Origin of the sequence: Anabaena sp. CCY 9402-a, assembly GCF_963920945.1 — a bacterium.
Lineage (GTDB): Bacteria > Cyanobacteriota > Cyanobacteriia > Cyanobacteriales > Nostocaceae > Trichormus > Trichormus minutissimus.
Genome location: NZ_CAWUDL010000032.1, coordinates 1 through 57,671 on the forward strand (window position 1 = coordinate 1; position 57,671 = coordinate 57,671).

At 39.5% G+C, this 57,671-nt stretch carries 49 protein-coding genes and 1 pseudogene; 16 read left to right on the plus strand and 34 right to left on the minus strand.

Features of this window, described 5'->3' with window-relative positions; translation table 11 throughout:
- Positions 1-120: 120 nt before the first annotated feature.
- Complete coding sequence (locus ACM0OR_RS13555) at positions 121-594, minus strand: GNAT family N-acetyltransferase (RefSeq protein WP_414576715.1); 474 nt, start codon at positions 592-594, stop codon at positions 121-123.
- Positions 595-762: 168 nt separating this feature from the next.
- Positions 763-1,401, minus strand: a complete 639-nt coding sequence (locus tag ACM0OR_RS13560) for a Uma2 family endonuclease (protein WP_414576717.1) — start codon at positions 1,399-1,401, stop codon at positions 763-765.
- 138 nt (positions 1,402-1,539) lie between these two features.
- On the opposite strand from ACM0OR_RS13560, the pseudogene ACM0OR_RS13565 reads away from it, so the two are divergent.
- Positions 1,540-1,644: pseudogene (locus tag ACM0OR_RS13565) on the plus strand (Uma2 family endonuclease); the annotation flags it as partial.
- An 80-nt stretch (positions 1,645-1,724) separates the two neighbouring features.
- Here the strand turns inward: ACM0OR_RS13565 and ACM0OR_RS13570 are convergent.
- The gene (locus tag ACM0OR_RS13570) at positions 1,725-4,727 is read right to left on the minus strand and encodes a PAS domain S-box protein (protein ID WP_414576785.1); all 3,003 of its coding nucleotides are present in this window, start codon (positions 4,725-4,727) and stop codon (positions 1,725-1,727) included.
- Positions 4,728-5,004: 277 nt separating this feature from the next.
- On the opposite strand from ACM0OR_RS13570, the gene ACM0OR_RS13575 reads away from it, so the two are divergent.
- The gene (locus tag ACM0OR_RS13575; RefSeq protein WP_414576719.1) at positions 5,005-5,430 is read left to right on the plus strand and encodes a hypothetical protein; all 426 of its coding nucleotides are present in this window, start codon (positions 5,005-5,007) and stop codon (positions 5,428-5,430) included.
- 95 nt (positions 5,431-5,525) lie between these two features.
- Here the strand turns inward: ACM0OR_RS13575 and ACM0OR_RS13580 are convergent, their stop codons facing one another.
- Positions 5,526-6,986 (minus strand): integrase, encoded by a 1,461-nt coding sequence (locus tag ACM0OR_RS13580; RefSeq protein WP_414576721.1) that lies wholly within the window; start codon positions 6,984-6,986, stop codon positions 5,526-5,528.
- Between the two features lie 253 nt (positions 6,987-7,239).
- Here ACM0OR_RS13580 and ACM0OR_RS13585 point away from each other — a divergent pair, with 253 nt between their 5' ends.
- On the plus strand, positions 7,240-7,767 hold the full coding sequence (locus ACM0OR_RS13585) for a hypothetical protein (RefSeq protein WP_414576723.1): 528 nt from the start codon (positions 7,240-7,242) through the stop codon (positions 7,765-7,767).
- Between the two features lie 41 nt (positions 7,768-7,808).
- Here the strand turns inward: ACM0OR_RS13585 and ACM0OR_RS13590 are convergent, their stop codons facing one another.
- From ACM0OR_RS13590 to ACM0OR_RS13605, 4 genes are all read right to left on the minus strand, one after another.
- A complete protein-coding gene (locus tag ACM0OR_RS13590) occupies positions 7,809-8,186 on the minus strand; it encodes a XisI protein (RefSeq protein WP_414576725.1) in 378 nt (125 codons plus the stop codon).
- Positions 8,187-8,303: 117 nt separating this feature from the next.
- Positions 8,304-8,582, minus strand: a complete 279-nt coding sequence (locus ACM0OR_RS13595) for a CopG family transcriptional regulator (protein ID WP_414576727.1) — start codon at positions 8,580-8,582, stop codon at positions 8,304-8,306.
- Positions 8,579-9,169 (minus strand): AAA family ATPase, encoded by a 591-nt coding sequence (locus ACM0OR_RS13600; protein WP_414576787.1) that lies wholly within the window; start codon positions 9,167-9,169, stop codon positions 8,579-8,581. Before ACM0OR_RS13600 ends, ACM0OR_RS13595 begins: the two co-directional genes overlap by 4 nt.
- Positions 9,170-9,506: 337 nt before the next feature.
- Positions 9,507-9,674, minus strand: a complete 168-nt coding sequence (locus tag ACM0OR_RS13605; protein WP_414576790.1) for a hypothetical protein — start codon at positions 9,672-9,674, stop codon at positions 9,507-9,509.
- Positions 9,675-9,959: 285 nt separating this feature from the next.
- Here ACM0OR_RS13605 and ACM0OR_RS13610 point away from each other — a divergent pair, with 285 nt between their 5' ends.
- Entirely contained in the window at positions 9,960-11,606 is a 1,647-nt protein-coding gene (locus ACM0OR_RS13610) for an MBL fold metallo-hydrolase (RefSeq protein WP_414576729.1), read from the plus strand.
- A 168-nt stretch (positions 11,607-11,774) separates the two neighbouring features.
- Here the strand turns inward: ACM0OR_RS13610 and ACM0OR_RS13615 are convergent, their stop codons facing one another.
- From ACM0OR_RS13615 to ACM0OR_RS13645, 7 genes are all read right to left on the minus strand, one after another.
- Positions 11,775-12,086 (minus strand): DUF6679 family protein, encoded by a 312-nt coding sequence (locus ACM0OR_RS13615; protein WP_190699577.1) that lies wholly within the window; start codon positions 12,084-12,086, stop codon positions 11,775-11,777.
- Positions 12,087-12,303: 217 nt separating this feature from the next.
- Positions 12,304-12,465 (minus strand): hypothetical protein, encoded by a 162-nt coding sequence (locus ACM0OR_RS13620; RefSeq protein ID WP_190699574.1) that lies wholly within the window; start codon positions 12,463-12,465, stop codon positions 12,304-12,306.
- Positions 12,466-12,682: 217 nt separating this feature from the next.
- Positions 12,683-12,901, minus strand: a complete 219-nt coding sequence (locus tag ACM0OR_RS13625; RefSeq protein ID WP_190699571.1) for a hypothetical protein — start codon at positions 12,899-12,901, stop codon at positions 12,683-12,685.
- Positions 12,902-13,090: 189 nt separating this feature from the next.
- The gene (locus ACM0OR_RS13630) at positions 13,091-13,882 is read right to left on the minus strand and encodes a Nif3-like dinuclear metal center hexameric protein (protein WP_414576732.1); all 792 of its coding nucleotides are present in this window, start codon (positions 13,880-13,882) and stop codon (positions 13,091-13,093) included.
- Positions 13,882-14,631, minus strand: coding sequence for a hypothetical protein (locus tag ACM0OR_RS13635; protein WP_414576733.1), 750 nt, complete (start codon positions 14,629-14,631; stop codon positions 13,882-13,884). The genes ACM0OR_RS13630 and ACM0OR_RS13635 overlap by 1 nt, the downstream gene beginning before the upstream one ends.
- 139 nt (positions 14,632-14,770) lie before the next feature.
- Positions 14,771-16,465 carry a putative bifunctional diguanylate cyclase/phosphodiesterase gene (locus tag ACM0OR_RS13640; protein ID WP_414576788.1) on the minus strand — a complete coding sequence of 565 codons (1,695 nt, stop codon included), beginning with the start codon at positions 16,463-16,465 and terminating at the stop codon, positions 14,771-14,773.
- Positions 16,466-16,821: 356 nt separating this feature from the next.
- Positions 16,822-17,625: a TIGR01548 family HAD-type hydrolase gene (locus ACM0OR_RS13645; protein WP_414576735.1), complete on the minus strand. Its 804-nt coding sequence runs from the start codon at positions 17,623-17,625 to the stop codon at positions 16,822-16,824.
- A 168-nt stretch (positions 17,626-17,793) separates the two neighbouring features.
- Between ACM0OR_RS13645 and ACM0OR_RS13650 the strand changes: the two genes are divergently transcribed.
- Positions 17,794-18,093 (plus strand): 30S ribosomal protein PSRP-3, encoded by a 300-nt coding sequence (locus tag ACM0OR_RS13650; RefSeq protein ID WP_190699551.1) that lies wholly within the window; start codon positions 17,794-17,796, stop codon positions 18,091-18,093.
- Between the two features lie 100 nt (positions 18,094-18,193).
- On the opposite strand, the gene ACM0OR_RS13655 is transcribed toward ACM0OR_RS13650, so the two are convergent.
- The 5 genes from ACM0OR_RS13655 to ACM0OR_RS13675 form a co-directional block, all read right to left on the minus strand.
- Positions 18,194-19,933, minus strand: coding sequence for a protein kinase domain-containing protein (locus ACM0OR_RS13655; RefSeq protein WP_414576736.1), 1,740 nt, complete (start codon positions 19,931-19,933; stop codon positions 18,194-18,196).
- A 160-nt stretch (positions 19,934-20,093) separates the two neighbouring features.
- Positions 20,094-22,268 carry a DEAD/DEAH box helicase gene (locus ACM0OR_RS13660; RefSeq protein WP_414576737.1) on the minus strand — a complete coding sequence of 725 codons (2,175 nt, stop codon included), beginning with the start codon at positions 22,266-22,268 and terminating at the stop codon, positions 20,094-20,096.
- Between the two features lie 105 nt (positions 22,269-22,373).
- Positions 22,374-23,702: an ATP-binding protein gene (locus ACM0OR_RS13665; protein ID WP_414576739.1), complete on the minus strand. Its 1,329-nt coding sequence runs from the start codon at positions 23,700-23,702 to the stop codon at positions 22,374-22,376.
- Positions 23,703-23,784: 82 nt separating this feature from the next.
- Positions 23,785-25,047, minus strand: a complete 1,263-nt coding sequence (locus ACM0OR_RS13670) for a tellurite resistance TerB C-terminal domain-containing protein (RefSeq protein ID WP_414576741.1) — start codon at positions 25,045-25,047, stop codon at positions 23,785-23,787.
- Positions 25,048-25,306: 259 nt separating this feature from the next.
- Complete coding sequence (locus tag ACM0OR_RS13675) at positions 25,307-26,647, minus strand: ATP-binding protein (protein WP_323267041.1); 1,341 nt, start codon at positions 26,645-26,647, stop codon at positions 25,307-25,309.
- A 96-nt stretch (positions 26,648-26,743) separates the two neighbouring features.
- On the opposite strand from ACM0OR_RS13675, the gene ACM0OR_RS13680 reads away from it, so the two are divergent.
- The 4 genes from ACM0OR_RS13680 (at position 26,744) to ACM0OR_RS13695 (ending at position 31,064) form a co-directional block, all read left to right on the plus strand.
- Complete coding sequence (locus tag ACM0OR_RS13680) at positions 26,744-27,064, plus strand: TMEM14 family protein (protein WP_190699536.1); 321 nt, start codon at positions 26,744-26,746, stop codon at positions 27,062-27,064.
- A 1,036-nt stretch (positions 27,065-28,100) separates the two neighbouring features.
- Entirely contained in the window at positions 28,101-29,339 is a 1,239-nt protein-coding gene (locus ACM0OR_RS13685; protein ID WP_414576743.1) for an aminoglycoside phosphotransferase family protein, read from the plus strand.
- 102 nt (positions 29,340-29,441) lie between these two features.
- Positions 29,442-30,530 (plus strand): T3SS effector HopA1 family protein, encoded by a 1,089-nt coding sequence (locus ACM0OR_RS13690; protein WP_414576745.1) that lies wholly within the window; start codon positions 29,442-29,444, stop codon positions 30,528-30,530.
- Between the two features lie 84 nt (positions 30,531-30,614).
- On the plus strand, positions 30,615-31,064 hold the full coding sequence (locus tag ACM0OR_RS13695) for an acyl-CoA thioesterase (RefSeq protein WP_414576747.1): 450 nt from the start codon (positions 30,615-30,617) through the stop codon (positions 31,062-31,064).
- Between the two features lie 205 nt (positions 31,065-31,269).
- Here the strand turns inward: ACM0OR_RS13695 and ACM0OR_RS13700 are convergent, their stop codons facing one another.
- On the minus strand, positions 31,270-31,623 hold the full coding sequence (locus tag ACM0OR_RS13700) for a phospholipid-binding protein (RefSeq protein ID WP_190699528.1): 354 nt from the start codon (positions 31,621-31,623) through the stop codon (positions 31,270-31,272).
- Positions 31,624-31,907: 284 nt separating this feature from the next.
- Here ACM0OR_RS13700 and ilvN point away from each other — a divergent pair, with 284 nt between their 5' ends.
- A complete protein-coding gene (gene ilvN / locus ACM0OR_RS13705) occupies positions 31,908-32,429 on the plus strand; it encodes an acetolactate synthase small subunit (RefSeq protein WP_190699525.1) in 522 nt (173 codons plus the stop codon).
- A 100-nt stretch (positions 32,430-32,529) separates the two neighbouring features.
- On the opposite strand, the gene ACM0OR_RS13710 is transcribed toward ilvN, so the two are convergent.
- From ACM0OR_RS13710 to hpnA, 3 genes are all read right to left on the minus strand, one after another.
- Complete coding sequence (locus ACM0OR_RS13710; RefSeq protein ID WP_414576748.1) at positions 32,530-32,985, minus strand: hypothetical protein; 456 nt, start codon at positions 32,983-32,985, stop codon at positions 32,530-32,532.
- A gap of 287 nt (positions 32,986-33,272) precedes the next feature.
- A complete protein-coding gene (hpnH, locus tag ACM0OR_RS13715) occupies positions 33,273-34,289 on the minus strand; it encodes an adenosyl-hopene transferase HpnH (protein ID WP_414576750.1) in 1,017 nt (338 codons plus the stop codon).
- Positions 34,290-34,386: 97 nt separating this feature from the next.
- Positions 34,387-35,370 carry a hopanoid-associated sugar epimerase gene (gene hpnA / locus ACM0OR_RS13720; RefSeq protein WP_414576752.1) on the minus strand — a complete coding sequence of 328 codons (984 nt, stop codon included), beginning with the start codon at positions 35,368-35,370 and terminating at the stop codon, positions 34,387-34,389.
- A 155-nt stretch (positions 35,371-35,525) separates the two neighbouring features.
- Here hpnA and ACM0OR_RS13725 point away from each other — a divergent pair, with 155 nt between their 5' ends.
- Both ACM0OR_RS13725 and ACM0OR_RS13730 read left to right on the plus strand, forming a co-directional pair.
- Entirely contained in the window at positions 35,526-36,635 is a 1,110-nt protein-coding gene (locus tag ACM0OR_RS13725; protein ID WP_414576753.1) for a DUF262 domain-containing protein, read from the plus strand.
- Positions 36,632-37,279 carry an MAE_28990/MAE_18760 family HEPN-like nuclease gene (locus ACM0OR_RS13730; protein ID WP_414576755.1) on the plus strand — a complete coding sequence of 216 codons (648 nt, stop codon included), beginning with the start codon at positions 36,632-36,634 and terminating at the stop codon, positions 37,277-37,279. Before ACM0OR_RS13725 ends, ACM0OR_RS13730 begins: the two co-directional genes overlap by 4 nt.
- A 92-nt stretch (positions 37,280-37,371) precedes the next feature.
- Here the strand turns inward: ACM0OR_RS13730 and ACM0OR_RS13735 are convergent, their stop codons facing one another.
- Positions 37,372-40,065: an efflux RND transporter permease subunit gene (locus tag ACM0OR_RS13735; RefSeq protein WP_414576757.1), complete on the minus strand. Its 2,694-nt coding sequence runs from the start codon at positions 40,063-40,065 to the stop codon at positions 37,372-37,374.
- 98 nt (positions 40,066-40,163) lie between these two features.
- On the opposite strand from ACM0OR_RS13735, the gene ACM0OR_RS13740 reads away from it, so the two are divergent.
- On the plus strand, positions 40,164-40,829 hold the full coding sequence (locus ACM0OR_RS13740) for a phosphorylase (RefSeq protein ID WP_414576759.1): 666 nt from the start codon (positions 40,164-40,166) through the stop codon (positions 40,827-40,829).
- A 35-nt stretch (positions 40,830-40,864) separates the two neighbouring features.
- On the opposite strand, the gene ACM0OR_RS13745 is transcribed toward ACM0OR_RS13740, so the two are convergent.
- Complete coding sequence (locus tag ACM0OR_RS13745) at positions 40,865-44,524, minus strand: choice-of-anchor I family protein (protein ID WP_414576761.1); 3,660 nt, start codon at positions 44,522-44,524, stop codon at positions 40,865-40,867.
- Between the two features lie 487 nt (positions 44,525-45,011).
- Here ACM0OR_RS13745 and ACM0OR_RS13750 point away from each other — a divergent pair, with 487 nt between their 5' ends.
- The 3 genes from ACM0OR_RS13750 (at position 45,012) to ACM0OR_RS13760 (ending at position 49,494) form a co-directional block, all read left to right on the plus strand.
- The gene (locus ACM0OR_RS13750; protein ID WP_190707573.1) at positions 45,012-45,185 is read left to right on the plus strand and encodes a hypothetical protein; all 174 of its coding nucleotides are present in this window, start codon (positions 45,012-45,014) and stop codon (positions 45,183-45,185) included.
- Positions 45,186-45,284: 99 nt separating this feature from the next.
- Positions 45,285-46,268, plus strand: coding sequence for a ribonuclease Z (locus ACM0OR_RS13755; RefSeq protein ID WP_414576762.1), 984 nt, complete (start codon positions 45,285-45,287; stop codon positions 46,266-46,268).
- Between the two features lie 1,054 nt (positions 46,269-47,322).
- Positions 47,323-49,494, plus strand: a complete 2,172-nt coding sequence (locus ACM0OR_RS13760; protein ID WP_414576764.1) for a GumC family protein — start codon at positions 47,323-47,325, stop codon at positions 49,492-49,494.
- 67 nt (positions 49,495-49,561) lie between these two features.
- Here the strand turns inward: ACM0OR_RS13760 and ACM0OR_RS13765 are convergent, their stop codons facing one another.
- The 8 genes from ACM0OR_RS13765 to nuoH form a co-directional block, all read right to left on the minus strand.
- The gene (locus tag ACM0OR_RS13765) at positions 49,562-50,587 is read right to left on the minus strand and encodes a 2-hydroxyacid dehydrogenase (protein WP_414576766.1); all 1,026 of its coding nucleotides are present in this window, start codon (positions 50,585-50,587) and stop codon (positions 49,562-49,564) included.
- Between the two features lie 144 nt (positions 50,588-50,731).
- Positions 50,732-52,282 carry a hypothetical protein gene (locus ACM0OR_RS13770; protein ID WP_414576768.1) on the minus strand — a complete coding sequence of 517 codons (1,551 nt, stop codon included), beginning with the start codon at positions 52,280-52,282 and terminating at the stop codon, positions 50,732-50,734.
- Positions 52,283-52,347: 65 nt separating this feature from the next.
- Positions 52,348-53,130 carry a GNAT family N-acetyltransferase gene (locus tag ACM0OR_RS13775; protein ID WP_414576770.1) on the minus strand — a complete coding sequence of 261 codons (783 nt, stop codon included), beginning with the start codon at positions 53,128-53,130 and terminating at the stop codon, positions 52,348-52,350.
- A gap of 438 nt (positions 53,131-53,568) precedes the next feature.
- On the minus strand, positions 53,569-54,489 hold the full coding sequence (locus tag ACM0OR_RS13780; protein ID WP_190707556.1) for an NAD(+) kinase: 921 nt from the start codon (positions 54,487-54,489) through the stop codon (positions 53,569-53,571).
- Positions 54,490-54,495: 6 nt separating this feature from the next.
- Complete coding sequence (gene nuoK / locus ACM0OR_RS13785; protein ID WP_006199065.1) at positions 54,496-54,801, minus strand: NADH-quinone oxidoreductase subunit NuoK; 306 nt, start codon at positions 54,799-54,801, stop codon at positions 54,496-54,498.
- A gap of 37 nt (positions 54,802-54,838) precedes the next feature.
- Positions 54,839-55,444, minus strand: coding sequence for an NADH-quinone oxidoreductase subunit J (locus tag ACM0OR_RS13790; protein WP_414576772.1), 606 nt, complete (start codon positions 55,442-55,444; stop codon positions 54,839-54,841).
- An 88-nt stretch (positions 55,445-55,532) separates the two neighbouring features.
- Positions 55,533-56,117: an NAD(P)H-quinone oxidoreductase subunit I gene (ndhI, locus tag ACM0OR_RS13795; RefSeq protein ID WP_190707550.1), complete on the minus strand. Its 585-nt coding sequence runs from the start codon at positions 56,115-56,117 to the stop codon at positions 55,533-55,535.
- A 64-nt stretch (positions 56,118-56,181) separates the two neighbouring features.
- Positions 56,182-57,300 carry an NADH-quinone oxidoreductase subunit NuoH gene (nuoH, locus tag ACM0OR_RS13800; protein ID WP_190707547.1) on the minus strand — a complete coding sequence of 373 codons (1,119 nt, stop codon included), beginning with the start codon at positions 57,298-57,300 and terminating at the stop codon, positions 56,182-56,184.
- Between the last annotated feature and the right edge of the window lie 371 nt (positions 57,301-57,671).

Here is a 57,671-nt window from a genome sequence, read left to right on the forward strand (position 1 = left end):
CCACTCACTTTTTTTATTCTTAATACTGCTTAATCCTTAACCGAGAAGTATTGGGTTGGGTTGAGCTTGGAGAAACCCAACAAATATTTTAGTTATCATGTAGATGCGATAAATCGCATCTTATAAGTCATAAGATAATATTTTTTCCATGACAAAATTGATAAACTTTTGTCCCCTGCGTTCCACCTCTTGCTTTTTCATCACAATAAAATCCCGCCTTGCAAAAAAAGGTTTAGCTGTAATACTAGCTTCCACAAATAACTTTTGAATCCTTAAATTTCTCGCTTTAAATTCAATTTCTGCTAAAATTTTACTCCCAACACCTCGACCTTGAAAATCTTTATGACAATAAAAGCGGTCAATATGTCCATTCGCCTCTAATTCCCCAAAACCAATAACTTTACCATCCTCTTCCGCCACATAAGTCAACTTACTTTTTAAACTACTCATCCAAACTTCAACATCCATATTTACCGAAGCCCAAGCATCTACTTGTGCTTTGGTGTAATCACGAATATTCACCTCATGAACAGTGTCATAAAATAACTGCATAATTGCTTCAGTATCAGCTATTTCATATCTTCGTAATTTCATGATTATAACGTGAGTTCGACGAATTTTAAAAACCCCTCTCCAAACCTCTCCCCTGCAAGGAGAGAGGCTTAAAACCTGAATTTTTACTTGAGCTTTCAAGATATTTTCAGCCCCTCTCCGCGTCGGAGAGGGGTTGGGGAGAGGTCATCTAATCACGTTAATTATAGGTTAAATTTGCCCTCTCACCCAAGCCCGGAAAGCCTTCATAGTTGCATTTCTACCGTCGATTTTACTCCGCATTAAATATTCAGGAATAACTTGAGCAATAGGTAAATTAGGAAAAATTGCACTATTAAGAGATTTTACATATTTACCATCAACTAAAACATTAATTTCCAATTTAGTTCCATACCAACGCCACAATTCCGGGACTCCCAATAATTCACAATTATTAAAACGAGTGCGAGAAGTAATATCAATTTCAATAGCTAAATCTGGGGGAGGATCAATAGTTAAATCAATTCTATCCTTACCACGCACAGCAGCTTCATTTTGGATATAAAAACAATCGTCAGGTTCTACCCCAGCATCCATGATTTCTTGATCAAAAGTAGTAGAGCCCAAACTCCAAAATTCCATATCAAGTTCTTCTAGGAGGATTTCTACTAAATTCCCAATGATTTTTTTGCTTACCTCATGCTCTGGTAATGGAGACATTATTTCCAGCACCCCTTGACTATAAGACACCTTAAAACTACGATTTTCACCCAATTCCGCCAAAATATTTTTATATTCCGGCCAAGATATATTTTTAATTAATAATTGATGGCCGACAGGTACAATTAATTGTTTGAGTGCAAGTAACATCACTTCCCTCGCTTTTAAAATTTACCTAACCAGTACCAACTCCAGCATAATTCATTTATTGTTAACAACTAAATTTTGTTTATTTAAAGTAACTTAAAATCATACATATAAGTGAAAGCCGTCTGCAATTTCATCACCATGACAGCTATTACATTCAACCTCAACCCAATTGTTAAACTCACTAACGACCAATTTTACCAACTGTGTCGAGAAAATCCTGATGTCAAATTGGAGCGTAATGCTACCTACAGAACTATCAGGAGAGGATATATTACCAGGGTTTGTTTTAGATTTAACAATAGTTGGGAATTAACCTGATTTTCTTAGCTATTTTCATGTTGATTAACAGGAATTTCAATCACAAATTCTGCACCTTGTCCTGGTTCTGAATGACAAGATAATTTACCTCTATGTCTATCTACCACAATTTGATAGCTAATAGATAACCCTAAACCTGTACCCTTACCCACATTTTTAGTAGTGAAGAAAGGGTCAAATAATTTAGAAACAATTTCAGCATCAATCCCCATACCATTATCGGAAATGCTGATATTTATCCACTTGTTATTGATGACTTCAGTACGAATATAAATTTGCCCTTGTTCACCCACAAATGAACCTTCCAAAGCATCAATAGCATTACTGATAATATTCATAAATACCTGATTAAGCTGCCCAGGATAGCATTCTACTAAGGGTAATTTACCATATTCTTTAATCACTAAAATTTCTGGATGCTCTGGTTTAACCTTCAAACGATTATGTAAAATCATTAAGGTACTATCAATACCTTCATGAATATCAACTTGCTTAAATTCCGCTTCATCAAGGCGGGAGAAATTGCGTAGTGATAAGACTATTTCCCGAATACGCTGAGTACCTACACGCATAGATGTGAGCAGCTTTACTATGTCTTCCTTGAGAAAATCAAAGTCAATATCTATCAGGTATTCTTGAATTTCTTCTGGAGGGTAGAGAAAGTGAATTTGATAGAGTTGCACTAGCTGCAATAAATCGTGAGCATATTCACTAGCCGGAATTAAATTACCGTGAATAAAGTTAACTGGATTGTTAATTTCATGGGCAACACCTGCAACCATATTACCAAGTGAAGACATTTTCTCACTGTGGATAAGTTGGGTTTGGGTAAGTTGTAATTCCCGCAGAGTATTTTCTAAATTTTTGGCTTGTTGTTGTAACTTAATTTCAGCTTGTTTGCGTTCTGTAATATTCAGAGTTGTCCCCACAAGTCGATAAATTCTACCTTCGCTGTTTTTGAGGGGATTGATTTTAGTCAGCCACCAAGTTTCTTGATTGCGTAAAGTCAGACACTCTTCATAGCTGCTACTGATACCAGTTTCCACACAGTTTTTATATCGTTGACGAATGGCTGCACCTTCAGCAATACCATGCACATCTTCAGGTACTTTACCTATAACGTTGGCTAGACTAATACCTGTGGCTTTTTCGGCGGTAGAATTCCAGGCAGCATAACGAAATTCGCAGTTTTCTAGAACATCAATAACAAATATGATTTGATCAACACCTTCATAAATACTACGTAAAAACTGCTCTTGTTCCTGTAACAAAGCTTCTACATTCTTGCGATCGCGAATATCACGAGTAATGGTTGCAATACACAACAGTTCGCCAGTCTCTGGGTTCTTGACAGAAAATACATTATAGTCAACAGGTATCACCTCTCCAGTTCGGAAGTGTCGGAAACGATATTCATCTTGCCATAAACCATCTTTGATCACTGTAGGCATCATCTGTTGCTGTACATATTCTCTATCTTCTGGAAAAAAGAAGTCAGCCACTGTTAAGTCTTCAGTAGATGCCAAATCGTCTAAACCAACCAGCTTGCGTCCAGCTTCGTTGACAAATAGGGGTTTTGCTTCTAGATTTGCTAAACCAATGAAATCACTGCTATTTTCAATCAGCGAGACGAACATTTGGCGTTCTTTTTCCGCTTGTTTGCGTTCTGTGATGTCTGTGACTGTAACTACAAGTTGAGAAATGCAGAAATGACTATCCCAAAGAGGTGTGACATTCATTAGCCACCAACTTTCTTCCTCATCGGCTAAAAATTTTTCCTCAAAAAATATGCTTTTTTGAGATTTGATACATTCTCTGTAACGCTGGCGATAGTGGTTTGCTATGTCTTGAGGTAGTGCTTCTGCCATTGTTCTCCCAAAGAAAGGTTCTAGAGACATGGGGCTAATTCTCAGCATGGCAGGATTAAACTTAACGTAACGAAACTCTTCGCCATCAGCCAACACTTCTAAGACAAAAATACCGTAGTCTACACCTTCCCAGATACTTTGTAAAAATTGTGCCTGTTGTTGCAGTTGTTGCTCTGTTTTTTTGCGATCGCGCAGTGCGGCTTGTTGTTCGGTAATATCGAGTAGGCAACCATACCAGACAATTTTCCCTCCTACTCGACGTTCTGGTTTAGAAACAGCTTTAATCCACTTCTGCTGACCAGAGGGGGTGATAATTCGCCACTCATATTCAAAGTTTTGCAGAGTTTGGGCAGAGTGAGCGATCGCAGCCTCAACATTAGATATATCTTCAGGGTGAATATCTGCAAAGGTGGCAGAGGCATCATTTAGCAACTCTTTTGCTTCTCTCCCCGTAATTTCTCGACACCCAGAAGAAACATAAGGGAAAAACATTGTGCCATCAGCATGAAGATGAAACTCATACAGCATACCTGGTACATTGTCTGCTAGTCGTTGCAACCGCGATTCGCTTTGTTGCAAAGCTTTTGTACGTTCTTCAATCCTACTCTCTAACTCTTCGTTCAACCGCTTCAGTTCGGCTTCAGCTTGTTTGCGGGTGGTAATTACCTCGGTAAACATGACCATACCACCCACTGTGCCAGAATTTTCATACCAAGGACATATTTCCCATTTCACCCAATCGGTTGTCCCGTCGGCACGGCTAAAGGCATCTTCGGCACATTTTTCAATTTTTCCATGCAAACAGCGTTGATGAATTTCCCCCCAAAACACAGCCATCTCCGGGCAAATTTCGGAATGAGAGCGACCAATGATATCTTCATTACCTAAGCCGTAATCTTCTCGCCAACGACGACTAGCTTGCAAGTAGCGCATTTCCCGATCAAAAACAGCGATCGCCGCCGGTGTATATTCAATAAATAAGCCCATCTGTTCTTGGCTAGATTTCTTATCCCTATTTGCCACTAGTTGGCGTAGTTCTTGTAACTCTTGTTGTAGGGATTCATAAGTATTTTTATCTATAGTCATCAGATGATCGGCCATAGTTGCGCCACTTCCTAGGTCAGAGTTTGCAGGTAACATCATTTCTATGTTTCCCAATCTCCAGCCGACAGCATCAAGATTTGGGGCAATCTACAAAAGCCCGAAAGATGGGAGAGTGAGGGTTCATATCTTGCACCATTCTTAATAACCCTAGAATGGGCAATGCCAACGACATAAAAATCGGGGTTTCATCCCACTAAAAGCATTGCCCACAATACAAAAATTGCGGACTGCTATAATAATGTCGTTCTTTTGAGTTATCATCAGTTTCAAATATGTTGAATTAAATAAATTCACCAGGAGTACAAAAGAATAAATGAATAAGATAGGATTATTAATCGCAGGGTTCATTACCATTTCACCTTTGACTTTAGGTGTAGCAAAAAACGTACAGGCTGTAACCGAGCCAGTAAAAAAAGCTCAAAGTAGTCATGTTGAGCAACAAGTGCAAAGAACTTTTACAAACCTCATAAATGCTATTGAACAAAACAATTACACTCAGTTTATATCTCAAGGAAATGCTGCCTTTAAAGAAGGTATTACAAAACAAATATTTGCACAAGTTCACGGACAGTTAGCTCCTCGTATTAAAAAAGGGTATTCGGCAGTTTTTTTAGGGAAACTAAATCAGCAGGGTTATCAAGTCTACCTATGGAAACTTATATTTAAAGATGGCAATGATGATGTCTTAGCTAGATTGAGCATTAAAGATGGAAAAGTAGGTGGATTTTGGCTAAATTAATATTTCAAGTAAATACAGTAGCGAGATTAGCGACAACTTACACTCACAAACATGATCTTTAGTATTCTAATGGATAATTAGAATTTTTGTATTTCCTAACTCAACAATTCCCCTAATTGATGTTGAATTAATAATTGTTTCAAAGTCGCATTTTCTGCCTTCAAAGCCAAAGTTTCAGCTTCTAATTCATTAATTCTCTCTTTCATTGCTTCCTTAGAAGTCCCCTGTCTGTGAATCACTACCTCCTTATAAATTTCTAAATTAGTATCTTCGTTCATCCATCTTTGATAAGTTTTTGTATGTTCTTGGACTGTATGTCCTAGATAATCAGCCATAGTTTTTATAGGTACACGCAACCGATGACCCCGTATAGCATAAGCATGACGCAAATCATAAGGTCTAAAGCCTAAATCATTATTTCTAAATCTAATATAAAGTTTTGCTGTTTTATTACTCAGCTTTCCTTCGTTATAAGGCAATCGAATATTTTTTAACTTAAATAACTCCACCCAATGGGGATGTAACGGCGGAATGCCACAACTGCGTTCACCCGTTTTTGTACCCCCCGTCAAACTAGGATTCAAATTGACTAAATGAAAAGTATTTCTAAGGTCTATAAACGCCTCCAAATCTACAGCAAATAACTCATGAGGCCTTAAGCCATACGTTGCTAACATTCCATATGCCCATTGCCATTGTTCAGGCAGAGTAATATTATCTTTACTTGTGTATGCTGATAATGGCATACCGATTGTAAAATAACCTTGGACAATTTCCTCATCTGAAGGGATTTTGCGGATAGTTGGGAGAGGATTAGGAGTAGCATAAGCGTAAATAGTTTTGAGGTCATCAATCCCACAAAAATCACAGAATTTCTTTAATTGCCACACCAAAAAGAACCTAGATGATGTATTAGGTTTAGTTTTTTCTAAAGCCTCCTCTAATGCCTGTGCAGACATAGTTACATCTTGAGGTAATTTTTTCAAATGCCTCATATAATGGCTTTCCCAAGTCTTAATACCTCGTCTATCCTGCTCGTGAGTCTTCCAAAATTCTCGCTCATAGTCTTGAATCAACTCACTAATCAGTTTGGTATATTTATAATTATCTACCTGATCTATTTTTTGCGCTTGTTTACCTAGTAATTCAGGAGTCCACTGGAATTGTTTTGTAATTAATGATAAATCTAATTCCCGTGCCTTTAATACCGCCATTTTTACCCCAGCATCATTAGCGGTAAAACCACAAGAAATGGTATATTGTTTATTAGGACTACCATGTTTACCAACATCACCAGGTCTACAAGGAAAAGTACCCTGTAAACCTATAGTTTTTGGGCTAGTAAGTTTTAATTTAACTTTGACTCTATCTAAATTCAGGGCTGTATTAGCCTGTTGAACTGCATATTTAATTCTGAGATATTCCCGTTCTAACTTAGCTTGTTCATCAGATGCTGGGTATTTAGGTTTCCATTGCTTCCATTTAGAGGCTTCCCACTTATCAATGGGTATACCTTCCCATTCAGAATTACGAGGGTCAAAAGTAGTTGCAGGCATAATAGAGGCTGGAGACTAGTCTTAAGTAGGGTGTATTATAAAGTTAGCCTAACGCACCGTGTTATGTGGTAGCGTGTTGGCACATAGAACACTTTTTTTCGTGGCATACAATATCGAAAAAATGCGCCTCACACACTCTACAATAAATTTATTTTTACGTAAAATTCAACTAAAAACTCGTTGCAATTTTATACGGAATTGCTCTGAATAATACTGAAGTTAAGAGAAAGATACACAAGCAAAGTTCTGCACTATGATTTCCAGGTGTCTTTTACCATTTACGATGATAGCGATCGCAGCTAGCATCAGTAGCTGTGCTAACAACCTACCAGAAACCAGCACAACACCAACCCCAAGCCAAAGTATGGCTCAACTCAGAGCCAAACACAACAGTATCAAGTCCCCCTCTGATACCTCTAAAGCTGCCTCTGGCAACACAGTAAATGTGACTTTATATACAAGCGATATTCAATGCCAGGAACTTGTCCCGCAAAAAGTAACCGTACCAGCAGCAGAGTCTGTAACTAATGCAGTCGGCAAAATCATAGAAGAACAAGACACAGCCGACTTTAATTTGTCTGGTTATCGTGTCAGAGTCAACAATGGCATTGCTACAGTCGACTTGCGACTCTCACCCCAATCAAAACGTAAATTCGTCTCTCTTTCTGGCTGTGAACAGTTTGCCCTATTTGGCAGTCTCCGCAAAACCCTAACCAGTAATTCCCAGTGGAAAATTAAAGAAGTACGCTTTACTGAGAAAGGTGAAGCAATTGTGATTTAGTCAATATTCACTCCCCATCTGATCTAAATGTATATCTACGCCTACGCGATCGCAAATTCAGTGAATGCTCTTTTACTGGGGTGATGAAAGCCTAAAATAATATCAGTTTTGGGAATACCTGCTGCTAACAAGTCATCAACAACTGCTAAGTTAGTGCTATCTTCTTCTACCCAGATTTTACCATTTTGAATCTGAAGATATAAAATGATGTGCTGCACTCGTTTTTTGGCATCCCAGCCGCAACGCAGCCACAGGTATTGGTCGCGTTGTTCGTCTAAAATTAGGTGATCACCTACGCTGGACGCAACACTATTGGTAATTGTAGTTTCTGTAGTGTTAGCGCGTTGATAATTGCTCATTTCATAGTATTTTTTAATAGTTTCCTGGATAGTATTGCGATAATGGGTTAATTTATCCATTGCACGATTTGCTCCTGTTGAGTGTCTACGATAATTAATCGCAGGTTGTTTTGGCTAGTAATAAGTTGAATGGATGGAGGTTGAAAAAAATCTAAAATAGTGTTTTCTTTTACCTTTTTACTTGCCCGTATCTTCACTCTTCATATTCCCTAACCACTGTTCAACTAATTCAGCGACAATATCACTCATTTGTCGTTCCTGAGAAGCAGCAACAGCCTTCAATTGTCGATGGAGTTGCTTAGGTAAGTAGATAGTTGTACGAGTATAAGCCGGGTCAGTGCTTTTAGTAACAGAAGTAGATGTATCTGGCGTAGGTTGTGGCTGATCTCGCTGTTGACGACTACGAGCAGCATCAATTAAATCATCAAAACGGCTAGCTTTCTTCTTATTATTCACAGTAAAATTTCCTTTCCTACCTCGGAGTAACACCGCCAAGCAATTTTGGCGTAAGCATCTTTGACATCATTAACTGGAACACCCTCTAAAGCAGCACGTTGGAATACAGCCAAACGGCGAATTCCAGATTTAAACACAGGTATTCCAGCATTTAATAGGGTTGTCCTCGCTTCTTCTCCTGCTTTATTCGGATTTGGGGGAATGATAGTCAGCAGGATTTTATACTTTGTTTTAAGTTTTTTCAGTAAATCCACCATTTGCAGAGTTGCTGCTAGTGCGATCGCATCTGGTGTAGTCGGGATAACTAACAAATCGCATCCTTTAGCTAGAGTTTTTAACTCATCTGCATCTGGCCTGGCTGGGGTGTCAATAACTATATGCTCATAAAGCCCCGCTAAACTCACCCCCTGTTGCTCATCAGCCACCTTAAATGGCAAAGAACCCCGATTTGACCAATCTAAAGCACTGCGGTTTAAATCACCGTCTATTAACAGCGTGTCAGCTTGCTTCTGGAGATATGTAGCCAAGTGCAAGGCTGTCGTAGACTTCCCCACACCACCCTTGAAAGCCGCTACCGTAATGATCATTTTTTCTAAATGCAAATAATTTCCAGACTTTACTTCATATCTAAACATTTGAACATTTAATTTAGCTATAAAAATTTAAACATCTAAATGTTTAAATGCCAAAAATACTTTATAGGCTTTTAGATTGTATACTAAATATTCATGGACTAAAAGATTTAGTGCTAAGTTTATTCAGCAAATCGTGGGATAAAAATTTATTTAATACATAATTAAATTAAGTATTAGAAATGACCAATGCCCCATTCCCAAAAATGCTTTGTAAAGGCGTATTACGTTAATAGACAGGTGATCTGAAAAGTTTTACAATCAGACTGAAGGTAGTAAATTTACTTATTGCTCAATCAAACCAAGCATAGTAAAGATTTTCTAGCGATTCAGCTAGATTATTAAATCGCACTATTAATATAAAAAAGTCTTGATGAGAGGGTAATAAACCAATGGATGTAAAGCTGATTATCGTTGGGTTAACTGTCATATTCACCATTTCGTGCCTATTTTTTGGCACGAAAAATGGATTTTATGATTCAGAGAACTATCACGGCAATGGCTCTGCCCATTGATAGCTCAAAGCAAAAGGCAAGTTCCCTAAGCTTCTAGCTTTAGGGCTTCTCGTTATCAGCTTTTCCCAAGCAGTGAGGGTTTGCAAGAGGTGTCCTCCCCAATCAAAAACCCATATTCTTAGGGATGAGAGGCACATTGTCAAACTTACCCCTAGGTTACAAACCAAAATCCTTAGAAAAGTGGGCTTTTGGGATATGTCAAAGATTATGAGATGGGAGGGGAGGAAAGCATGAGGGATAATGTGCCAGCATACTCCCGCGTTGACACAGAGGAAACAGCAACAGAATTAGAATGCTTTCCTTATAGTGTTCAGCATCATGACGAGGGTGTATGTTTGTTGGTGCGGATGGGGCCACACCGCATCCTACTAGACTGTGGTTTAGCAGACATTTCATCCTTAAAAAAAAGTGTCACTAAATCGTCAAAGCTACCAGCAGATTTAGTATTAGTCACTCATGCTCACCCAGACCACGCTAGAGGGTTATTGTCACTGCATCAAGCCTTCCCTCATTTACCCATCTACGCCAGTGAAGTAACTAGCAAATTGCTGCCTCTGAGTTGGACAGAGCAAGAAAACGTCCCACAGTTTTGTCACGCCTTGCCGTTGCGATCGCCCATTGAGTTACAAAAAGGGCTAGTTGCGGAAATCTTCCCCGCCGGACACTTGCCAGGCGCAGTAGCAATTCTCCTCACATACACCACAGCCCAACGCGCTTATAAGCTCCTCTATACAGGAGATTTTTTCTTATCTAATTCTCGATTAGTAGAAGGTTTGCGGTTAGAAGAATTGCGGGGTTCAGATGTGAACGTGCTGATTGTTGAAGGCACTTACGGCACATCACGTCACCCCCACCGCCGCAACCAAGAAAACCTACTAGCTGAACGCATCAACCAAGCGATCGCAGACGGTTCTTCTGTGCTACTACCCACACCCGCATTAGGTTTGGGGCAAGAACTGTTAATGCTGTTGCGCTCTCACCACCATTTCACCGGTAGAGATTTAGATATTTGGGTTGATGGTGCTGTGGCTAAAGGGTGCGACGCTTACTTGGAACTATTACCCCATCTACCGCCATCAGTCCAAAACTTTGCCCGCCATCAACCTTTATTTTGGGATGAACGAATACGCCCCCGTGTGCGGCGGTTGCAGTCAGAACATCGTCACACCGTGGGAATATCTCCCTGTATTGTGCTTACAGATGTCACAGCAGATTTTAGCCAATACTGCCAACCCAACACCGGGTCTTGGCTCGTCTTACTGCCAGAAAAAATAGATGTCAAAATTAAAAAGCAATACCCAACACCCACAACCATCGAAACCTATCTACTAGCACAGCACAGCGATGGCCCTGGAACTACCCAGTTAATTCATAACTTGCGACCCCAACACGTTGTCTTTGTGCATGGTTCTGCGGCTTATTTAGCCGACTTAACCAGTTTGGAGGAATTACAAAACCGCTATCACATCCATTCTCCCTTGGCTGGTACGCGCGTAGAACTGCCCATTGGGGATACCTTTTTACAACCAGCCGCCCCTGAGACAAATTATCAAGGGGAAGTAACAGAATTAGATACACTCATCACCATTACACTACCCGATGCCATCACCGCCGATCCCCGTTGGCGACAGTTTGCAGATACAGGTTTAATCGAAGCCCGTTGGCAGGGAGAAGAATTAGTATTTAAGGGCTTAACACAACGAGAATTGCTGAATCAAAATAGCGATCGCTATTTTATGTCCGATGTCGATTGCTGTGGTACTTGCCGACACCAAAGGGGACAACGCTGTTGGAATCCAGCTTCTCCTTTACATAACTTTAGAGTCACCCTAGAGGGTTACTGCCCCGCTTTTGAAAGCACAACAAATGTTGAATAGTCATGAGTCATTAAATAATTAATCCTGAGTACGAGAGTTTACTCAGGATTAGGGTGTATACAGAACTAGGTAAGTAGGAAGGGACAGATAAACAGAAGTTTTTGCAGAAAAATGAAGCTTTTAAAACTACCTTTCCTCCTGCCTTCTGCCTCCTGCCTCCTGCCTCGTTTATTCAGGATTCGACTCAGGATAGTGGTTGCGGATACGCTCGGCTTCTGGACAATCTTCAGTCATGAGTGGTTCTACATTACCGCGTGGGACTGAAGCTAACTTTTGAGTTACAGCACCGATGCTTTCGAGGCGAACCATTTCTTCCCAAGAACAAACTTCGTCTTCTTCTTCTGTTTCATAGCGCAGGGTCACTAAATCGCCTTCTATGTCGAGAATGCGGGCGCGTTCTATCCAGCGTTGCTGGTCCCGCAAGAAAACACATACCTCCCGCCCATCGCAACACAGTTGATAAATCTTGCGGTGTAGCATGTACTGCTTCTGCCTTTTTAAACAACGTAGTTAAACCTTTCCAAATCTGGGTTTTACCCCAAGCAAATGAAACCCTTCGGAGGGGAGTTTCATGGTTCAGAATCAGTGTGTCAGTTAAACCCACCCAAGGAATTGCTATTAGTTGTGAGCATTTAGGGAAATGTTGGGTCATAAACTGGTAGTGACTGCACCAAGATTCTATCTCTTTCAGGGTCATTTAGCGAATGTCTACTTCTTCATAGAAGTAAGAAAATTCGGTACTTGTCCTCACCTGCTGAATATGGGCTGGTAAGTCCTTTCTACCATTATGTAATAATAAATACTCCAAAACAAGCGATGATTGCGGTTGTTCAATTTGCCTACTTGTAATCATTGGCATTGCTGAGAAGCCTGGGGCTTCGGCTTGACTGTTACCCCTACGTATTTGATCTTAACTCATTCTTTTGCTGACCTTCACGGTTTTCAACAACAAAAGCCTAATAGTTTTGAGTTTAAGAATTTTTCCTGACACAGAAAGGGGATTGGGGACTGGTGATTGGGGACTGGGTAGACATTTTCCTACTCCTTACTCCTTACTCAGCACTCAACACTCACCACTATTCGCAAGACTTGTATTGATTGATAGACTCAATCAGCAGTTGAGAAGATCCCTCTCGTTTAATTTTTCCTGTATGCACTGCATCACATAAATCTGCCAGAACTGCCAAATCTTCTGGCGGATAGCATTTAGTCGCCAGTACCTGATGCAGTAAGCCCTCAGATTCAACGCTCAGATATCCAGTTTGAAAAGCAGATTCAACAAGTGCGCGAATCATCGTGTTTTGGTAGAGTACGCAGTTTATCTCCTCCAGTTTGGACTACTTTACGTTCTTGATGATTGATATAGAACAGCAAACCGTTGTGATTTTAATTACAAGAAAGTGTGATCCGTATCACAATAAGTAATACAAAAATTAATGTTAGTGATGGGGGATTGAATTTTCCCCCTACCTCCTGCTTTCTGGTTAAGCTTGAAAAAACTGGCGGAAATCCTCATCCTTGGTACTTAGTTGCACCCAGTCGAGATTTAAAGACTGAAATTTTTGCGCCAAGCGATCGCAGGCGGGGCGTTCAGTGGCATAATGTCCAGCATCGATCAAAATGAGATGGCGATCGCGGCTTTCTTGAAATTGGTGAAATTTGCAGTCAGAAGTTAGATAAGCTTGTGCGCCTGTTTTCACCACCGCCGAAATATAACCAGCCCCCGAACCACCCAACACCGCCACCCTAGAAACTACCTGCTGTAAATCAGCACTGGGGGAAAAAATTAAATCTGGAGGAGTCAGGCGATTTTGAATAACTGTGAGTAATTCCTGTAACGTCAAAAATGGTTCTAATAATCCCACCCGTCCATAACCCAACTCTGCTTGGGTAGGTACAATAGGGGCAACATCTTTTAATCCTAAAATTTGCGCCAAAACGTCAGCCGTACCATCGGCGACTTGATCAAAATTGGTGTGGGCGGTGTAGATACCGATATTGTGGGTGAAGGCTAATCGCGCCATCTCCGTAATCGGTTCGCCAGAGCGGAAAGATTTGGGGGGACTGAAAATTAAAGGATGATGGGCAAAAATTAGATTAGCATTTAAGGCGATCGCTTCTTCCATTACCGCCAAAGTTGGTGTTAAACATACCAAAACTCTCGCCGACTCTTGTAAGACACCAGGCTCAATCTGCCAGCCACAATTATCCCAGCTTTCGCACCAAGCAGGATTAGCCCATGCTTCAAACCAAGTAATTAAATCAGCAATTTTCATTAATGTTTTTGGGGTTGAATATTCAACTCTAATGCTAATTGTTCACGTCTTTCCTGAAAAGGTTTGTTCCAAATAGGAGAAGCATTCCAATCCCAAGCAGCTACAGGGATAAGTTCAGCTTGAGCTAGATGAGTTAACAAACGATATTCATCTTCTGGTTCGCGGGAAAATGTAAAAGGATTCCGAAAACCGTTATCACACAACTTATAAGATTGAGATTTACCACGATGAATGCGTTGTATAAGTTCCTTGGTTTTCATGAGTAAATAATCTAGAAAAATCAAACTAAAAGGCTCTATAAAAGCACGATTTTGTGGGTCTTTTTGTACCCACTTTGCCCATTCAAAACCATAGATAAAATCATGTACATAGCGAAAACGGATTTCACTATTAATTCCAAATAACTCGGTCAGTAATACCATTTTATTAGCAAAATTTCCTAGGAAATCAACCGCATCATCTTCTGTATTTAATGCCTGATACAACATACTACTAACCATAAAATCAAAATCCCAAAAGATATTCTCCGGGAAATTTTGCAATTGAGATTTAACTATACTTTCTAAAGTATTTTGCAGATTGTTAATTAATTGATTATCTGTAATATTTTCTCTAATTAATAATTCTATTTCTACAAAGCTAGTGATTATCTTTTTGTGAGGATCAAGACTTAAAAGCTTCACATTATGTTGATTAAGGATTTCATCAATAAATTGGAAACTATTGTTTGGTACAATGTGTGACTGCATCTTTATTGAGATAGGCTAAAGGCTGCAAACGATTATTATATATTGTTACAACACATAAATTTATTTAACATAAATAAACTTAACCGCTATACCCTTACGGCTATAGCGGGAGAGGATGTCACATCCCTATACCATTATCCTATGCTGCTACTAGCTGATAACTTTGCTCCAACATTTCTGTAATTTGCTCAACCGGAACAGGACGACTAAAGTAAAAACCTTGACCTTCATGACACCCCCGCTTTTGCAAATAATCAAGCTGTTCTTCAGTTTCTACACCCTCAGCTGTGATTTTCAAATGGAGAATTTTGGCTAAAGCAATAATCGCATCAGTAACGGCGGCACTGTCAGTATTAGAGACGACATCCTGCACAAAAGAACGGTCAATTTTGATCATGTTCACAGGAAATTGTTTGAGATAGTTGAGTGAAGAATAACCAGTTCCAAAATCATCTAGGGCTAGCCAGACCCCTAATTCTCGTAATTGTTTTAAGGTTTTTACGGAACGCTGTACGTCAGTCATCAAAAAACTTTCTGTCACCTCCAATTCTAGGTAAGATGGGTGTAGATCAGTTTCTTGGAGAATTTGGTTAACTACTTTTACCAAATCTGCTTGTTCAAACTGTCGTGCAGAGAGGTTTACCGACATCCGAAGAGGAGGAAGTCCGGCACGTTGCCACGCGAGATTTTGAGCGCAAGCAGTCCGCAATACCCATTCACCAATCTCGATAATTAAACCATTGGCTTCTGCGATGGGGATAAATTGGGCGGGTGATACTAAACCCCTTGTAGGATGTTGCCAGCGAACTAATGCTTCAACGGCTTTTATTTCTCCACTGGGTAAATCTATTAAGGGTTGGTAATAAACTATGATTTCGTTGCGTTCTAAAGCCCCACGTAATTCATTTTCTAATGCCAACCTCTCCTGCAATTGGGCATTAATTTCTGGGGAATAAAACTGTGATTGACTACGGCCTTGTAGCTTAGATTGATACAGGGCTATATGAGCCTGTTGCAAGAGTTGATCAACATCGTGATCAAAACTATTCATAGTGATACCGACGCTAGCTGTGATATGAATTTGGATATCTTGAACAGTGAAGGGTTTAGCTAAGGTACTCAGCAGCAACTGGGAGAGTTTGATTAAACTTTCTAATGATGGTATGTCTGTGCGTGCGATCGCAAATTCATCGCCATTCAAATGAGCCAGGATATCAGTTGCAAGGATGCAATTATCCAACCGCATTGCTACTGCTCTTAATAATAAACTTGATTGCTCAGGTTCGAGGGCATGACTCACCCCTGTAAAATCATCAATACCCAAAACTATCACAGCGATCACTTTGTCGCTATTCTGTGGACAGATACTTTGCTGGAGGCGATTAATGAATAGTTCCCGATTAGGTAATCCCGTCACTTTGTCATAATGGCTGATTTGGTCAATTAATTCATCTAATTTGTGTAGGGTGTGCGAGGTATCTGCCATGAGTGTACCTGCTTCGTCTGCAAATTCTGTAGGCAACTGAGGCAGGGTTTTGGTGTTGAGATAGTCTTGCAATGCTTTTGATGTCAAATTGACAGGAGCAAGGAGGTAATGTAGTGCATAAAGTGTAGCTGCCGTACCTACCAAAGTTGCTATCAAAGCGATAACTAAAACTCGAATTATCATCTCCCAAGAATAGGAATTGGAGATGACAAAACTGAACAGCAATGACAATAGCGGTATGTGAGTACCCAAAAAAGCTACCGACATGATTTTGGCGGTATAACTTTTTTTGAGAAATTTCCAATGGGCTAAGAAGGAATATAGGTAAAGCGTTTGACTCAGATACATAGATACTTGATAATATTTGATAGTTAGCTGGTTATCTTTCGCCACAAATTAGTCTGGAGCGAATTAACCAGTTAAAGCGATTTCAGTTATTTATTATACTAACTTGGTAAAAATAATAATATTGCAATTATTCGGTTATTTTCTTTTAAAGATTAGGTTATGAGCATTTTTATGATTAATCCTTTCTAAGCAATTTCACTTAACAAGTATAAAGACTGTAAATTAGTTAGCTAGTGATTGTTGGTAAACTGCGTTGGCGAAGCCTCTCGTAGAGATGGTCTCCGACCGACGGTCGGTCATCGCTACAATCATCAGGTGAAAGGGAAAATGGTGATCCATCCCCCAATCCCTAATGACTAATGACTATTGATCAATAATTCCGCAATTGTGTCTGGAATTAATTGCTCAACATTACTTAAAACCACTGCTGCACCTGCTGTTACTAGTGTCTGTGCATAAGCTTCACAACGAGTTGCTGTTTCTTGCACATGAGGCGGTAAGATACCTACACCAATCCAAGTACGGTGCGGTTGGAGTTCTCTGGCTTTACCAACGGTGTACATATCGGCCACCGTATCACCTACGTAGATCACAGTCGATGTGGTTTCTAAGCCATTTTCCAAATGATTGAGCGTGGCAAACAGCCCGGTAGGATCTGGTTTACCGGGTGCATCCTCCATTGCAATCAACACTGGAGACTGTAAGCCAAGACGTTTTTCTAAAACATAGGTAGCAGAAGCACGAGTAGCACCACTAAAAAAGCCCCAAGCAATATCCGCTTGTGTCAGATGTTCTAAATAGCTAGGTTGTAATAATAAAGGTTCATCACAGATGTATCCTGTCCAGTTTTGGGGATCTAGACCACGATAACGGGATTGAAAAAAGGTAACTATAGTTTCGTAGTTAAGTTGTAATTGTTCACGAGGCGTTCCTTGACTAGCAAAGTAGCGATAAATAAATTCTTGGGATGCTTCCCAATCGTTATTCCAGATACCTTCTGACTTGAGTTGGTCAATTTCTAGGGATGTAGGGCGATAGGTGTTGTCAGTAAAATACTCTACCGTATCTGCCAGTGCGCGACGATAGGAATTGCCAACATCACGCACCACACCGTCAATATCAAATACAACGATCGCTTTTGTTGAGGGTTTTGCAGTCATGGGATGGGGGAAGTGAAATTTTTAGCTATTAAATTTTAAATTGAGTCATGATTGAAAATAAGTCAATTTCTGATTAAGAATTACTATTTGGTGAATTGGTAAGTATTGCGTTAAAATAAGCGATCGCAAACTTAGTAAGTCATAGCCGGATATTCCCCGGAGGTGTAATTGTCCAAGTTCATTTTGAAAATCCTTTGGCTAGACGAGAACGTTGCCCTGGCAGTTGATCAAGTTGTCGGCAAAGGTACAAGTCCTTTGACTAAGTATTTCTTCTGGCCTAGGAATGATGCCTGGGAAGAGTTAAAGAAAGAACTCGAATCCAAGCACTGGATTACCGATATAGATCGCGTCGAGTTGCTCAATAAGGCAACAGAAGTGATTAACTACTGGCAAGAGGAAGGTAGAAACCGTCCGATGGCAGAAGCACAGTTAAAATTCCCTGAAGTTGCCTTCACTGGTAGTGCTTGATTGAGGTACTGGGGACTGGGGATTGGGGATTGGAGACAAGGGGGAAACTTTTATATGTCCCAATTCTCCACCCACCCAATCACTACTGACTACTCACTACTCAGCACCGGCTAAACGCCGCGCTACCGCTAACAGAACTAAATTGCCACAATTTGATGGTTTTGTCCCGGCTGCCACTAGCAATTAGTTGTGCAACTTGGCTGACAGCAAGAGTGGTTACTGAGTCTACATGACCAAGAAGGGTTGTTATCTCTTGTGTTGTGCTGACTTGCCAAAGCTTGATGGTTTTGTCCCAACTGGCACTAATGAGCGTTTTGCTATCGGCGGTGAAAGCTACTGCCACTACTGCCCAGGAATGGCCTAAGAGTGTGCCAATTAGCTGACAAGTGTTGACATCCCAAAATTTAATGGTGTTATCATCGCTGCCTGTAGCCAGAATTTTACCATCTGGGCTAAAGGCGATCGCTAAAACCGCCCGTGTATGACCTGAGATTGTTTCTAACAAGTCATAGCACTGGCGGTTTTTCAATTGCCAAAGGCGAATTGTTCTATCAAAGCTAGCACTGGCTAAAAGTTGTCCGTCTGGACTAAAGGCGACTGCACTCACCTGTAATTGATGTCCTTGGAGGGAAAAAATCTCTGCACCGGTCTCAACATCCCAAAGTCTGATTTGTTTGTCCCAACTCCCACTAGCGAGGATTTGCCCATCGGAACTAAACGCTACTGATTTGACGGCGTGTGAGTGTTCAACTAAGGCGTAAATTTCTGTAGATGTTGGGATATGCCACAATTTCACAGTTTTATCATCGCTAGCTGTGGCTAAAATTTGACCGTTGGGACTGAAAGCAACCGATGTCACACCTTGGGAATGTCCTGATAAGGTATTAATTACTGTTGTCGTCTCTAATTCCCATAATTTGATCATTTTATTTTCGCCACCGCTAGCTAAGATTTTGCCGTCAGGACTGATGGCGAGGGCATTAATACTAGTAGTTTCTGTAAAAGTATGGGTGCATTGCCACGGATTAGGGGATTTTAAATCGCCGCGAGAATATGTAGATGTATTGGCGATACCCATTGTCACCATAACTGCATCGGCGGATTGGTAGCGTTGAGTAATGGCTTTTTGGAGTAATTTGTCAAGTATATTACCTAGGCGATCGCTTATCCTAGTAGTAAGATACTGTCGCCACACCCAAACTACATTGGCAATGTCAAACAAATCAAAGGGTGAAATCTGGGTAAGTAAATAAATACAAGTTACACCCAAGCTATAAAGGTCACTAGCAAATACTGCTTTACCTATGATTTGTTCTGGTGCAGCGTATTCTGGATTACCAGTAATGGTGTTAGTAGTTAGCTGGTTAATATCTGAGGCGATTTGAGCATTACCGAAATCGACTAATACCAAATTTCCTGAATTAGTACGGATAATATTGTGGGGTTTTATGTCACAGTGAATCAGATGGCGATCGCTAATAAATTTCAGAACTGGTAATATATCCACTAAAAGTTGCCAAATTTGAGTTTCATTAAAAGCACCTTCTGCATCTGCTATCTGAGCTAAATTCGAGCCTACAATAAATTCTTGTACTAAATAAAAGTGATCATTCTCTTGGAAATATGCCAATAAAGCTGGAATTTGTAAATGTTTTCCTATTTCCTTAATTAACCATGCTTTTTGTTCAAAGCTGTCTAATCTTTGATTGTCACAATATAGTTTTTGTACTACACAAACAACAGGCGGAGATTTACCTTCATCTACAGCAAAGTAGCTTTCACAAAATCCCCCTCGACTAATTAAATTAACTAACCGATAACGGTTTTGTAAAATATTCAAAATAACCAAAACCTTTTTATTCTGGCAACATCCCAATTGGTTCAAAATAAAACACAAATAGCTCTGATAAAAACTCCGCGCTCCTTTGCGTGAACCTCCGCACCTCTCTGCGTTTAAATATCAAACCAGACATTTTGGCTACTCCCTGTTATTTTAAATTTTAAATTCCTTCCCACCGCGCTACTTGCTGCTTAACTTCCTCCATATCTAAATAATCATAAACAAAAGCTTTTCGTAAAAGTGGATGAGGAATAAATTCATCATACTTTTGCATTTCCGGTGCTTCCGCCGAACTAACTAAAGCCTCTGGAATAATTCTTTGCTCACACAAAGAAACAATTTCTTGGCTAACATCTTTAAACTTATTTTTACCTAATTTTAGCGTCACATAATAGGGATTAACCCCACCAATACTACTAATTTCCAAAGATTCCCGACAAAAGGTATTAATTAATCTGACTAAAGTACGATAAGCAACAGTTCCCATCCAAGGAAAAATACAGCATTTACCTTTTTCTACTTGCAAAATATTCTGCTTATCTAATCCAGCTTTCTGCACTAACTTTCGGACTGTCTGTAAACGTTGACGTGCATTGTTCTGCAAATAGCTATATTCTAAATCCTCTAGTAAAACCTGCCGCATTCTTTGCAGAACTTTAGTATGAATCGTACCACCACCACCACGCCAGTAAATTGTAGCTTTACCATCTACTTGCTTAACCAAAATATTTTTTTTTCTGAAATCAACTTCTAATACTTCCCAAGTTCTCCCAGCCAACGCAAATTGATTACCAACTGGAGGCGGCATAATAATACTACCAATGGCTGTAGTCCCTTGCTTAACAGTATATTCCTGGTTATCAGCAAAGACAGCATAAAACTGAAATTTACCTACTATTTTTTCGGACGATACACCCAAAATTAATTTACCTTGTTCAGTCCGTTGAATGTGACCGATATCAATTAAATAGCGCAACAATAATTTATAATCTTCCTGAGAAATAGCAGCAAATGGTGGCAGATTTAAAACCTGTTTAGCCAGCGCAGCCGGGGAAATTGCCTCTGCGGCTACCAAAATACTCATTGTTTGGTGATACAGCAAACTCAAAGGATATTGAATTGGCTTAATTGTTTCAATCCAACGTTCTTCTAAATAAAGTTGAATAATAGCGATACACTGTAAAAGTTGCCAAGGAATTTGCTCTGGTAAAGATGCTTCTGGTAACACTTCATCTTCACCACAGACAAAACGCATATCAGCAGCTTCGCCTCTTCTTCCTGCGCGTCCCAAACGTTGTAAAAAACTCGCTACCGAAAGAGGTGATTCTAACTGAATAACTCGCTCTAAATTACCAATATCTATACCTAATTCTAAGGTGAGAGTAGCAGCAGTTACAGCCGGGTTATGAGGCTCGCGCATGGCATTTTCTGCCACTTGGCGTAAACTAGCAGATATACTACCATGATGTACATGATAGATATCTGGTAGTGATTGAATAGTAGCAATTTGGCGCAAAGATGCAATAATCGATTCCGTTTGGGTGCGATTATTGGCAAAGATTAAACATTTACGAGATTGACTCAAATTAAAAATATATTGCTCATAGTCTGTTGCTGCTAATTCATCATGTTTAGCAACATAAAAATGTTCTACCGCTAGTTTAATTTGGCGTTTTCCTGCTTCAACTTTAGGGGTAATGACTTGTTTATCAGTTCCAGAACGCAACCAATCTTCAGCCATTGAGTAATCACCCAGAGTTGCTGATAAACCAATGCGACGAGGTTGTGCTTGCGTTAAATTTACCAAACGCTGCAATTGACAGATAATCTGACAACCGCGTTCAGTACCCATAAAAGCGTGAATTTCATCAATGACAACAAACCTTAAATCACCAAATAAGCGTACTAGGTCTTTGTGTTTATTTACTAATAAACTTTCTAAAGATTCTGGCGTAATTTGCAATATACCTTGAGGATTTTGTAGTAGCTTATTTTTGCGACTTTGAGCAACATCACCATGCCAATGGTAAACAGGAATATCGACTGATTTTAGTAAGTCGTTGAGACGTTCAAACTGGTCATTAATTAAAGCTTTGATAGGGCCAATATATAATGCACCTATAGTTTTACTAGGGTTATCATGTAAAACAGTTAAGACAGGTAAAAATGCTGCTTCTGTTTTCCCCGCAGCTGTAGCAGCAGCAATTAATAAATGAGCATCAGTGTCAAATATCACTTCACAAGCGGCTGTTTGAACTGGTCTTAATTCCGTCCAGTTGTGATGATAAATATATTCTTGAATAAAGGGTGCAAGTCGGTTAAAAGCATCACTCATATTTGTTCTTTGATAGTGGGGAAGATTCCAAACCTCCGCGTTACTTTGCGTGAACCTCCGCGCTTCTCTGCGTTTAAAAATAAAATCTCAGGACTAAAGTCTTGACTACAAACTAAATTCGGCTGCATTATCTTCATCCAAAGCTGTATTTTTGCCCACAGCAGTAGGCTTAAATTTAGCACCATGAATTAATTCACCAAACTGAATGTTTGGGTTGTGATGTAAGATATTCAACACACTAATAAAATCTCGGATGATTTCTCCTGGTGTGAGTAATGCTTCCGCACCCAAGCGGTTGACTATTTCTCCGACAAATTCTTTTAATTCCCGACCATTCAAAGTCTTGTCATAACTAAAATGAGTAGCATGAATCTCTGTTAAACGTTGCAAAAGTGTGAGAATTTCTGCTTCACTCAAAGGGTTAAGTCGGATAACCGGCCCTAAAAATTCTTGCACATCAGCTTGGATAGCAAAACGGCTTTCTTTGGTGCGTCTGCGCCAAGCTTGGTCTGCAAATAGTCCTCGGTTGGGGTCTTCTAAAAATTTGGTTGTCCCACCAATGAAAATACCTAAATGTTCTGCTTTACATTGCATCGTGTCATTAAACATTGCCAGCAGTCTGTTATAGTTCTTCTCACGAGTGACTGTAGTTGAGATTTGGTAAATATTGACGGCTTCATCAATTAAAATTAATAATCCTTTATAGCCAATTTCCGCGATAAATTTAGCTAAAAGTTTGATGTAGTCATACCAACTATCATCATCAATAATAACGCGCACCCCTAATGCGGCTTTGGCTTCAGTTTTGGTATTAAATTCTCCCCTCAACCAACGTAAGGCAGCATTTTTTAAGTCATCATTATCTAAACGATAACCACGCCAATAAGTAATAATTACAGTACCAAAATCAAAACCATGAACTAGGTCTTCTATATATTGGACAACTTCCCTAATTTTCGCTTCAATTTTGTCATCAAAACCTTCATCATGGGGACGTAAATCAGTTTCTTTAACTACTTCTTGTTGAATTTTATTAATCCATCCTTCTAAAATTGAAACCAATGCGCCACCATCAGGACGAGTTTTGGTAGAAAGGTGACTCATTAATTCTCGATAGGTAGCCAAGCCTTCACTATTGCTTCCTGCTAGGCGACGTTCTGAAGATAAATCAGCGTCAGCTACAACAAAACCCTGCTCAATAGCACGGTTACGAATCATTTGCAGCATGAAGCTTTTACCAGAACCATAGTTGCCAATTATAAAACGAAATGCGGCGACACCTTCGGCAATATCATCAAGATTTTGTAATAGGCTTTTAAGTTCTTTTTCTCGACCAACTGCTATCTGTTCAACTCCTATCCTGGGAACTACTCCTGCACCTAGGGAATTGATTAAAGCAGTTGAAGTTTTTTTCGAGAGTTTGAGCTTTGCCATGTATTTTACTTTACTTGATGTCAATGCAGAGGTCAACAGATATGCCTATAATAATGATTATTTTACAACGTATGAGAATATTTTAATTTGATGAGGCGTGTCTAGTCATAAGGTTTTCATATAAGGCAATCATTTGTCTGATATTACTAATATGCTCTGGATAAATTGCTGGTTTATCTAAAGTTGTTTCAATGATTAATTCACCTATAATATCACTAGCACGTTCATTGATAGAGTCAATTAATATATTAGGCATAGTAATGTTAGCTTCGGAAATTTTTTTAATAGTTGGATGAGGATTCTCTTGCTCTACTATGGCTTTTAATACCTGAAATTCATGTCCTGGTAATTGATTTAAAAATCTATCCCATGTTTCAGGTAGAATATCAGATTCTACTGTTTCTATTAAGTCGGCAAAAGGAAATACTTCAATATCTTCAACTTGTGAGTTTTCAGATAAAGGTTCTTGATTAAATGTTCCTACTTGCTGGAGTAGTTCCCAAACTTGGTTTTGTAATAGGTCACGTTCTTGTTGTAATACAGAAATTTCATTTTTTAATTGCTGTAAATGTTCTTGTTGTTGTGATTTTTGAGTTTGTAAGGAATTTATTGTGGCTGTTACATCATCTTTTTCATGTGCTGTCTCTAGTAGTATTTGATTTTGTTGATTTTTTTCAGCTTCTAAGTTTTGAATTTCTAGTCGCAATTCGTAAAGCTTTTCTTCTAATTGAGGTTTAATCCTACCTAGAAGAGTTAAATTACTTTCTATTTCTTTTTGTTCTTGTTTTAATTCATATATACGGGTTTGCAATTGGTTAATTTCTGCATGGGAAGTATTGTAATGCAATTCGAGGCGACGTTTTTCTGATGTCAGGGCAGATAAAAAGTTATGTAATTCTGCTTGATTTTGTTCTAAGTCGTAAAGTTCAGTTTTTAGATTGCTAACTTCGGATTCTAATTGTTTTTTTTGTGAGGCAAAGTTTCCGAGTTCTCTATGTAAACTATCTCTTTGATTACGACATTCGAGGATGTGATTTTGTAGTTGTTTGGTTTCGTTATAAAGTAAATTACGATGAGCTTCTATTTGCTCAATTTCTCTAACTACGCGAGATTTTAGTCCTTCCCTTTCTTTAATACGTTTGCGGAGGGAGGATAAAATCAGGAGTTCATGAGTTCTCCGCCGCCTATCTACGAACAAGGCTGCTGAATAGGTAGCAACTACGGTGATTACTCCAGTGAAGAAAGCTTGGTTAAAATCCCATTTGGGGACTAGACTAAGACCAAAACTGACACTAAAGGCAACTATGCCTAAGATAAATCGATTACTGAACATGACTGGCTGCATATTGCTGATTTTTGAGGCATAAGGCAGAGGACAGGAGACAGGAGGTTTTTAGATTAGTACAGCTTTGCCAATTGAGGGGGGAAATTTAAACGCAGAGGGTCGGGCAGGTACGCAGAGAATTCGCTACGAGTTGATGAAATGCTGTACTTAGTTTATTTTTATTCATATATTAGTTAGTTTGGTTTTATTGTGCTAATTTACTAAGTTCGGCAATTTTTCATGGGTTATGCCACGCTATGCTAACGTAATTCCTTTGTTTTTATGATTTGATGTCTAATTTATTGTTATTTTCTCCAAATAGTGATAACTCTGCTTTTAAATAATTAATGAATTGCTGTGCTGTCCTTCCAGACCGTCCATTATGACGTGTAGCCCATTGTAAGGCTTGAAATTCTAAATCTTGCTGGTTGATGTTAATTTCAGCTTGTGATGCGAGATGTTGCACAATTTGTAAATATGTCTTTTGATCGGCGGACTCAAAGGTTAAAGTTAAACCAAAGCGATCGCTAAACGAAAGTTTCTCCTGCATCGTATCCCAAGCATGGATTTCGTTGTTATCTTTGGGGGTCGGTCTATCGCCAAAAAATTCCCGAATCAAATGGCGACGATTAGAAGTAGCATATACAACTACATTCTGTGGTCTGGCAGTTAAGTTTCCTTCTAAAACCACTTTTAAGGCTTTAAAAGCATCATCATCTTCTTCAAAGGATAAATCATCGACAAAGATAATAAATTTCTGTGGCAAGCCTCGCAACTGTTCTACAATATTTGGTAGATCCTGCAAATCCGATTTTGCCACTTCTAGTAAACGAAGATGGCGGTGGGTATATTCATTTAATAAAGCCTTGACTAAGGAAGATTTGCCTGCGCCGCGACTACCATAAAGTAATACGTGCAGTGCCACTTCACCCGCTAACAAAAACTCTGTATTTTTAATCAAGGCATCTCTTTGAGACTCATACCCGACAAGATGACTCAGCTTCACTGTGTCAGGGTAAGGTATCCCGATAAGTTGCCCAGTTTGCCAGCGTAATCCCCGATATTGGGCAAATAACCCTGTACCAAATTGCCGATAGTAATTTGCTACATCTTCTACTACATTTGCCCAGTGTTCTGAATGGTGCAGAGAAAATGTTAATCCTGCTTGTATAGCTGTGTCATCTGGTTCGACGTACCACACCACAGGAGACACCGCTAAATGTGCTACACTTTGCACCCATTCACTCAAAATAGCACTGCTACATTCATAAAGGCTTTGTAAGAGTTGTAAATCATGCTGGGCTGCTGCTACTAAAGCTGGGGGTAAATCTTGAAAGTCTCGCTGTTGGGCAAGTCTCGTGAAGGGATTTTCCGCCATGAGAATTTGGGTAATGAGGTAGTCTTCCCAAGTTTGCTGTTTATCGGCTAAGGCGTGAAAGTAACCGCCGTAAGCTTGCAAACAACGACAGCCATCAGCATCACTGTAGCGGATGGCTTGCAGCAATTCTAAAAAGGCAATGCCTACTTCGTCTTGGAGGACAGATTGATAAAGTAAAAGTGACGCTGCTTGGCGTTGGAGAAGTTGAACTTGGGCATAGGAAGAACTGCTGGCCGTTTGCATGGCTGGATTATCCGTCAATCAACAGGGGTAATGTAGCTTATGGTTAATTGTCTGCTGGGCTTGGTAGCAAAATCAAAATCTACATAGGGTTTAACCATGAATTTAAGTATAATTGCTGCGATCGCCTATGGTATGTTAGCGATTGTTGGTGGCATTATTGGCTACTTTCAGGCGAATAGTCAAGTTTCCCTCCTCAGTGGTATAATTAGCGGTTCACTATTAGTTTTTGCCGCTTACTTGCAACTCCAAGGACAAGCCTGGGCTTTGATTTTAGCAACTTGCATCACTGCTGCTTTAGTCATTTTCTTTGCTTTAAGATTGGCTAAAACACGCAAATTCATGCCAGCTGGATTAATGACTATTTTAGGTATGCTGGCACTGACAATCATGATAAGGCAGCTTTTTACTGTTGGGTAGCAATTGTTCACCTCTTAATAGTACATTTATATTACTCTACACCAGAACAAAAGCTAGAAAAGATTTTTTTGTGAAATTTGGCGGAAAACTCCATCCCGTCATTACTCGCCGCTTCGCTAAGAATCAGTGAACAGTTATCAAGGACTGGTAACTGTTCACTGATTTAACTCCCCATGCCCAAAAATTACATAAATATCCGGTTTGTTAAACTTCGTGATGATAAATAAAAATAATACCCTGTGTCATATTCATGGCATTGAGTATCTCTGAGATACTAAGTAGCCTTCTTTATGAGTAATCACCTTAATTTTACGCGTATAGCAAATTTACGTTAAAAATAATACGTAATATAAACCAAGTATTAGAGAGGTCATGCTTGATCTGTCTACTGCACAATCAAAATGACATATGAAAAACCAAAATAATCTCTAGTGGAGAAACTCATAACATTTACTTACATCTATCGTGAGACAGTTTTTGTTCTAGATACTGATTAAATCACACGAAAGGCATAAATTTAAAACTCCATCATTAATTATTATTTATAAACCAATATTTATGTAAAAGATAATACACTATTAAAGCTATTGTAAAACTATAATTTGGGTATTAGATAAATCATTAGTTACCTGTAGGCAAAGATTACAAGCCTTAAATAGGTTTTATTTTTGAGTGTTACTTACTTAGCTGGTAGCGTATTATTTTTAATAAAATTCAAATATATTTATGGTTAAAAATCATAGAAACTCAATGATATTTGATTAAAAATATCAATTGAATGACATCTATTTATTTTGAGAGAATAGGAACATAACGTATAAAGATTTAGTAGGGAAAAAAGAAAAAATTAAAGTAAAAATAAAGGTAATTTTTGCCATATTGGCAGGTTTGAATCAAAGAGATGAGATATTAATATAGGTAGATTAAAAAGGCATTGATATATAAATAATTGTTGTTATCTACCTCAATTTCTAAAGCCAAAATAAGCCTAAAATTCAAAGATTTATCGCCAATCTTACGAACTAGGAAATAATATATGTTATCACCACTATCTTCTCACAATGTTATCCAGTATCTGCACACGGCAGGGCTGTGTAGCTTAGTGGATAGCACTTTCGAGACTTTTAAACTGCCAGAAACTAACAAAAAAAATCGGAATTTAGTGGTGAAGCTAGGAGATAATTGTCAACTCCTAGTTAAGCAAGAACTTAAGCATGAAACTGATGGAATCTCCCACGAATTATTTAACGAATGGCTTTTTCAGCAGTTACTTCAGCAGTTTCCCGTTTTAGGTAATATTTCTGCGATCGCACCATTAGTGCTACATTTCAATGAAGAAAACTCCATCCTGGTGCGTAGCTATCTCAGTGAATATCTAGATTTAAGTAATTTTTATCAAAAGAATAATATTTTCCCTGTAGAGATTGCTACAGCCATTGGGACAACATTAGCGTCCCTACACCGCGCTACGTTCCAAGGTAAGGAATACCGTGATTTTATGGCGACTGCACCCCAAGGACAGTTTCGCTATAGCTTTTACAACCCAGCCCAAGGGATAGAATCGATTACTCCAGAGATTTTTAGTCATGTTCCCAGCGAGTCACAGCGATTCTATGAACTCTATCAACGCTACGAGAGTTTAGAAGCTGCAATTGCTGATTTAGCCTATGAATGGAATCCTTGTTGCTTGACACACAACGATTTAAATTTGCATAACGTATTAATTCATTCTCGATGGAATCAGCTAGATAACTGCTTGGTAAAATTAATTGATTGGGAAGCCTGTGGATGGGGAGATCCTACCTTTGATTTGGGAACTATGTTAGCTAGTTATTTAGAAGTTTGGCTTTCTAGTTTAGTGATAGATGGAACATTGGAGTTAGAAGAATCTCTACAATTAGCTATGACTCCATTAGAAGATATTCAACCATCATTAGTAGCCTTATTACAGGCTTATTTAAATACTTTTCCCATGATTTTAGACTATAGTTGTGATTTTTTGGTACGAGTTATCAAATTTACAGGATTGGCATTAATTCATCAAATTCGAGACAGGATAAAAAATTGCAAGTGCTTTGATAATTCTGATATCTATAAGTTACAATTAGCCAAAAATATTCTAACTAAGCCTGAGCAATCTATAGTCAGTATTTTGGGAGTTGATGAGTCAGCAGTTGTAAGTTCTATAGGTACAATGAATACAATACCACAACCAGAAAAAGAGAAACAACTAGTTCGCCTGTATTATGAAAAAACTCGCTTGCGTGGCTGCTAAATAGAAGGACGAAGTTAGAATTAATTAATTTAGGGTGGGTTTCAACAATCAAATCTGATTACTCTACTTTGTAGGTGTTAAGTCTGAACTTTCAATTGATTAATGCTAAATTACTCTGCTAAAACAATGCTAAATTCCTTAATAGATATTGCTACTAATATCCAAATTGAGCCGAATTTTTGTATCTACCATCCTAATTACCAGCCTTTTGCTTTACCAACTAAAGTAGCAGATAGATTTCAGCAAAATTCGGCTACCCTACAACATAAATATCTCAATTTATTATTACGTAATTTTATTTACGGTATCTATTATAACGGGGTTTTGCAAAGCAGCTTGGCAGTTGATAGTAGTAATAGTAATTACCAACTCCCACAAAATTTAGCAACTAATTCTGTTGTGGGTATTGATTGGGAATTTTATGAACAACTGCAAGCTAGCAATAATGGTAAAGGTTATTTTGACCCCAGTTGGAAAGTGCTGCGAAAAGAACCTGATGGTAGTATGGCAGTAATTAAAGATGGTTTAACCTTATATATCGAGCCAGATTGTCACCTCAAAGCTGGAAAAAAATCTGCTCAAGTTGGTGAATCAGTAGCGATTTGGATGCCGAAGAATCGCTTGCAAAATGGCTATTACCTAGCTGTGAGTGATGTGGGACAAGAACAACAAGGCAATCTTGATGTAAATTTAGGCACTGGGAGAATCTATTTCAACTTTACCGTAGATGGCGCGATCGCACTGATGGACAGTTTAACCCAGCAACTTAATACCAATACTATTCCTTTTACTTTTCAAGTTCTCTACAACCCCAGTACCTATGAACGCTACGATTCTGGCGTACTCTACTTTGAAAGTCGCGACTATCAGGCAATTCACAAAATTTTACAAGTCGTTTATCAAGAAAATCAAGCTTATTTTCAGCCAGAAATTCCCCTATTCACCAAGTTTTTAGCACCAGGATTAGGACTTGCGGAAGAACCAAATCAAAAATTTGCTTCACAAGAAAGTTTTGGGATGAATCGTTGTCAAATATTAGCTAATGCCTTATTAGAAACTTGGCAAAAAGGTAAGAATGCCGTAGAAGAAAGAATGAAAGCCATTCATCAACATTTCCAAGATCATTCCATCGATCTACAGCGTCCCTACCTCAATCCTACATCCAAAGATATATATTCCCCATTGAAGTAATTTGTATTGACATTACAGTAAAATTAATGATGGAGCAGGCAACAAGCCTGCTATTTTTTTATTTTTTATTTTTGAATTTTATTTATGTCTTTTAGTTATCATCGCACTGTTCGCTTTCAGGATACAGATGCTGCGGGTGTAGTCTACTTCGCCAATATTCTGAGCATTTGTCATGAAGCCTATGAAGAATCTCTCAGAACATCAGGCATCAATCTCAAAGATTTTTTTACTAATCCCCAGGTGGCCTTCCCTATTGTTCACGCTAGTGTAGATTTTCTTCGCCCCATATTTTGCGGAGATAAGTTATTAGTTAACTTAATGCCACAAAAAATTGGTACAGAAAAGTTTGAAATAACTTATGAAATCACCTTGGCTGAGGTAGTAGTTGCTAAAGCAATTACTCGGCACGTTTGTATTGATGCAAATAGTAGAAATAAGCAAGCATTACCGACTAGTATTGTCCACTGGTTAGAAAGAAATCGCAGGGACACAGAAGAGGCAGAGAGAAGAAAAGCTAGAGAGGTAATTTCATGAAATGCTGATCTCCCCCGATTAGAAACACGGGGGCTTTACTCATCACGACTCGTAAGGAGAGGGTTGGGGTTTTTCGGGTTTAGTCAGGAATGAAGCGGACATGATATATGTCACTGTCACCTGTCACCCTTCGGGTTCGCCAGTCGCTCATGGGGGAAACCCCCAAGACCGCGCTGGCTCACCTGTCACCTGTCACCTTCTTAAACTAGCCAATGGTAACTTGAGCAGTATCAACAGATGTAGTACCGTGTACATTCTGGGCTACAGACCTCATTTTGTTGAGAATTTCTTGGTTAGGAACTTTGCCCTTGAAAACTACAGTCCCAGCAGTCTGAGCAACCCACAAGGAATCTATACTGTTTAATTGTGCATCTTGGTCAAATGCCAATGCTACCCGCTTTGCTAAACCACTTTGGTCATATTCTCCATTCAACCCCAAACGTTCTGGTGGAATTGATTGGGTAGCAGTGGAAGTAGCCGCTTGCGGTACTTGAGAGGAGGGATTTACTTGGGCATTTTGGGGTTTTTCCATACCAAAAATTCTTTTGAGCCAACTCATAAATGTCGTCCTCCTGAAACTACATAGGGTTAATCATATACACAGCATATGAATTTTGTGACCCATGCACATCTGCCTACAACAAGAGATGCACTCGCCAAAACATATGCTTTCAGTATGATGTAGACCTAACTTTTTGCTAGAAAAGAATAGAAGAGGTGCAGGTATTGAGTTTAAAATAAGGGACAAGACTTATATTTATTAACCTAGTAAGCAGTACGTGTAAGGTAGCTATTAGTTAATGTTTTCGTTAGCAATAGCTGTCTGAGTCTGTGTTGGCAAAGATGAAACATACCCTTTCAGTTTTGGTAGAAGATGAGGCGGGGGTTCTCTCCCGCATTGCTAGTTTGTTTGCGCGTCGCGGCTTTAATATCGAAAGCCTAGCAGTTGGTTCGGGTGAGCAAGGGGGAGTTTCCCGTATTACGATGGTTGTACCTGGGGACGATCGCGTAATTGAACAGCTCACTAAGCAACTATACAAGTTGGTCAATGTCCTCAAGGTGCAGGATATTACAGAAACCCCTTGTGTAGAGCGAGAATTGATGCTTTTGAAGGTGAACGCTACTAGCAGCAACCGTTCCGAAGTCATCGAACTAGCTCAGATTTTCCGGGCGCGTGTAGTAGATGTAGCAGAAGATTCCCTGACTTTAGAAGTTGTGGGCGATCCTGGTAAGATGGTGGCGATCGTGCAGGTGCTACAAAAGTTTGGGATTAGGGAAATTGCTCGCACTGGCAAAATTGCCCTAACTCGTGAATCTGGCGTGAATACTGAGTTGCTCAAGTCTTTAGAAGCTAAGGCTTCCTGAGATAGAATCGCCAAAATGCTGGACAATTAGAAATCGCAGCTACAAGTACCAAGCCTGCCTCCGCAGGCTACATTTATTATAATTACGAATTGAAATACCATCACTGATTCATCTGCTTGATATAGGAGTAGAGAATTTCGCGATCGCTTTGAGGATCGACAAATAAACATTGCTGTCCCACCAAATGATTACGCAAAACCACTACAACCCGTGACTGGGGACAAATTCCCAAACAACTGGTGCTGATAACTCGATATTTTCCCCATAAGCCATCAAATTTTAGGCGAGATTTCAGCCAGTTTTGTAACTCTTCTGTGGCTGTGATACTTCTGTTAATTCGATGAGAACTTCCTGCAAATTGCTCTACTGTACACTGTGAACAAACCAGTACCAACCCATTCTCCCACTGAGGAGCGAAAGATGGAACGGGAGGAATAGGAGGAATCCGAGTTTCTGGTGAGTGATCACTCGGAGGCAAACTTAGTTCTGAAGTGGATGAAAACTGCTGAAAGATTTTCCTAATCAGTGCTTTGATACGTTTGAGCAGTTTTTTCATAGAATATTTGCTTGGCTATTTCTCTCATAGCATCGCGTTAATTTCCCGTTGAGTCTGTTCTCGTAGATCACGTATTTTAGGAAGCCTTTTGCTGCAAGTAACTAACTATAGGGGATAGGGGACTCGGTATATGGGATTGGGGACAGGGGAAAAGGAAGCAGGGGAAGCAGGGGAAGCAGGGGGAGAAAAATACAATGACTACTCACTACTTAGCACTTAGCACTCACTACTCAGCACTCAGCACGGGTTAACGCCCCGCTACCGCTAACAGCACTCACTACTCAGCACTACTTTCCAAACACAGTCCCTAGAGAACGAGCAATATTTTGCGGTTGCATAGCATCCATTGCGGCTGTTGGTTCATAACCGCAGTGAACCATGCAATCAGCACACTTGGGATTACCACTAGCGCGGCCGTATTGACTCCAGTCGGTTTCTCCTAGCAATTCCTTAAAGGTGGTGTAATGCCCTTCATTCAAAAGATAACAGGGCTTTTGCCAACCCAAAACACTGTAACTAGGACTACCCCAAGGTGTACATTCATAATCCTTTTCACCGATGAGAAAGTCTAGGAATAAGGGGTTGTGGTTGAAATTCCAGTTTTTTTGACCAGATGTGTAGGGTGTGAGGATTTCTCTAAATAAGGCGCGAGTTTGTTCACGCTGGAGGAAATGGTCTTGATCTGGGGCCCATTCGTAGCCATAACCAGGGGAAATCATCATCCCATCTGTCTTGAGGGTTTCTAAGAAGTCGAAAAACTCCTGCATTTCTTTGATGTCACAACCTTCAAAAATAGTTGTGTTGGTAGTAACTCGAAACCCTTTGGCTTTAGCTGCTTTGATCGCTTTAACAGCAATATCAAACACACCTTTACGGTCTACACATTGATCATGCCATTCCCTCATCCCATCAAGATGGACGCTAAAAGTTAAGTAAGGAGACGGCTGAAACTTATCGAGGCTTTTTTCTAACAACAAACCATTGGTACACAAATAAACATACTTTTTGCGTTGTACTAATCCCTTGACAATTTCGTCAATTTGGGGGTGTAATAGCGGTTCTCCCCCAGGAATTGATACAACTGGTGCGCCGCACTCTTCCACGGCAGTAAAGCACTGTTCTGGAGTCAAGTTTTGCTTGAGTATCTCCGTGGGATGCTGAATCTTACCACAACCAGAACACGCTAAATTACAGCGAAACAGAGGTTCTAGCATCAATACCAAAGGAAACTTTTTGCGTCCTAAAAGGCGTTGAGTTACCAGATACTTACCAATATCTATAGCTTGTTGCAGATTGATCGCCATTTGTTTTAATACTCCTCTATATATAGATCAAAGCATCTTTTGTTCGTAGTGAGGACTTTAGTCCTCAAAATAAGGACTAAAGTCCTTACTACAAACCTTAATTGACATATCCATTGGTCACGAACCAATCTACAGCGTCTTTAAGGGCGACATTCACAGGCGATTGGGGTAAACCTAATTCTTGAACAGCTTTTGCGGCATCGTAATACATCGGTTGTTGTGCCATCCGCACGCCATCTAAGGGGACTGAGGGAGATTTGCCTAGGTGGGCGAGAATCTTTTCATCAATCCAGGCGACACCTAGAGGTAGCCAATTGGGGACAGTCTGTTGGGGTGCTGGTATGCCTGTAATGTCTGCCAGTTGTTCTAGCAGTTGTTTGAGGGTGAGGTTTTGATGACCTAAGATATAGCGATCGCCTGTTTTACCCTTTTGCAATGCTAATAAGTGTCCCCAGGCTACATCTTGCACATCGATAAAGTTGAGTCCTGTATTGACGTAAGCGGGCATTTGTCGCCGCAAGAAGCGCAAGATAATCTCCCCTGTAGGTGTCGGTTTAATATCTAATGCCCCAATTGGACTGCTGGGGTTGACAATTACGATATCTTGACCATTAGCTATAGCTTTGATAGCTACTTGTTCGGCGAGGAACTTGGATTTTTTGTAATCCCCCACCAGCTTTTCTACGGGGCTTTGGTGAGTCTCATCAACCACTTGACCAGATGCACCTACGCCAATCGCCGCCACGGAACTAGTATATACAGTGCGCTCAATCCCCGCTTTTTGGGCAGCATTCAAGACATTTTCTGTTCCCTCAACGTTGTGACGATAGAGTAAATAGCGGTCTTTTTGCCACAGGGAATAATGGGCGGCGACATGAAATAGATACTTGCAACCAAGCATCTGCTGCCACAATTCTGGATAATTGAGATTCCCCTTGACAATTTCTACATTTAACCCTCGGAGGTTGCCCAAGTTACTGGTAGGGCGTACCAATGCTTTCACTTGGTATCCCTGTTGCAGTAACAAGCGCACCACATGAGAGCCAATAAAACCAGTTCCCCCTGTGACAAATACTTGCATTCAATGACCCCTTACTCCTCAATATTTTATTATCCGTGTATGCGGCAAAGTTGCTTAATTTTTTCGGCTGACAATAATTATTTAAGGATATAATATTTAATATAATTATCATAGAAACATAGTTATATATATTAGCGTTTATATCATTCTTAATTATGCCACTCCAAGAAGAAATTGACAAAACAAGGCAAGAAATTCGGACAGATGACTACTCAATGTCAATTGGCGAATTGATCAGCCTTTATCAGAGTAATGAAATTGATATTCATCCAGAATTCCAAAGATTCTTTCGTTGGTCAAACCATCAAAAATCGACTTTTATAGAATCAATTCTTTTAGGTATACCAATTCCATCAATTTTTGTCAGTCAAAGAGATGATGGTGTTTGGGATGTTGTAGATGGAGTTCAAAGACTATCAACTATATATGAATTTATAGGTATTTTAAAGAAGGAAAACGAAGAAGGAGATACACATCCAGTTACTTTACAAAAAACGACATACTTACCTTCTTTAAAAGGTAAAAAGTGGGATGATGCAAATGATGCTGAAAATTCTTTGACTCAGGCACAGCGTTTATTGATTAAGCGAGCAAAAATCACAGTCAATATTGTTGAGAAAGAAAGCGATGCAATGATTAAATATGAGCTATTCCAGCGACTGAATACAGGAGGATCAGTTGCTACGCCTCAAGAAGTGAGAAATTGTGTACTTTTGATGTTAAATAAAAAACTATATGAATTGATGCGGTCACTTGCAAATTATGAACCATTCAAAAACTGTATTGCTTTGAGTGATAGGCTTTACGAAGAACAATATGATATGGAATTAGTATTACGCTTTATCCTTCTATTTGATAAAGATGAGGAAGATATTAAAAAATTGGGTGATGATGTTAGTGTTTTTCTAACAGAAGAAATGAGGAAAATGGCTCTTGAGCAAGAATTAGATTATAGCCATATAGAAACAGCGTTTAAGAAAACATTTGATGTCTTGAATGAAACTACAGGAGATGATAGTTTCAAAAGGTATAAATCTGAACAGGACAGATTTCTGGGTGGTTTTCTATTATCTGCATTTGAGGTAGTAGCATTAGGAATTGGATACAACTACGAAAATCTATCTCCAACTGACCAAATATGTGAGCTGATAAAAAGTATTTGGTCAGATACAATTTATAAAAAGTGGTCTGGTGCAGGTGTGAATGCTGCAAGACGTTTACCCTATCTTATTCCACTGGGTAGAGGAGTATTTTCTCCTGTATGAAAGTCCGAACAGCTGAACAACTAAGCGATAGGCTTGCAGATGATCTTGCTTGGCGAAAAAAGGAACTTTCAGAAGTTAAGTCCTTGATAGAATTTAAAAATGTTTCTACTCAAAGGCATAACGCATTAATTCGCAGTGGAGTATGTATTCTTTATGCTCATTGGGAAGGTTTTGTTAAGTTAGCATCAAACTCTTATCTAGAACACGTTGCTCTGCAAAAACTTCGCTATGATCAGCTTGCTAGTAATTTTCTAGCTTTGGCAATGAAAGAAAAACTCAAAGAGGCTAAAGAGACTAATAAACCATCATTATATATACCTGTTTGTGACTTCTTTGTTTCTAAATTAGATACCAAATGTTCTTTACCCCAAGAAGCAATATCTACTGCATCAAATCTTTCTTCTGAAATATTAAAAGAAATCACTCATATTCTGGGAATAGATTTTTCACCTTATTCTACTAAGTCAAAATTAATAGATGAGAAGCTTTTAAAGACAAGAAATGAAATTGCACATGGTAACTATTTGTTAATTGATAGAGAAGAATATATACAATTACACACAGAAGTTATAGCAATGCTTGATATATTTCGTAACCAAATAGAAAATGCCTCTGTTAATAAGGATTTTACGTTAAAGAAATAAATTAATTTTGAATTAGGATTAAGTCGGTGCGTCAAAAAGTCAATTAAAAAATTAGATGGTGAATTGAAAAATTTGACGCACCCTAAAAGCTGCTATTTTTTCACCTTCTTAAACCGGGGAAACCAATCATCTAAAATCGCGTAGACTACTGGGACGACAATCAAGCTGAGGATAGTAGAAGTCACCAAACCGCCAGCAATAGCTACAGCCATAGGCGATCGCAATTCTGAACCTGCACCAAAACCCAAGGCGATCGGTAGCATCCCTAAAATGGTGGAAAAGGTAGTCATCATAATCGGTCTGAGTCTCACTGGCCCCGCTTGCAGGATGGCTTCTGTGCGTTCTAAACCTGCTTTGCGTAGCTGACTAATGTAATCTACCAGCAAGATGGCGTTTTTATTGGCTAGTCCCAGCAAGAACACAAAGCCAATTAGCGAAATCATCCCGAAGTCACTCTTGGTAAAAAGTAATGCTAGCATTGCTCCCACCAACGCTAAGGGTAAGGAAGCACCAATCACTACTGGATCTACCCAACTTTTGAACAGTAAAATCAACACGACAATGATACACACTGCCGATAAAACCAAAGTTGAAGCGAAACTACCAAAAACTTCACTTTGACGGGCAGAATCTCCTCCTAGGTCTAAAGTGACATCAGCAGGTAATACTCCTTTGGCTTCCCCAATAATTTTGTCTGTAGCATCACCCAAAGTTAAATCTTGACCCAAATTGGCACTAACATATGCTACCCGTTGATTGTTGAGCCGTTCAATGTTAAAAACTTGACCCTCGTTATTTGCATCCCCTGTGACGGTGACATCTGCAAATCCTGGGATTTTGGTAATGCGGTCTTTAATTGTCTTGGCGGCTTTACTCAGAGTTTGTAAATCATTACCGCGTAAAGATACCTGTAAAGGTTTTTGTCCGCCGGTGTCTACAAATTGAATATCTTCCACGCTGGTAGTGACACCGGGAAGATTAGGTAAAGTTGTGCGTAATTGGTCTTGTAATTCTGCCGTTTTAATGCTGCGGTTTTCCTTTAGCTTGACATAGAGTGTTCCCTTATTTGGTTCACCCTCACGAGAACCCACAGTAGTAAAAACTGTTTCTACATCTGGGGATTTTCTCACGACTGCTTCCAATTTTTTCGCCACCTCCAGGGAGTCGTTGAGGGGGTTGGGAATTGGGAATTGGGAATTGGGTAAAAGTGCTGCTCCCCTGCTCCCCTGCACTCCCAATCTCTGCAACGCTGCCAAATCAGGTATTTTAGGCAGAGGCGCAGTGTAGGTAATGTTAAACTCACCCCGATCTAGTTTGGGAATAAAACCCTTGGGAATGAATGGAATTAGGGCAATTCCAGCAATAAAACTGAGAACAGCTAAGGCAATAACTATTGTGCGATGGTTTAAAGACCAAGAGAGTAAGTTTCGATAAGTTCGGGTAAAATAAAACCCAATTTTTAGTTCCCTGCGTCGGGAAGTTGTAGCAGGTGGTTTGAGCCAATAAATAGATAACACTGGTGATAAAGTCCGCGCCACCAATGTAGAAGCTATATAGGCGGCGGAAACAGTGATCCCAAATGGCTTGAAGAACTGTCCAACTACTCCACCCATCAATCCAATAGGTAAGAAAACAGCTATGGCTGTCGCAGTAGTGGCGACGACGGTTAAGCCAATTTCATCGGTAGCGGAGTATGCAGCTTGGCGGGGTGTTTGTCCTTCTTCAATGTGCCGCATGATGTTTTCTACATCAATGATGGCATCATCAATCACACTGCCAATAACTAAGGCTAAAGCTAACAACGTAATCGTTTCTAGGTTAAAGCCAAAAATTGCCATGACGATAAACGTCGCCAATAAAGATGTCGGAATTGCTAAGGCAGAAATAAGAGTGGCTCGCCAACTCCATAAAAATGGGAAAATTACCACAATTGCCAAAACTATAGCTTCTATCAACGCATCTATGGTTGACTGGGTGGCATTGCGGATATATTCTGCCTGGGTAGCGGCTAGGGTGAGTTTAATATCTGTAAAGTTAGTGCGGAGTGTTTGTACTTCCTTTTCCACTAAACTCACTACTTCCAAGGTATTAGCATTACCACGCTTAATGACTTGAAATGCTAGTGCGTCTTGACCATTAAATCTGACTAAATTTGCCCCCCCTTGAGCCAACGCCGCAGTTGGATTTGTGGGATTAATAGGAGATGCTGTACTAGCTGCACCCAATAGCGAGACTTTGAGAACGCCTGGTAATTTAGCGATCGCTGGTATAATCTGGTCATTTGCCAGCTTAGTCAAATCATTGAGATTCTGTGACGAACTCTCAATGGCATAACTCACGGCTGCTGATTCATTCAGGTTTAGGGGAATAATTTTATAATTTGCTCCCTGGGGTAAAGTTAGTTGCTTTAGTGCAGTTTCGACACTACGAGTTGATGTTTCTAGATTCGTTCCTACAGCAAAAGACAAACTTACAGCAGATTGTCCAGGATAACTAGATGAGCGAATATCCTCTAGTCCTTCTAGAGAACGCAGGCGTTCCTCTATAGGTTGGGTGAGTTTCGCTTCTGTATCCAAAGCATTTACCAAAGAAGGCGCGGTAGCATTCACTACCACTACCGGAAAGGTAATGTCTGGAAACAAAGCATACTTGAGGGAACTAAAAGCCAGAATCCCAGCTACAGCCACCGCAATCCAAAAACTCACCGTCAGCCATGAGAACTCAATAGCTAATCGGGAAATATTAAAACGCTCTCGTGCAGATTTTGCGCTACTAAGCTTTGTCATCTTGGAAAATCATCACGCGGAAGACATAATTATTTGTCATGCTACATTAAATCATCGTGTCATTTGCGAGTTCTATTTGGGGAAGTGGAGAATGGGGAATGCCAACAATTTTAGTGCCGCAAGGTGCAGAGTATGCGGCAGTGTGTCGCGGTTTAAATCGAGTGACTGGTAAAAAGCCTCATGTTGTGCCGATACCAGTAGGGATAAAACCTGTAAGAGAATATTTGCAAAAATGGTCAAAGACAAAAGACTTTGGGAATGAGATCAAACCAGGAGTCTTAGTTATGGGGTTATGTGGCAGCTTGACGCAGCAGTACAAAGTTGGTGATATTGTGCTGTATCAAGATTGTATGTATCAGCAACAAGTACAACAATGCAGTCATATACTAAATGCACATATCCAGTCAACAGTCAAAATAGTTAAATCATTAACAAGCGATCGCGTGATTTGTTCTGCCACCGAAAAACGCTATCTTGGTGAAACGATGAGTGTTGATGTCGTTGATATGGAAGGCTTTGCTGTTTTGGACTTTTTTAAAAAAATGGGCATAGAAGTAGCGATGTTACGAGTAGTCAGTGATGATTCCCACCATGATATCCCTGACATCTCAGCAGCAATCAATCCCGATGGTTCACTCAAGCCTCTATCTCTAGCACTAACATTCATCCGCCAACCTATTGCAGCTACTCGTCTAATTCGAGGTTCGTTGCAAGGATTAAAAGTTTTAGAGCAAGTGACACAATTACTGTTTTCTGAAGGTTGAAGACAGCTAAAATACTCATGAATGAATTTTGTTGACTAGAAAATAGTGTTAAAACCAACGCGCACAATCACATCATTGTAATCTCCGTCACCACCACCAGGTAAATCCTCAAAACCAAAGACATTATCACCTAATAAACGAATATGGTCTACTTGATTGGGGTTAGCACCCAAGTAGGGAAAATAAACTGCCGGATCATTACTGCCATTAGTATCAAGTAAAGCTTCTGGTCTACCATTGACAATCATAAATGGTGCAAAAATCCCACCACCAGAAAAAGTACCTGTATAATTTGCGGTAGCTTGGTTATCTACCGTTAAGTTGACACCTGCTAGACGTTGATTAATAGCAGCTTGGATATAGCCAGCTTGTCCCGGTAGCAAATCAGCTATACCATCATTATTAATATCAATTCCCCCATTTTCACCAGTTACCTGATAGAAGCCAACAAAGTTATCAAAAGCAGCTTCTCTATTGACTGTAAATGTTGCAGATACACCACCAATAAAACTCCGTAAATCAATTACTTCTGCTGCTTGTATTCCTTGTAAACCTGCACCTATAATTGGGGTTTCGTCGGTGGCTGTAATATTAACTACTAAATCATTAAATACATTAGTATTATTCGAGCCATCTGTCCAACCTAAAGTAAAACTACCCGCAGTTAAAGATGTAATTTGTTGAACACTAGTGTTAGAAAAAAGTATATTGCTTGTAGAAGAAGTTTGTTTAACTGTATTAAGGGTACTATTTTTAATTAAATAAAACCTGAAATTCTGATTGCTATCAAATTCTAACAAGCGACTGAGATTATTAGGATCAAAGCCATTGGGATTATTCGCAATAATAGAAAAAATTGCCTGGCTGCGTGCTAATGCTGCTTCAGCGTAACCTGCTGCACCCGGAGCAATGCCATTAATTGTGCCATTTTGATCATCAACACTATATACTCCCAGTTCATTAACTAAATTAGAATTGCGTCCCAATAGTTTAACTTTGAGTTTAACCTTGACATTGACTCCAGTAATATTAAAGACATCATTTTTTGGGTTCAGTAATTGAGTCTGGCTATCTAGAATGTCATTAACACCAATTACTAAATCTTCCTCAAAACTCAGTCCACCTTGGTCAGTTGTGACAACACGAATGAAGTAGTTAGACTTGGTTTGAAAATCTGGAGATTGGTTAATAATTAAACTATTACCATTAATGGTAAAGAATGAATTATCATTACCACCATTAGCGAAAGAATAAGTAAAAGTGTCTCCTTGATTGGGGTCAATGGTGCTAAATGTGCCAATCACTGTGTTAGCTGGAACATTTTCATTTACATTAGTTGCACTTAATGTCAAGGCAGTGGGTGCAAGATTATTAGAAAGATTGACCTCATAAACTGCGATGGTTTTACTAACCTCGTTAGCAACAATCAGTAAATCTTTACCATTAGGACTATCACTAGCAGGAATAAACTTCAGACCTTCAGGTGCTAAATCACCAGTGGCGTTAGGTACATATTCTATAAATTGGGGTGACTGAGGATTGGTAACGTCATAGACCATAATCCCACCAGTGCGTTCTAACCCGATGAACGCATAAGTTTTGCCGTTAATGACACCAACAGTTACACCTTCTGGTTCTGGGCCTTTGTTATCACTGCGGTTGTCAATACCAGCCGGAATATCTTCACCGTTGAGATTAAAAATGCTGGGGACTTGTGCAGCAATTTGTTTTTCAAAATCTGAACCACTATCGAAAACTCTATTACCCTGGTCATCCCAAATTGAGAAGGAGCGAGTACCATAGGCAAATAGTTGATCATAGTCACCATCCCCATCGGTATCTCCATCAATTGTGGAAACTGTTAGCCGTCCTAAGTTAGCATCTTGCTTGAGTAACGTACCATTAGGAAATATCGTAGGATCGAGATTTAAGTCTTTTACTCGTGCTTCTTCATCACGAGCATCACCTTCATTAGCTGTAATGTAGTAAGTGCGACCATTGGCAGCAAAAGAGGCGATCGCATCGGGCATAAACAACCCAAATACTGGCCAATTCAGAATATTAATACCACCATCGCTATCACTAGCATCTAATTCATTTCCTGGCTGGTTATGATTAATTACACCTAAACCGAAAATCTTTTCAACCGTTGCAGTGGCAATATCTACAATTGCTATAGCGTTGTTTTCTTGCAATGTCACCCAGGCTTTAGTTCCATCCTGAGAAAAGGTAATGTATTCTGGTTCTACATCTTGGGCAACTGTTTTACCAGGGAATATGCGTACACCTTGACTTCTAAGTGTGGCTTCTTGTCCATTAAAGCTAGTAAAAGTAGCTGTTGTCACCGTTGCATTAGCCACACCTTGAGAGATATCAATGATGCTGATAGAACCCTCTGGATCAACACCATCATCGGGTTCTCCTTCATTGGCGGTGAGGACTTTTGTACCGTCAGGGCTAAATGTCACCATGTCAGGTAAAGCCCCAACTGTGACTTCTTTTAAAAAGTTGCCAGCAGTATCAAAGAAAACTACTTTGCCGGGGTCAGTTGTAATTGTGGCTTCGAGTGCGATCGCTATAAGGCCATTTTTTACGGCTACGCTGTTGGCTTGACTACCATAAGCAGTTAAGTCAATTGCATTAACTTCTGTAGGATTGGTGGGGTCACTAAAATTCAAAATGCGAATAAATGCCGAACCATCAACCACAAATAACCGCTTGGTGGTTGGATCATAGTCGGTAATCTCTGCCCCTTGACCAGTAAAGCTACCAATTTTTCTCAGCAATCCGAAATCGTTATCGCTGATACTGACTCTAACTGTGCCAACATTAGTTCCGTTGATTTGGTGGGCGATCGTGCTGAAATGTCCACCCTCGACAGTTGTATCATCTACTGCTGTTACTGTGACAGTTTGAGCTATATTCCAGTTGCTGGGGGTGAAGGTGAGGGTAGTTACACTGGTAATTGTCTGAGAGTCGGGGTTGATGTTGATGGTGATATCTTGAGATGGCTGACTATTGAGAACTACAGTATAGGAATCTGTCGCACCACCTTCAGTGACATTAGTGCTATCACCAGAGTTGACAAGGTTAACTATGGGTATTGCTGTAGCGATCGTAAAGCTTGTAGTATCAGGAACTGTTGTGCTGTAGTCATTAGTAGTATCGACTGTCCAATTGCTGGAGTTGTTAACCAGGGTTTTGTAGTTGGCAAAACTCGATTCTCCAGTACGTAGTCCGTTATATATGCCATAATCCGTACTATTAGTGAGGACAATTGAGTCAACCCCATTAGTTAGTCCCGCAGAAGTTAACGCAGCTACCCCTTCAGTTGACACAGCAGTTAGAAATACATTCGGAGTGGTGGCAGTAGTACCGAGATAAGCATAAATAGTCTCACTACTTACACTAAGACCAATGTTAGTACCAGTAGCCACGCTGAATGTACCAACGGAGGCGGCACGGGTGGCAGCATCAATTTTACTAAAGCGAATTACAGTACCAGCAGTAATTGTATTAGCTCCAGTATTCCATTCAAATGAACTCTCACTAGTGCCAAAACTAGTACCATTGTATGAATTATCGCTAAAGTAAATGATGGTACTAGGGTCTATATCTACAAATGTGACAATCGACCAGCCATCTTCATCACCATTGAAGGATATAAAAGCAATATCACCTGTTGCTAAAGCCATAGGAACTTAACCTCTTTAATATGTTTTAGATTGCAGTAAAGTTAACTAAGAAAAATGAAGCGATCGCTTGTGTATCACTTGTTAACCTAGTCAGAATCACTAGCTTATCGAATGCTCTCGTATCAAAAGTTGTAGATTATTTATCCAATTCCACTTAGTTATAATCTTTATTTTTGAGCAACGGCAAGTAAATTTTTATAATTAATCTTTTAAGTAATTTCTCGTAGACTACTAATGTTTTGCACTCACAGAAGTTAAGACTCGATTGAGTCTAGTTTTTTACTAGCGATCGCGTGATATATTACACCCTTATAGAAACAAAGATGCGATCGCATTGCTTTAAAATTTCTAATTGCTAAATTTCAGAATGTTTTTCGGCAATTTTTAGTGGTGCTTTCTGCCCATATCAGAAATATAACTTGTAAGTAAATATAACTCGTCAGTTCTCTGAATCCTGGAACAGTGCAATGCCATAGGAGGAAAAACCATGACTTACAGGAAATGGCTTCTGCACAAACTTTTAATCAGTTGTGTTTTGAGTCTATTTAGTGTCACTCAAGCTGCATCAGCAGGCTATCAGCCACCTGATGATCAAAAACCTCCCAAAGATTCTTCTGACTCATCAGGAGTGAGACTATTGAAAGTAGAGAGTAGGGAGTAGGACGATAAAGGAATAAACGCCTGTTGTAAATTTGCTGAATAACCTGCCACTATATAAAACAGAGGTTTAAATTCAGCAAAAAAAAGGCTAGAAAACGCTGTGCAGATCACATTTTTGGGGACAAGTTCGGGTGTACCTACAAGATCACGTAATGTTTCTAGTGTTGCCCTCAGATTACCGCAAAGGGCAGAACTGTGGTTATTTGACTGTGGTGAAGGTACTCAGCACCAACTGCTGCGGAGTGAACTAAAAAGTAGCCAACTATCCCGAATTTTTGTCACGCATATGCACGGCGACCACATTTTTGGTTTGATGGGACTTTTGGCTAGTTGCGGTTTGGCTGGTAATGTGGAAAAAGTTGATATTTATGGCCCATCTGGATTAAGTGACTATATCCAAGCCGCTTCACGTTACTCCCATACACATTTTTCCTACCCAATTAAAGTCCATGCAGTTCGTCCAGGTGTAGTCTATGAAGATGAAGAATTTACTGTTAGTTGCGGTCTTTTGCATCACCGCATTACAGCTTTTGGCTATCGTGTAGCTGAAAAAGACCGCACCGGACGCTTTGATGTGGAAAAAGCTGAAGCCTTGCAAATTCCTCCTGGTAGGATTTATGGTCAACTCAAACGCGGTGAAACTGTTACTCTTGCTGATGGCCGAGTTATCAAGGGGACGGACTTATGCGGCCCCACAGAATTGGGGCGTAAGTTTGCCTATTGTACAGACACAATTTATTGTGATGGTGCAGTGGAATTAGCTCAGGATGCTGATGTGTTAATCCATGAGGCTACTTTTGCTCATCAGGATGCAGAGATGGCTTTTCAGAGGTTGCACTCGACAACTACAATGGCCGCACAAACAGCATTAGCGGCGGGAGCGCATAAACTGATTATGACTCATTTCAGCCCCCGCTACGCTCCTGGCAATGTTTTAGATTTAAGAGATTTACTAAGAGAAGCCCGTGCTATTTTTCCTCGTACAGATATGGCTCATGATTTCATGACTTATGATATCCCCAGACGGCGGGAAATTATCTTAAATAGCAGCAAAAACTTGTCACCTCAAAGTAAAAATACCTGATGGATTGCTGATACTGAGAATAGTGCAAGATATCAGTAGCAAAAATCAAAGAAATACACTCCTTCCCTCTCAATACGGTTCGGTTAACGTTATGGGTGGGTAGAGATGTTGCACCACAACGTCTCTACAGGCGTTATTATTTTGGCAAATTATCTTTCTTATCCAAACCGTGTTAACGCGAGTTCGACGAGTTTTAAAAACCCCTCTCCAAACCTCTCCCCTGCAAGGAGAGAGGCTTTAAAACCTTTATTTTTCGTTGATATTTCCAGATATTTAAGCCCCTCTCCGCGTCGGAGAGGGGTTGGGGAGAGATCATCGAACTCACGTCATATTACCTTCGCTCTTTTCTATCACCTATCACCTGTGTTTCTTGAAAAGATACCATTTCTGCAAATACCACTATTTGCAAAACACAACCGGAAAGTAACTAGTGATTTTATCTTAGCTTCAATTTTAATATGCAAAATTATTTTTAAATACGTTACTATTCCATTGATTTTATGCCAGAAATTACCCAATAAATAGAACCGCATTATACATTTATTTTCAGCTATCTTCTATTTGTCTCTGCATAATATATACAAAGTATATTTATTCACTACATACGTCTTTAATAACGAGATATATATTCGGAAGTAACTATTTTTCAATCACTCAAATAGTCCGAAACAACTATTATTTAAGGGCTTTTGAAGTTCTCTTTGATTTCCGATTAATTTTTTTTGTGATTTTCATAACAATAATGGTAATTTCTGTTGTCACATTTTATCTTTAGCTTGTGACTTAATACTAATCATATTACTAGTTTTAAGTTGTACTAGAATCATTGATAACTACAAGTATTACTATAAATATTTAATCTAGATATATTAAAAAATACTTGGGGTTATTAAATAAGGATACAGTAAAAAATTCTAGAGATAGTTGACATGATTCAGAAAAGAAGATTATTTTAGGCTCTATGTCTCCATATTAATTTCTATTTATCTATTACTTTTGGAGAAATTCTTATTATTTTATAGATACATTGTTACATTACTTGAGGAATTTACTAGTGTCTAGAATCAGTCTAAATCAAGGGGAATTTGTAACCAACTCGTCACAAAACCAAGTAAGATTTAGACATATATCTAAAATCTTACTACGTCGGCGATTTATAGTATTGGGAGTTTCTTGTATTGTCATGTCAGTCACTAGCCTGCTGGCTATGATGACAAAACCGACTTACAAGAGTTATATGCAAATCTTAGTAAGTTCCAATGTATATGAAGGTATTAATTTAAATAATATTCCTCAGAGTACAGATACTAAATCAACTGATGCAAAGCCTCCATTAGTGGATTACTATACTGCTCAGAAGAATTTAATGCTGAGTTCTAAGTTGATGGAAAGAACAGTAAATATACTACGCTCAGACTACCCAAATATTACTGTAGGAGACATCAAAAGTAAATCAACTAATGGGCAAAAGTTATATCTAGAAGTCACTCAATTAGAGAGAAAAACAGGAGGAAATAAGTTCGTTACTCCTGTTTTTGAAGTTTCCTTTCAGCATAATGATCCAGTTAAAGCACGCAAAGTTTTATTAGCTTTACAGAAAGTTTACCAGGACTATAATATTGAGCAACGACAAGAACGTTTAAATAAAGGATTAGCTGTTGTTAATACTCGTATACCACTACTACAAAAGCAGGTGAAACAGGCAGAAATTAATCTGGAAAATTTTCGGAAGAAGCACAATTTATTAGATCCTCAATCACAAAGACAAGTCCTAATCAACTCTCTGGCTGAAACTCAACAACAGCTACAAACTACTCGCACTGAGTTGCAAAATGTACGCGATCACCAGCAAAATTTAGAGCAGAATATAGTTGTTTCAACTCAACAAGCACTGATTTCTTCTAGTTTAAACCAATCAATTCGCTACCAAACACTTTTCAGTGAGGTACAAAAAACTGAACAATTATTAGCGCAGGAACAATTACGCTATACAGATAATTCTCCCATCATTGAAAGTCTGAAACAGCAACGCCAGAATCAGTTAAAACTTTTGCAACAAGAAGCAAAGCAACTAACAGCAGATACTCAAAAAGTAGCAATATTAACACAAGAGCAACTAGTAGAGGAGTTAACCCAGTTAAAAAAAATTGCCCAAGGGTTAATAAATAACGAAAAGAGTTTAGTCGCATCAGAACAGCGAATTAGTGCAGAGTTAAAAAAATATCCCAGTTTGATAGCAGAATCTCAACGTCTACTGTCAGAAGTGGCAACTCACCGCCAAGCGTTAGAGCAAATGGTGCAAACACAACAGTTTGTAGGATTACAAATTACGCAGGCGGGGTTTGATTGGCAAGTGTTAGAAGAACCTACTCTGGCAACATATAACAGTTATGACAAACTATTACTTGTTTTTGGGGGTATGGTTGTCGGGCCAGTTTTGGGCGTTGTTATGGCCTTGATTTGGGGGATACGTCATCGCGTAATTCATTCAGCACAGGATTTACAGAGAGTAAGCAACCTAAGACTACTAGGTTCTGTGCCGAAACTTGCATCCAATGCGATGGAAAAGCAACTACCGAGTCTAGCTTGGAACTGGCGGCGTAACACAGCACCTTCTTTGGTAGAAACTGACTCTTGGCTACCTTGTCACGAAACCTTAGATATGGTGTACCAAAATACGCAGATTTTAAAGTATCCCTTTCCCTTTAATTCTCTGATGGTAACTTCTGCGCTACCAGGAGAAGGACGTACAACTTTGGCGTTAGGATTAGCTGCAAGTGCGGCTCATATGCACCAACGGGTACTACTAATTGATGCTAACCTGCGATCGCCTAAACTCCACAAAATTCTCCAGCTATCCAACGATTGGGGACTATCTCTATTACTAGTTGATGAAACTAGTACCAATGTACAAGACTACATCCAACCTATTCACCCTTCCATCGATATTTTAACCGCCGGGCCTGTACCAGAAGACCCAGTAAAATTGCTCAGTTCTCAGCGCATGAAAGAACTCATCGAGTTATTTGAGCAAAGCTATGACTTAGTATTGATAGATGCTCCAGCTATTTTAGGTACAGTTGATGCCCGAATCGTCGCTTCCTTCTGCAATGGAATTATGATGGTGGGACGCATTGGTTGGGTAACTCAAACTGAAATTACTCAAGCTGTAGAAATTTTAAATCGATTAAATTTAGTTGGCATCATCGCCAATGAAGCAAGTTAGGGGACAGGGGAACAGGGGATAGGTGACAGGTGACAATGCCTCATCCCCATACAATATATTTAACGCATTAACTCACCAAAACCTTGTCTCCTACTTCTGGTTGAGCGCGTAGCTCATTTGCACAAGTACGGCCATCTTCAACGTCTGTAATATTAGCCAAAGTGGTATCTGCTATATTACGCAATGCTTCCTCTGTGAAAAATGCTTGATGTCCAGTGATGAGTACGTTGGGAAATGTCGTTAACCTTTGAAACACATCATCCTGAATGATTTTGCCAGACAAGTCTTCAAAAAATAATTCTGATTCTTGTTCGTAGACATCTACACCGAGAGAACCTATCTTACGTGTCTTAAGTCCTTCAATTACAGCCTGTGTGTTAATCAATCCACCTCGGCTAGTATTAATTAACATTACACCAGGTTTCATTTGTGCGATCGCCTGATCGTTAATGAGGTGATGTGTTTCTGGTGTTAAGGGACAGTGCAAAGAGATAATATCGGCATTGGCAAATAATTCTGGCAATTCTACATACTTTCCACCTAATGCCTCTAATTCAGGATTTTGATACACATCATAAGCAAGTAGATGACAACCAAAGCCTTTCATAATCCGTCCTAAAATCAGCCCGATTTTACCAGTACCAATCAGCCCTACGGTGCGTCCATTTAAGTTAAATCCCAACAGTCCGTCTAGAGAAAAATTACCGTCTCGGACACGGTTATAGGCACGGTGAATTTTGCGATTCAGGCTCAAAATCAATCCTACAGCGTGTTCCGCCACACCATAGGGTGAATACGCAGGAACACGCACCACAGTAATTCCTAACTTGGCTGCGGCTTCCAAGTCTACATGGTTAAAACCTGCACAACGAAGAGCAATTAAGCGAGTTCCTCTCAAAGCCAGAAGTTCTAAAGTATGTGCATCAACTTGGTCATGGACAAATACACAAACCGCCGAAAATTCAGCAGCTAGGATAGCAGTATCTTGGTCAAGACGTGGTTCAAAAAACACCAAATCGTGTTTCTTGGGGAAGTTTGCAGCTTCTAAAAACTGCCGATCATAGGCTTTTGTACTGAAGACTGCTACTTTCATGCAAAACCTCAAATTATGTGCTGTATGTTGTCCCATACATAATAGCTTGGGGTTTAGAGTCTCAATCACGCTTATGATATCTATCAGCTATAGGTTCTACTCTACTTCTAGTTAATATCATAACTACAGCAAAAATTAATTCTTTTACTGACTACTTCCTTCATATACCCAATAAAGGTAATATCGTTCACTATCTATCCATGCTCTATCAAAATTCTTGATAGGACTAATCTTTAAATTATTGTGGGTCAACTTCAGTTCTTTATTTAAAATTAGTAAGATTCTCTTTGTAGCTACTTCACTTTTGAATAGAGAATAAATTTGCTCTAATATTTCAGCCTGTTCGACAGGGATACGACCTTGTTTAAATAAGGTGAAACTTCCCATTTTCTTAAGCTCAGGATAATAAAATTTTCGATTGAGATAACCAGACAATGCAGCCATATTTGCATCTCGACTGGCTACAATAAATTCCTGTTTTAATTGAGTTTTTTGAATATAATTAGCAGTCTCATGGCTAGCAGAGAATGGTATAAATAAATCTCTTGTAAAACCATACAACCCTCCAAATAAGTGGGCATAAAGAATTAACATAAAAGCAATATGATACCTTTTCTGCACTAAGGTAAATAATTTTTCTTTAATATGAAATTTATTGATTAAAAAGCTAGATTCTTGATACTGACTACCTAACCATAAAGATGCTATCAAAATTAAATAAAAATGCCCAAAATGCCTAGGAACACCAAAGAATCTCAAGTAAGTAAATGCAAGTATTACACAATTGCCAACAATATATAAAAAGACAGAGAATGGTTTTTTAGCTAACTTAATTACGGTTAAAAAAAACATGAATAATGCAATTCCAGCACAAATGCTTAAATCAAGCCATTTTTGCTTGGGTAAAATCAAAAAATAACTACCAAACAACCTACCCATACTTCTCAAGAAATGACGGATATCTAATTTAATTAACCATCCATCATCTAATCCTCCATGAAGATAACTATCGACTGGAGGCGTAATAATATAAATAGATAATAAAAAAGAAAATATGATAACTCCAACACTTAAAAATAAATCGTATTTTTGAGTTTGGCTAAAATATTGCTGTCGATGTTCACTATCAAAACAAAATTCGGCTAGCAAGGTTAAGGACAAAGAAAATGATACAAATAAAGCGTAAGCACTACTATTAGCTAGTAAACCCAATAAAACTGCTAAATAAATATAAGTTATCTTTCTGGATGAAAAAACAGCACAGAAAGCAAAAATGAATAACATACTAAAAGCATAATTTCTAGAAATTAATAAATATTCATAAAAAGGAAAGTAACCAAAAGTAAAAAGAAATTTTTGTTGATAATTAAAGGGACTATATAAACAAAAAATAGAAACTGAAAAAATTGCAATAGTCAAATGAAAAACTTGCATCATCAGAGGATTGTCAGCAATATTTCTCAGAAATACCAGAGAAAAATACCAAAGAACAGGATGACCTTCATAACGAATATTGGCGATTAAATCTCCAAAAGACTCACTATCTCTGACAATTAGCCAAGGATTTAGTTCATCTCTCCACATTGAATGGTTGATAATACCTATAAAACCAAGAACCGAAAAAACAATTATAATAAACCAAGGAGAATGAAAAGATAAACTAGAAATTCGATTAATTACTTTTTTGGCTAACATTGTTAATACCGTTTTTTATACCTGCACACATGAACGGTATTAGTATACAGCAAAGTATTATGCTATTAATGCCATATTGTAAAATCTTTAATGTGAGATATCGTTAGAAAATCTATGGTTTTAAAATGCTGATCAATTGCCGGGAAGCTACATATTTTAGCCCCAATGCTCAAGTATGCTTGTACAATTTTTGGCAGTTCTATATGATATTTTTTAGCACAAATTTGTGGCATATCCAAACAATATTGTGAGTACGGATAAACCAAGATGTTTTTATGTATCCAATTATTTTTTTGGAAATAATCATAGGCATATGCAGCTTCCCAAGGAGATTGCGTTAGTAATGAAGCACACCCGAAAAAATATTCATTACCACTGCAAATAAGATAGTTAGCTAGTCCTCTCCAGAGTAATAATAGAGCTTGAATATTGCGATATTCTCTGGCTATACAGGCACGTCCCACTTCTATAGATGCCTGCAATACAGCATGAGGAATTGTCTGAAGATTAAATATATCAGCAGCATCAAAACCTAAATTGTAAGAAGCCATTTGATAAGTTTGCATCCTATAAGTACCAATGGTTTTACCAGTGGTTTTACACATCAACATTAAATGATGACAAACGGCATCAAACTGATCTTGATCCATCGATGTTAAGCTAGAAGTAGAAAATCCTAAGCCCAATTCTAGATTAAATACTTCAAAACGCAAGCGAAAAATAGATTCTAACTCTTCATTCGTGGATGCAATTTTGAGGATATATTTGTCTGTTTCCAGAATGGGAAAATCTTTGAGGTCAGAAGGAGGACTGAGTGGGTATTTAGTGTGTCTATAAGAAATTTCCATCTGTCTTCCAACTTAAATATGTGAAGATATCCTAACTTCTCAAAGTTACTGACCATAGGAATAGATGATTTTATTTATTAACGTATTAAAGCAATATTCACGTAGGTTTAGAGAATAAAACGCAAAAATTTCAGGTCAGTAATGTGTTTTTATTATGAGCTTAATTCCTGCAAAAATCTGGTAATAGGATACAGAATTTTTCTAATATCAAGTTTGCATAACGACTAGTACCGCTACGCGGAAGTTATGGGTAGGTGGAGACGTTATTATTTTTGCTCTGATCTTAGAGTATAGAAAGCCCCCGGTAATACGGGGGCTAATGATGAATTTGCTTGCAGAAGCGATTTCTACGGCAGCCTACGCCTACGCTCATCAAATTTCTCAGTAATTACTTTCCTGTGTAATGGGAGTGTAGCAGGGGAGAAATTACCATTGTTATTAATTTTGGTGATTACTAGCGTAGTGAACCCTAGTACCTGCCCAGAGCAATTTTTCCCGTAGCGTCTGGTAGTAAGAATTATTCTCTCGCAAAACAATAAACTTAGCTCGACAATCAGCCATGCGTATATCAACACGATGTCCAGGCCAAATTGAAGTTGCTAAGACCCCATCCATCCACAATTTAGTTGTCAACTCATAGTCACCCAAAGGCCAGATACTCACAACAGAACCTGCGGGTAAAACTATAGGGCGACTCGAAAGACTCATGGGACAAATGGGCGTGATGGTAATCGCCTCCATACCATCGTGCATGATGGGGCCATTGGCAGAAACAGTATAACCAGTTGAACCTGTGGGAGTAGAAACAATTAGTCCATCTCCCACATATTGATCTACTACTTCACCATCAATTTCCATTTCCAGAATAGAGGTGATCATGCGATCGGCAGAAGCGGGTTTGACACAAAATTCATTCAACCCCAGATAACGTTCGGTAACTGGCTCTAAATTTGTGCGATGCCCTTCATATACGGCTGCTTGTAACATCATCCGCCGTTGAATAGCATAGCGATCTTCAAACAGCCGATCCCAAACTTGTTCCGTATCTTGAAATTCTTCTACTGACTCGGTTAAAAAACCTAGATGACCACCTACATTTACCCCCAGAATGGGGATGCCTGCTGGTGCTAAATGTCTGGCACTAGTTAGGACTGTACCATCACCACCGAGGACAATTGCCAGATCAATTGGTTGTCCGGCTGAAGCCAAAAAGACCGGATAAGGATTATCCTTTGGCCCGCTAGGCCCCATTAAGACCTGACAATTGCGAGTTTCTAGCTGTTTAGCGCAAATTTCTGCCCAGCGTTTACTCTGGGAGTCTCGCGCTTTATAAGCAATGATTACCTGCTTGAGTTGCACACGCAATTACCACTTCAGGAGATTAAACTGCTCCATATCGACGGTATCACGGTTGCGATAAATGGCAAGCACGATCGCTAAACCTACCGCCGCTTCAGCAGCTGCCACGGTAATCACAAATACTGTGAAAACCTGACCCTTAATTAATGTTGAGTCAAGGAAGTTGGAAAATGCCATTAAATTCAAGTTAACAGCATTGAGCAATAACTCGATTGACATTAACACTCGCACCGCGTTACGGCTAGTAATTAAGCCATAAATACCAATACAGAATAAAGCGGCTGCAAGGAGCAAAAAATACTGGAGTTGCATGAGTTCTGGTATTCCTTCTGCGAAATCTGGCTTCTATTTATTCTTTGGTGTCGCTACCAGCACCTATGAGTTCTCTAGGGCGTTCTGGTAAGGTCAACACAGTTTGCGGCAATTCTGGGGTCACTTCTGGCAGATACTCACGACGTGCCAAAATAATTGCTCCTACCATCGCCATCAGCAATAACACAGAAGCCAATTCAAAAGGTAATAAAAAGTCGGTGAAGAAATGTTCACCAATGACAACAATGGAACTTTCTCCTACTACCGGAATAGTAGAGTCAGCCCAAGGGGTAGCCAATACCATTGTACTTAACAGCCCAAACAATCCTATAGCCACGATCGCAGTCAGGACTTTCCTCACTCCCGTACTGGGTAAGGGGCTAAAACTCTGCCGCTTGTTCACCAACATAATGGCGAACAAAATCAGCACGTTTACTGCTCCCACATAAATCAGCACTTGGGCGGCGGCGACAAAATCACCATTCAACAACAGGTATAGACCCGATATGCTGATAAACACACCCCCTAGCATAAAGGCAGAATAGACAATGCTGGATGCTAGCACCACACCAAGGGCTGCTCCAATCATCATCACGGCCAGTATGCCGAAGGTAACAAGTTGTACTCCTTCCGCTAGATTCACTGTTTTTGTCCTCAGTCATTAGTCATTGGTCATTAGTCATTGGTCATTAGTCTTTAGTCGTTAGCAAAGGACAAATGACTAATGACACTTAATTTTCTACTGTTTCTACTAGGTCTTCCGGACGTGCGCCAGCACGAGGAGCGTTGGCGGGTAAGTCGTGGGGGTCAAGAACACCTTTAGGTAAATAAACTAGTTCCCGGAGTGGTGTCACCATTGGGTCATCAGTAACTTTGTAGGGGAGACGACCTAAAGCCACACTATCATAGTTGAGTTCATGGCGATCGTAAGCGGCTAGCTCGTACTCTTCTGTCATTGATAGGCAGTTAGTCGGGCAATATTCCACACAGTTCCCGCAGAAAATACAAACCCCGAAATCGATACTGTAGTGTTTGAGCTTTTTCTTTTTGGTGGCTTTGTCAAATTCCCAATCCACTACAGGTAGGTTAATCGGACAAACCCGCACACACACTTCACAGGCGATACACTTATCAAATTCGTAGTGAATCCGACCACGAAACCGTTCACCAGGAATCAGTTTTTCGTAAGGATACTGCACAGTAACAGGGCGGCGACGCATATGGTCAAAGGTGACAGATAGCCCCTCACCAATGTAACGACTAGCTTGTACTGCTTCTTTGGCGTAATCACCAACTTGCTTGAGGAACTTTAGCATTTTGTGTCTCTCTCTTTTTTGTTATTTGTCATTAGTCATTGGTCAAATGACTAATGACTAATGACTAACCGCCAAAGGCGAAAGGAAAAGCCAGTTTCAGAGCTGCGGTTAATAGCAGATTCACTAGTCCAACTGGTAACAAAAATTTCCATCCTAAATCTAGCAGTTGGTCAATCCGTACCCGTGGTACTGTCCAGCGTAATAGGATGGCAATAAACACGAGAAAGTAAGCTTTGATTAAGGTCATGGTGATACCCAACGCAGCATTAACTACCTGGAGTACGGGATTGACATCACTAATTCCCAACCAACCAGCTACAACATTGAGGGGAATGGGAGAATCCCAACCACCCAAGTACAACACTGCTACCAACAAAGCAGAAAGCACTAAGTTAACGTAGGAACTGAGATAAAACAGGGCGAATTTCATCCCGGAGTATTCAGTTTGATAGCCTGCAACTAGTTCTTCTTCTGCTTCGGGCAAGTCAAAGGGTAAACGTTCGCATTCAGCCAAAGCCGCTATCCAAAATATCAGGAAACCAAGAGGCTGTCGCCAAATGTTCCAACCCAGGATACCGTAGCCTGATTGTTGGTTGACAATATCTATAGTGCTGAGGCTGTTAGACATCATTACGATCGCTAACACACTCAAAGCCAAGGGAATTTCATAACTAATTGATTGCGCTGCTGCCCGCAAGCCTCCCAAGAGGGAGTATTTGTTGTTGGAGGCATAACCAGCCATCAATAAGCCAATAGGCTGGATGCTAGATAAAGCAATCCACAAGAATATCCCTGTCCCTACATTGGTAATGATAATATTCTGTCCAAAGGGAACAATTAGATAAGACAGAAACACTGGCAGCACAACTAAGATAGGTCCGAGGGTAAATAACCAAGCGTCAGCTTGTGCCGGTACAATATCTTCTTTGAATACCAGCTTCAGACCATCAGCTACGGGAGCTAGTAACCCCAACGGCCCGATATATTCGGGGCCAATTCGCTGTTGTGCGGCGGCGGAAATCTTCCGTTCTAGCCACACACAAACAAGTACGCCCACTGTTGCCCCAATGAGCATCAGGATCATGGGTAGAGGCATCCAAATTGCTTTAGCTGCCCCCTGTGGGAGTCCTAAATCCATCAAGGATTTAATAAAAGTTCCTTGGAGGTCAATTCCTGAATTCATGTTTCTGCTCTTTAAGTCATCAAGTCATGGTGGATTACAATCATTAGTTAAACTAATACCTGTAATTACACCTGTTTATATCTTTCTTCAGATGACACCTGATTGAATATCTTTTGCCAATACCCATGCCTAGTATATCGCCCGATGGTTTTTGGCTTCTGTAGCTACACAAGAAGTTCTACTTATAGCTAGGATTGGGATTGACTATGGGGAATAGGGAATGGGGCGTAGAGCATTTTCTCTCCTCTGCGCCCTCTGCTCCATATGCGGCTGACGCCGTGAGCGTCAGCCTGCTCCCCAGTTTCTTCAAACAAGCAACAAAAAACGGCCGCTTCCATTTTGGCAACGGTTATCCACTGTCTATGAAGTTG

What these genes read in the sequence shown, in the direction of transcription:
- nuoK (WP_006199065.1), bottom strand. Translation starts at nt 54,801, where the DNA reads ATGCAACTCCAGTATTTTTTGCTCCTTGCAGCCGCTTTATTCTGTATT.
- ACM0OR_RS13735 (WP_414576757.1), bottom strand. Translation starts at nt 40,065, where the DNA reads ATGACAAAGCTTAGTAGCGCAAAATCTGCACGAGAGCGTTTTAATATT.
- ACM0OR_RS13690 (WP_414576745.1), top strand. Translation starts at nt 29,442, where the DNA reads ATGCTAAATTACTCTGCTAAAACAATGCTAAATTCCTTAATAGATATT.
- ACM0OR_RS13610 (WP_414576729.1), top strand. Translation starts at nt 9,960, where the DNA reads ATGAGGGATAATGTGCCAGCATACTCCCGCGTTGACACAGAGGAAACA.
- ACM0OR_RS13740 (WP_414576759.1), top strand. Translation starts at nt 40,164, where the DNA reads ATGCCAACAATTTTAGTGCCGCAAGGTGCAGAGTATGCGGCAGTGTGT.
- ilvN (WP_190699525.1), top strand. Translation starts at nt 31,908, where the DNA reads ATGAAACATACCCTTTCAGTTTTGGTAGAAGATGAGGCGGGGGTTCTC.
- ACM0OR_RS13645 (WP_414576735.1), bottom strand. Translation starts at nt 17,625, where the DNA reads ATGACTGCAAAACCCTCAACAAAAGCGATCGTTGTATTTGATATTGAC.
- ndhI (WP_190707550.1), bottom strand. Translation starts at nt 56,117, where the DNA reads ATGCTAAAGTTCCTCAAGCAAGTTGGTGATTACGCCAAAGAAGCAGTA.
- ACM0OR_RS13585 (WP_414576723.1), top strand. Translation starts at nt 7,240, where the DNA reads ATGATTTCCAGGTGTCTTTTACCATTTACGATGATAGCGATCGCAGCT.
- ACM0OR_RS13580 (WP_414576721.1), bottom strand. Translation starts at nt 6,986, where the DNA reads ATGCCTGCAACTACTTTTGACCCTCGTAATTCTGAATGGGAAGGTATA.
- ACM0OR_RS13750 (WP_190707573.1), top strand. Translation starts at nt 45,012, where the DNA reads ATGACTTACAGGAAATGGCTTCTGCACAAACTTTTAATCAGTTGTGTT.
- ACM0OR_RS13560 (WP_414576717.1), bottom strand. Translation starts at nt 1,401, where the DNA reads ATGTTACTTGCACTCAAACAATTAATTGTACCTGTCGGCCATCAATTA.
- ACM0OR_RS13625 (WP_190699571.1), bottom strand. Translation starts at nt 12,901, where the DNA reads ATGATTCGCGCACTTGTTGAATCTGCTTTTCAAACTGGATATCTGAGC.
- ACM0OR_RS13555 (WP_414576715.1), bottom strand. Translation starts at nt 594, where the DNA reads ATGAAATTACGAAGATATGAAATAGCTGATACTGAAGCAATTATGCAG.
- ACM0OR_RS13730 (WP_414576755.1), top strand. Translation starts at nt 36,632, where the DNA reads ATGAAAGTCCGAACAGCTGAACAACTAAGCGATAGGCTTGCAGATGAT.
- ACM0OR_RS13725 (WP_414576753.1), top strand. Translation starts at nt 35,526, where the DNA reads ATGCCACTCCAAGAAGAAATTGACAAAACAAGGCAAGAAATTCGGACA.
- ACM0OR_RS13590 (WP_414576725.1), bottom strand. Translation starts at nt 8,186, where the DNA reads ATGGATAAATTAACCCATTATCGCAATACTATCCAGGAAACTATTAAA.
- ACM0OR_RS13600 (WP_414576787.1), bottom strand. Translation starts at nt 9,169, where the DNA reads ATGATCATTACGGTAGCGGCTTTCAAGGGTGGTGTGGGGAAGTCTACG.
- ACM0OR_RS13675 (WP_323267041.1), bottom strand. Translation starts at nt 26,647, where the DNA reads ATGCAAACGGCCAGCAGTTCTTCCTATGCCCAAGTTCAACTTCTCCAA.
- ACM0OR_RS13770 (WP_414576768.1), bottom strand. Translation starts at nt 52,282, where the DNA reads ATGTTAGCCAAAAAAGTAATTAATCGAATTTCTAGTTTATCTTTTCAT.
- ACM0OR_RS13665 (WP_414576739.1), bottom strand. Translation starts at nt 23,702, where the DNA reads ATGGCAAAGCTCAAACTCTCGAAAAAAACTTCAACTGCTTTAATCAAT.
- hpnA (WP_414576752.1), bottom strand. Translation starts at nt 35,370, where the DNA reads ATGCAAGTATTTGTCACAGGGGGAACTGGTTTTATTGGCTCTCATGTG.
- ACM0OR_RS13775 (WP_414576770.1), bottom strand. Translation starts at nt 53,130, where the DNA reads ATGGAAATTTCTTATAGACACACTAAATACCCACTCAGTCCTCCTTCT.
- ACM0OR_RS13700 (WP_190699528.1), bottom strand. Translation starts at nt 31,623, where the DNA reads ATGAGTTGGCTCAAAAGAATTTTTGGTATGGAAAAACCCCAAAATGCC.
- ACM0OR_RS13570 (WP_414576785.1), bottom strand. Translation starts at nt 4,727, where the DNA reads ATGTTACCTGCAAACTCTGACCTAGGAAGTGGCGCAACTATGGCCGAT.
- ACM0OR_RS13680 (WP_190699536.1), top strand. Translation starts at nt 26,744, where the DNA reads ATGAATTTAAGTATAATTGCTGCGATCGCCTATGGTATGTTAGCGATT.
- ACM0OR_RS13670 (WP_414576741.1), bottom strand. Translation starts at nt 25,047, where the DNA reads ATGCAGCCAGTCATGTTCAGTAATCGATTTATCTTAGGCATAGTTGCC.
- ACM0OR_RS13630 (WP_414576732.1), bottom strand. Translation starts at nt 13,882, where the DNA reads ATGAAAATTGCTGATTTAATTACTTGGTTTGAAGCATGGGCTAATCCT.
- nuoH (WP_190707547.1), bottom strand. Translation starts at nt 57,300, where the DNA reads ATGAATTCAGGAATTGACCTCCAAGGAACTTTTATTAAATCCTTGATG.
- ACM0OR_RS13635 (WP_414576733.1), bottom strand. Translation starts at nt 14,631, where the DNA reads ATGCAGTCACACATTGTACCAAACAATAGTTTCCAATTTATTGATGAA.
- hpnH (WP_414576750.1), bottom strand. Translation starts at nt 34,289, where the DNA reads ATGGCGATCAATCTGCAACAAGCTATAGATATTGGTAAGTATCTGGTA.
- ACM0OR_RS13620 (WP_190699574.1), bottom strand. Translation starts at nt 12,465, where the DNA reads ATGCCAATGATTACAAGTAGGCAAATTGAACAACCGCAATCATCGCTT.
- ACM0OR_RS13695 (WP_414576747.1), top strand. Translation starts at nt 30,615, where the DNA reads ATGTCTTTTAGTTATCATCGCACTGTTCGCTTTCAGGATACAGATGCT.
- ACM0OR_RS13710 (WP_414576748.1), bottom strand. Translation starts at nt 32,985, where the DNA reads ATGAAAAAACTGCTCAAACGTATCAAAGCACTGATTAGGAAAATCTTT.
- ACM0OR_RS13615 (WP_190699577.1), bottom strand. Translation starts at nt 12,086, where the DNA reads ATGCTACACCGCAAGATTTATCAACTGTGTTGCGATGGGCGGGAGGTA.
- ACM0OR_RS13685 (WP_414576743.1), top strand. Translation starts at nt 28,101, where the DNA reads ATGTTATCACCACTATCTTCTCACAATGTTATCCAGTATCTGCACACG.
- ACM0OR_RS13575 (WP_414576719.1), top strand. Translation starts at nt 5,005, where the DNA reads ATGAATAAGATAGGATTATTAATCGCAGGGTTCATTACCATTTCACCT.
- ACM0OR_RS13745 (WP_414576761.1), bottom strand. Translation starts at nt 44,524, where the DNA reads ATGGCTTTAGCAACAGGTGATATTGCTTTTATATCCTTCAATGGTGAT.
- ACM0OR_RS13765 (WP_414576766.1), bottom strand. Translation starts at nt 50,587, where the DNA reads ATGAAAGTAGCAGTCTTCAGTACAAAAGCCTATGATCGGCAGTTTTTA.
- ACM0OR_RS13640 (WP_414576788.1), bottom strand. Translation starts at nt 16,465, where the DNA reads ATGTATCTGAGTCAAACGCTTTACCTATATTCCTTCTTAGCCCATTGG.
- ACM0OR_RS13660 (WP_414576737.1), bottom strand. Translation starts at nt 22,268, where the DNA reads ATGAGTGATGCTTTTAACCGACTTGCACCCTTTATTCAAGAATATATT.